The organism is Bacteroidia bacterium (genome assembly GCA_039924845.1).
Classification (GTDB): domain Bacteria; phylum Bacteroidota; class Bacteroidia; order DATLTG01; family DATLTG01; genus DATLTG01.
On the sequence record JBDTAC010000018.1, the window covers coordinates 1 to 49,633 of the forward strand.

The 49,633-nt window shown below is 35.6% G+C and carries 42 protein-coding genes; 31 read left to right on the top strand and 11 right to left on the bottom strand.

Translation table 11 applies throughout. The annotated features are described in order from the left end of the window. The 13 genes from ABIZ51_02135 to ABIZ51_02195 form a co-directional block, all read left to right on the top strand. Nucleotides 1–737: T9SS type A sorting domain-containing protein (locus ABIZ51_02135; GenBank protein ID MEO7087575.1), on the top strand; the 737-nt coding region annotated here is incomplete at its 5' end. Nucleotides 738–827: 90 nt separating this feature from the next. After that, complete coding sequence (locus ABIZ51_02140) at nt 828–1,490, top strand: heme exporter protein CcmB (GenBank protein ID MEO7087576.1); 663 nt, start codon at nt 828–830, stop codon at nt 1,488–1,490. Nucleotides 1,491–1,505: 15 nt separating this feature from the next. Next, the gene (gene ccsA, locus ABIZ51_02145; GenBank protein ID MEO7087577.1) at nt 1,506–2,222 is read left to right on the top strand and encodes a cytochrome c biogenesis protein CcsA; all 717 of its coding nucleotides are present in this window, start codon (nt 1,506–1,508) and stop codon (nt 2,220–2,222) included. Between the two features lie 46 nt (nt 2,223–2,268). Beyond that, on the top strand, nt 2,269–2,475 hold the full coding sequence (locus ABIZ51_02150) for a CcmD family protein (protein MEO7087578.1): 207 nt from the start codon (nt 2,269–2,271) through the stop codon (nt 2,473–2,475). Then, the gene (locus ABIZ51_02155; protein ID MEO7087579.1) at nt 2,472–2,864 is read left to right on the top strand and encodes a cytochrome c maturation protein CcmE; all 393 of its coding nucleotides are present in this window, start codon (nt 2,472–2,474) and stop codon (nt 2,862–2,864) included. The genes ABIZ51_02150 and ABIZ51_02155 overlap by 4 nt, the downstream gene beginning before the upstream one ends. A gap of 8 nt (nt 2,865–2,872) precedes the next feature. Beyond that, nucleotides 2,873–5,452 (top strand): cytochrome c biogenesis protein CcsA, encoded by a 2,580-nt coding sequence (gene ccsA, locus ABIZ51_02160; protein ID MEO7087580.1) that lies wholly within the window; start codon nt 2,873–2,875, stop codon nt 5,450–5,452. Between the two features lie 15 nt (nt 5,453–5,467). Beyond that, nucleotides 5,468–6,256: a DUF2520 domain-containing protein gene (locus tag ABIZ51_02165; GenBank protein MEO7087581.1), complete on the top strand. Its 789-nt coding sequence runs from the start codon at nt 5,468–5,470 to the stop codon at nt 6,254–6,256. Between the two features lie 39 nt (nt 6,257–6,295). Then, complete coding sequence (locus ABIZ51_02170) at nt 6,296–6,799, top strand: HAD hydrolase-like protein (protein MEO7087582.1); 504 nt, start codon at nt 6,296–6,298, stop codon at nt 6,797–6,799. A 24-nt stretch (nt 6,800–6,823) separates the two neighbouring features. Further along, nucleotides 6,824–7,786 carry a geranylgeranylglycerol-phosphate geranylgeranyltransferase gene (locus ABIZ51_02175; GenBank protein ID MEO7087583.1) on the top strand — a complete coding sequence of 321 codons (963 nt, stop codon included), beginning with the start codon at nt 6,824–6,826 and terminating at the stop codon, nt 7,784–7,786. Beyond that, complete coding sequence (locus ABIZ51_02180; GenBank protein MEO7087584.1) at nt 7,776–8,357, top strand: Maf-like protein; 582 nt, start codon at nt 7,776–7,778, stop codon at nt 8,355–8,357. The genes ABIZ51_02175 and ABIZ51_02180 overlap by 11 nt, the downstream gene beginning before the upstream one ends. Nucleotides 8,358–8,853: 496 nt before the next feature. Continuing rightward, the gene (locus ABIZ51_02185) at nt 8,854–10,059 is read left to right on the top strand and encodes a pyridoxal phosphate-dependent aminotransferase family protein (GenBank protein MEO7087585.1); all 1,206 of its coding nucleotides are present in this window, start codon (nt 8,854–8,856) and stop codon (nt 10,057–10,059) included. A gap of 1 nt (nt 10,060) precedes the next feature. Further along, complete coding sequence (locus tag ABIZ51_02190; protein MEO7087586.1) at nt 10,061–11,185, top strand: hypothetical protein; 1,125 nt, start codon at nt 10,061–10,063, stop codon at nt 11,183–11,185. After that, nucleotides 11,182–12,174: an NAD(P)-dependent oxidoreductase gene (locus tag ABIZ51_02195; GenBank protein MEO7087587.1), complete on the top strand. Its 993-nt coding sequence runs from the start codon at nt 11,182–11,184 to the stop codon at nt 12,172–12,174. Before ABIZ51_02190 ends, ABIZ51_02195 begins: the two co-directional genes overlap by 4 nt. Before the next feature lie 110 nt (nt 12,175–12,284). Here the strand turns inward: ABIZ51_02195 and ABIZ51_02200 are convergent, their stop codons facing one another. Genes ABIZ51_02200 through ABIZ51_02215 form a run of 4 tightly spaced genes read right to left on the bottom strand, consistent with a single transcriptional unit; the run spans nt 12,285 to nt 14,190 of the window. Then, nucleotides 12,285–12,845: a nitroreductase family protein gene (locus ABIZ51_02200; protein ID MEO7087588.1), complete on the bottom strand. Its 561-nt coding sequence runs from the start codon at nt 12,843–12,845 to the stop codon at nt 12,285–12,287. A gap of 15 nt (nt 12,846–12,860) precedes the next feature. Then, complete coding sequence (locus tag ABIZ51_02205) at nt 12,861–13,298, bottom strand: OsmC family protein (protein MEO7087589.1); 438 nt, start codon at nt 13,296–13,298, stop codon at nt 12,861–12,863. Nucleotides 13,299–13,329: 31 nt separating this feature from the next. Beyond that, entirely contained in the window at nt 13,330–13,701 is a 372-nt protein-coding gene (locus tag ABIZ51_02210; protein ID MEO7087590.1) for a DoxX family protein, read from the bottom strand. Between the two features lie 39 nt (nt 13,702–13,740). Next, nucleotides 13,741–14,190, bottom strand: coding sequence for a MarR family transcriptional regulator (locus ABIZ51_02215; protein ID MEO7087591.1), 450 nt, complete (start codon nt 14,188–14,190; stop codon nt 13,741–13,743). Nucleotides 14,191–14,436: 246 nt separating this feature from the next. Here ABIZ51_02215 and ABIZ51_02220 point away from each other — a divergent pair, with 246 nt between their 5' ends. The 7 genes from ABIZ51_02220 (at nt 14,437) to ABIZ51_02250 (ending at nt 22,809) form a co-directional block, all read left to right on the top strand. Next, nucleotides 14,437–16,650, top strand: coding sequence for a bifunctional (p)ppGpp synthetase/guanosine-3',5'-bis(diphosphate) 3'-pyrophosphohydrolase (locus ABIZ51_02220; protein MEO7087592.1), 2,214 nt, complete (start codon nt 14,437–14,439; stop codon nt 16,648–16,650). A gap of 102 nt (nt 16,651–16,752) precedes the next feature. Next, a complete protein-coding gene (locus ABIZ51_02225; GenBank protein ID MEO7087593.1) occupies nt 16,753–17,646 on the top strand; it encodes a J domain-containing protein in 894 nt (297 codons plus the stop codon). Nucleotides 17,647–17,702: 56 nt separating this feature from the next. Further along, nucleotides 17,703–18,191, top strand: coding sequence for a glutathione peroxidase (locus tag ABIZ51_02230; GenBank protein ID MEO7087594.1), 489 nt, complete (start codon nt 17,703–17,705; stop codon nt 18,189–18,191). Nucleotides 18,192–18,193: 2 nt separating this feature from the next. Continuing rightward, the gene (gene bshB1 / locus ABIZ51_02235) at nt 18,194–18,910 is read left to right on the top strand and encodes a bacillithiol biosynthesis deacetylase BshB1 (GenBank protein MEO7087595.1); all 717 of its coding nucleotides are present in this window, start codon (nt 18,194–18,196) and stop codon (nt 18,908–18,910) included. 52 nt (nt 18,911–18,962) lie between these two features. Continuing rightward, nucleotides 18,963–20,411: an LptF/LptG family permease gene (locus ABIZ51_02240; GenBank protein MEO7087596.1), complete on the top strand. Its 1,449-nt coding sequence runs from the start codon at nt 18,963–18,965 to the stop codon at nt 20,409–20,411. Between the two features lie 32 nt (nt 20,412–20,443). Further along, a complete protein-coding gene (locus ABIZ51_02245; protein ID MEO7087597.1) occupies nt 20,444–21,628 on the top strand; it encodes a glycosyltransferase family 4 protein in 1,185 nt (394 codons plus the stop codon). 23 nt (nt 21,629–21,651) lie between these two features. Further along, complete coding sequence (locus ABIZ51_02250) at nt 21,652–22,809, top strand: glycosyltransferase (GenBank protein MEO7087598.1); 1,158 nt, start codon at nt 21,652–21,654, stop codon at nt 22,807–22,809. Nucleotides 22,810–22,824: 15 nt separating this feature from the next. Here the strand turns inward: ABIZ51_02250 and ABIZ51_02255 are convergent, their stop codons facing one another. Further along, nucleotides 22,825–24,165: an HD domain-containing protein gene (locus ABIZ51_02255; GenBank protein ID MEO7087599.1), complete on the bottom strand. Its 1,341-nt coding sequence runs from the start codon at nt 24,163–24,165 to the stop codon at nt 22,825–22,827. A gap of 69 nt (nt 24,166–24,234) precedes the next feature. Next, complete coding sequence (locus ABIZ51_02260; protein ID MEO7087600.1) at nt 24,235–24,804, bottom strand: L-threonylcarbamoyladenylate synthase; 570 nt, start codon at nt 24,802–24,804, stop codon at nt 24,235–24,237. 203 nt (nt 24,805–25,007) lie between these two features. Here ABIZ51_02260 and ABIZ51_02265 point away from each other — a divergent pair, with 203 nt between their 5' ends. Beyond that, nucleotides 25,008–26,228, top strand: a complete 1,221-nt coding sequence (locus tag ABIZ51_02265) for a hypothetical protein (GenBank protein MEO7087601.1) — start codon at nt 25,008–25,010, stop codon at nt 26,226–26,228. 90 nt (nt 26,229–26,318) lie between these two features. On the opposite strand, the gene ABIZ51_02270 is transcribed toward ABIZ51_02265, so the two are convergent. Then, nucleotides 26,319–27,368 carry a PorP/SprF family type IX secretion system membrane protein gene (locus ABIZ51_02270; protein MEO7087602.1) on the bottom strand — a complete coding sequence of 350 codons (1,050 nt, stop codon included), beginning with the start codon at nt 27,366–27,368 and terminating at the stop codon, nt 26,319–26,321. Between the two features lie 271 nt (nt 27,369–27,639). On the opposite strand from ABIZ51_02270, the gene ABIZ51_02275 reads away from it, so the two are divergent. The 10 genes from ABIZ51_02275 to ABIZ51_02320 all read left to right on the top strand — a co-directional run bounded on the left by ABIZ51_02275 (nt 27,640) and on the right by ABIZ51_02320 (nt 42,572). Further along, a complete protein-coding gene (locus ABIZ51_02275) occupies nt 27,640–30,513 on the top strand; it encodes a S8/S53 family peptidase (protein ID MEO7087603.1) in 2,874 nt (957 codons plus the stop codon). 51 nt (nt 30,514–30,564) lie between these two features. Beyond that, a complete protein-coding gene (locus ABIZ51_02280) occupies nt 30,565–30,807 on the top strand; it encodes a hypothetical protein (protein MEO7087604.1) in 243 nt (80 codons plus the stop codon). Nucleotides 30,808–30,889: 82 nt separating this feature from the next. Continuing rightward, nucleotides 30,890–35,071: a gliding motility-associated C-terminal domain-containing protein gene (locus ABIZ51_02285; GenBank protein MEO7087605.1), complete on the top strand. Its 4,182-nt coding sequence runs from the start codon at nt 30,890–30,892 to the stop codon at nt 35,069–35,071. A 362-nt stretch (nt 35,072–35,433) separates the two neighbouring features. Then, nucleotides 35,434–36,165: an acyl-CoA desaturase gene (locus ABIZ51_02290; GenBank protein MEO7087606.1), complete on the top strand. Its 732-nt coding sequence runs from the start codon at nt 35,434–35,436 to the stop codon at nt 36,163–36,165. Nucleotides 36,166–36,246: 81 nt separating this feature from the next. Next, nucleotides 36,247–37,038 carry a DUF1295 domain-containing protein gene (locus ABIZ51_02295; protein MEO7087607.1) on the top strand — a complete coding sequence of 264 codons (792 nt, stop codon included), beginning with the start codon at nt 36,247–36,249 and terminating at the stop codon, nt 37,036–37,038. A 44-nt stretch (nt 37,039–37,082) separates the two neighbouring features. Beyond that, the gene (locus ABIZ51_02300; protein MEO7087608.1) at nt 37,083–38,114 is read left to right on the top strand and encodes a class I SAM-dependent methyltransferase; all 1,032 of its coding nucleotides are present in this window, start codon (nt 37,083–37,085) and stop codon (nt 38,112–38,114) included. 16 nt (nt 38,115–38,130) lie between these two features. Beyond that, a complete protein-coding gene (locus ABIZ51_02305) occupies nt 38,131–39,264 on the top strand; it encodes an alpha/beta hydrolase (protein MEO7087609.1) in 1,134 nt (377 codons plus the stop codon). Next, on the top strand, nt 39,261–40,514 hold the full coding sequence (locus tag ABIZ51_02310) for an FAD-dependent oxidoreductase (protein ID MEO7087610.1): 1,254 nt from the start codon (nt 39,261–39,263) through the stop codon (nt 40,512–40,514). Before ABIZ51_02305 ends, ABIZ51_02310 begins: the two co-directional genes overlap by 4 nt. An 18-nt stretch (nt 40,515–40,532) precedes the next feature. Then, a complete protein-coding gene (locus ABIZ51_02315) occupies nt 40,533–41,327 on the top strand; it encodes a DUF1365 domain-containing protein (GenBank protein ID MEO7087611.1) in 795 nt (264 codons plus the stop codon). A 6-nt stretch (nt 41,328–41,333) separates the two neighbouring features. Beyond that, nucleotides 41,334–42,572 carry a cyclopropane-fatty-acyl-phospholipid synthase family protein gene (locus ABIZ51_02320; GenBank protein ID MEO7087612.1) on the top strand — a complete coding sequence of 413 codons (1,239 nt, stop codon included), beginning with the start codon at nt 41,334–41,336 and terminating at the stop codon, nt 42,570–42,572. Nucleotides 42,573–42,650: 78 nt separating this feature from the next. Here ABIZ51_02320 and pyrF read toward each other — a convergent pair whose 3' ends face one another. The 4 genes from pyrF to sprA form a co-directional block, all read right to left on the bottom strand. Next, nucleotides 42,651–43,487, bottom strand: coding sequence for an orotidine-5'-phosphate decarboxylase (gene pyrF / locus ABIZ51_02325; protein ID MEO7087613.1), 837 nt, complete (start codon nt 43,485–43,487; stop codon nt 42,651–42,653). A 16-nt stretch (nt 43,488–43,503) separates the two neighbouring features. Next, nucleotides 43,504–44,583 (bottom strand): peptide chain release factor 1, encoded by a 1,080-nt coding sequence (prfA, locus tag ABIZ51_02330; protein MEO7087614.1) that lies wholly within the window; start codon nt 44,581–44,583, stop codon nt 43,504–43,506. Between the two features lie 116 nt (nt 44,584–44,699). Continuing rightward, complete coding sequence (locus tag ABIZ51_02335) at nt 44,700–44,873, bottom strand: hypothetical protein (GenBank protein MEO7087615.1); 174 nt, start codon at nt 44,871–44,873, stop codon at nt 44,700–44,702. Beyond that, on the bottom strand, nt 44,854–49,633 hold a 4,780-nt coding region (sprA, locus tag ABIZ51_02340), incomplete at its 5' end, for a cell surface protein SprA (GenBank protein MEO7087616.1). The genes ABIZ51_02335 and sprA, both read right to left, overlap by 20 nt.

Below are 49,633 nucleotides of genomic sequence, written 5' to 3' on the forward strand. Positions count from 1 at the left end.
ATTCCGGACAACAAACAGCCGACGGGAAATTTATCAGCGCTGGATACACAGAAACCCGCTCCAACGGAAAGGATTTTTACCTTATCCGATGTGATATAAACGGAGATACTTTATGGACGGCTAAAAATGGAGGAACTATTGATGATGGTGCTTATTCTGTTACACAAACACCCAACGGTAATTTTATTTGCTTGGGATATAGCGAAAGCTTTGGAGCAGGAATGAAGGATTATCACTTTTATGAATTTGATAACAGTGGCTTTTATGTCAATTCCAGAGGCTATGGAGGTACAAATGATGACATTGGTTATTGCATCAACAATACAAAAGATCATGGTTTTATTATAACCGGACAAACCGCCAGTTATGGAAACGGTCCCGAAAATATTTACACAATAAAAACCGACAGTAACGGCGATGCAACAGGAATTATTTTAGTAGGTATTGACGAAATAACTGGTATTCCTTCTGAAAAAAATATTTTTGCGTACCCAAATCCTTGCACTAATTTTTGTCGTATTACATTCATAAATAAGACACCTGAAAAAAATATTTTTTTAACCCTTTACAATGTATTGGGCGAAGAAATAGAAAAAACAAATCCAACTTTCTCGCTTGATTCAAAAGGGTTAGAAACAATTTCTATTGCTACCGATGCACTCCCTTCCGGAATTTATTTAGCGAAAATAAGCAACGGAAATTTTATTCAGACACAAAAAATAATTGTTCAGCATTAACTAAATAATTAATACTGAATCGACTCTTCAAAAAAATATTTTTTCAACGCACAATTGATAAAATGTATCTTTGAAAAAATATTTTTTCGGATGCCTCTTTTAAGCAGTGTAAAATACCTTATTGCAAAAGAAATAAAGCTGGAAATGCGCCAAAAATATGCCATTAACGGCATTATATTGTATTTGGTGGCAACGGTTTTTGTGGGTTATTTATGCTTTAAAACCATTGTAGATGCTGGAACCTGGGATGCGTTGTTTTGGATTATTATGCTGTTTACATCCATTAACGCAGTTTCAAAAAGTTTTATGATGGAGAAACAAGGTCGCTTACTTTATTATTATACCATTGCCAGTCCGCAAGCAATTATCCTCTCAAAAATTATTTATAATATTTTGATGATGATCGTGCTTTCCTTGATATGCTTTGCTTTTTACGCACTTTTTTTAGGAAGCATGGTTCAAAATATTGGTTTGTTTTTATTCGTTATTTTAATCGGAAACACAGGTTTTGCAGCTATTTTAAGCATGACCTCCGCCATTGCGTCCAAAACAAACAACAGTTTTACCTTGATGGCAATTTTAAGTTTCCCTTTATTAATGCCCTTGTTATTGGCTTTGATGAAGGTTTCGAAAAATGCGATTGATGGTTTGGCATTGTCGGTGAGTTACAATTATATACTCGTTTTGGTACTTATAAATCTGATTATTGTCATACTTTCTTATTTATTATTTCCATACCTTTGGCGCGATTAAAAAAATATTTTTTTGATGAGTAAAAATACGGCATCGACGCAAGAAAAAAATCCTTCTTTTCTCAAAAAAAATGGTTGGAAAATAATCACTGTTTTGCTTTTGTATTATGTGATTACGATGGGATTATTACACAAGGTTCCGCGTTTACCCATTCTTCACGAAACCATTCGAAACCTTTATTTTCACGTGTGTATGTGGTTCGGGATGATTTTTATTCTTTCTGTTTCGCTTGTGCAAAGCTTATTGTATCTTTCCAGTAATGATATTAAGAAAGACATTTTGGCTTCGCAAGCCGCTAATACGGGTATTTTATACGGTTTTTTAGGATTGGCAACCGGTTCTTTGTGGGCAAAATTTACGTGGGGCGCTTGGTGGATTAACGATCCGAAATTAGACGGAGCAGCTGTATCCATGCTTATTTACGTAGCGTATTTAATTTTAAGAAGTTCTATTGATGAAGAACAAAAAAGAGCCAGAATATCTGCCGTTTATAATATTTTCGCATACATTATGTTGATTGTTTTTTTACTGATTTATCCGCGTATGCACAACGTGGATTCTTTGCATCCCGGAAACGGTGGAAATCCAGGATTTAATAAATACGATTTAAACAGCGATATGCGCATCGTATTTTATCCTGCCGTTATCGGCTGGGTTATGCTGGCTTGGTGGATAACAACCATTCGCGTAAGAATAGAAAAAATAAAACGAAAATTGTATTACAATGATTGATAAAAAACTTCGCTCGAAAAAATATTTTTTCACAACACTTTTTTTGATGTTCGTTGCATTTGCTGCTTTCGCACAAGATAGTACAGCTACAGCGCCTGTCGAAATGGCTGATGGAATGCGGGCTTCAGGAAAAATTTACGTGGTGCTCGCCGTTATTTTAATTATTTTTACAGGCATTGTTATTTATTTAATCAGTTTAGATAAAAAAGTTTCGGAGATAGAAAAAGAATTAAAAAGTAAAGACAAAAAATGAAAAAAATTCACATCGCCGGCATTGCCATAATTGCCATTGCCATCGGAGTTATAATTACGTCACTTTCCAACAACAATACGTACGCCAATTTTACGGAAGCTTCTGCCAACGAAGGCTCTGTTTATCACGTAGTCGGGAAATTGGACAAAAGCAAAGACATGGTTTACAATCCGCAGGAAAATCCAAATCAATTTACGTTTTACATGAAGGATGATAAAGGCGTGGAACGAAAAGTGATTCTTCATAAAAGCAAACCGCAAGATTTTGAACGCTCCGAACAAATTGTATTGATTGGAGAAGCGCAAGGCGCAGACTTTGTGGCGTCGGACGTGTTGATGAAATGTCCATCGAAATACAACGATGGAAAACCCCAAGAAGCGAGCAGATAATTCATAAAATGCAAAACATTCAGTACGTCGGAGAACATCTTTTAATAGGTAGAATAGGAAATGTATTTGTGCTACTTTCCTTTGTAGGCGCTTTATTGGCGGCTATTTGTTATTTCTTAGCGGAGAAAAATCAACTCGAAAAAGATTCTTGGAAACAAACGGCACGTATTGCGTTTCGCTTACATTCCTTAGGTGTAATCGGCATTATAGTTACTTTGTTTACGATGATTTTCAATCATTATTATGAATATTATTATGTGTGGGAACATTCTAATAATATAATGCCGATGCGTTATGTGCTCTCCTGTTTTTGGGAAGGACAAGAAGGCAGTTTCTTGCTGTGGACTTTTTGGCAAGTGGTGTTGGGAAACATTTTAATTCGCACAGCTAAAGATTGGGAATCGTCTGTAATGGCAGTCATTGCGTTGGTTCAAACATTTTTGGCTTCCATGTTATTGGGTTTGTACATTCACGGAATTCACATCGGCAGTAATCCTTTTACTTCGCTGTTGCGCGAAAATTCGCAGTTTGCGAATATTCCTCTTTTTCAAAATCCCAATTATTTAAAACAATTGGACGGAAGAGGTTTAAATCCTTTACTCCAAAATTATTGGATGACGATTCATCCGCCTACATTATTTCTGGGATTTGCCAGCACTGTTGTTCCTTTTGCATTTGCGATTGCTGGTTTGTGGAGAAAAAAATTAGGCGAATGGCAAGCGAAAGCCTTGCCTTGGGTCTTTTTCGGCGTAATGGTACTCGGCACTGGAACTTTAATGGGTGGCGCTTGGGCTTATGAATCCTTAAGCTTTGGTGGTTTTTGGGCTTGGGATCCAGTGGAAAATGCAGCATTGGTACCTTGGATTGTCTTAGTAGCTGCCGGACATATTCTCCTCATTTATAAAAATAGAAAGCAATCCTTATTGAGTACATTTTTGTTGCCAATGATCGCTTTTATATTGACTGTTTATGCTACTTTTTTAACTCGAAGTGGTATTCTCGGAAAAACCTCTGTTCACTCGTTTCCTGATTTAGGTTTATCCGGACAATTGCTCATTTATTTATTATTTTTTGTTTGGCTTTCTGCCTTGATGTTGATGCAAAATAAAAATTTACGGTTTTATTACGGCGTTGCTTCTGCATTTTTATTGGCTGCAGGCGCTACGTTTAATTTTAGCATTTACTCTTTTAATGTAAAAATAATTTCCTTACTTCTGTTTGGGCTTATTACCATTGTGTTGGTACTTTTCGGATTGGCGAAAAATTTCCCAAAAGAAACTGAAGAAGAAGCAATATGGTCTCGTGAATTTTGGATGTTTATTGGTGCTTTGGTTTTGTTGGTTTCGTGTTTTCAAATTATGACAACCACTTCCATTCCGGTTACCAATAAATTGTTTCACATGAACAAAGCGGAACCTGTAAACCGCATCGAACATTACAATATGTGGCAAGTCCCATTTGCATTTTTAGTTACGTTATTGATAGGTGTCGGACAATTTTTTAAGTACAAAGAGACCGATCTAAAATCGTTTCTAAAAAAAATAAGTCCTTCGTTTTTCTTGTCTTTAGCAGTTTCGCTTTGCGCGATTTTATATTTACCCGTAACAAATGTTTTTTACGGCGCTTTACTTTTTTCTGCTACGTTTGCCGTACTTGCTAACTTCGATTATGTTATTCGAATCCTTGGTGGAAAAATTTCTAAAGCAGGATCTTCCATTGCTCACATCGGTTTTGCGCTTGTTATTTTAGGCGCTTTAATTTCTACTTCCAAACAAGAAGTTATTTCAGCCAATACTTCTGGAAAAAGTGTTGCGAGTTTAGGAAAAGATTTTTCCGACAACAGCAATATTTTAATGACCGTTGGAGATACGCTTAAAATGGGAAATTATTTTGTAACCTATACAGGTAAGGAAAAAAATGGCGTAAATATTAAATACCATGTACAATATTTTACGAAAGAAAATGGAAAGTACACATTGGCATTTTCGCTCGATCCTTTGATACAACTCAATCCGCAAATGGGAAATGTCGCGGAGCCTTCCACCAAACGTTTTTTGACGAGAGATATTTATACGCACATCACCTTTGCTGATTTGGACGACATTAACGCGCCCGTTAATACTGGTGAATTTAACGATCCTAAAAAAAATACGGTAGCCATTGGTGATACCATGTTTTCGTCCAACGCAATGATTGTTTTAGATAGCATTGATGCACACATTGATAAGAAAAAATATAATTTATCGGATTCGGATATTGTACTGGGCGTGAAATTAAAAATGTATGATTTTAATAAAAAGGTATATTATGCAGAACCGCTGTACATCATTAAAGGCGGCTATTTACAGGTTTCGGATACAACCGTAGAAAAACTTGGATTGAAATTTAGATTCCTGAATATAAATACCGAAAATGGGAAAATTGATATTTCCATCGCCGAAAAAAAATCAGTTGCCAAAGATTATATTGTGATGACGGCAATTATTTTTCCGTTCATCAATGTGTTGTGGATGGGCTGTATTATCATGGTTATCGGAACTATTATTGCCATTCGCGCTCGACTGAAAAGTAACAAGATCAAAAAATAATTTTATGTTCTTTCGATGAAAAACGATTCAAACAAACAAGCTTTAAAAATCGTGATGATTGGTTCCGGAAATGTGGCAACGCATTTGTCGGAAGCCTTTGTAGCGAAAGGTCATAAGATTGTTCAAGTATACAGTCGTACAAAAAAAAATGCGGAAGCGCTTTCGAAAAATATTTTTTCAAGACCTATTTCTGATCTGAAAAAAATTACACCCGATGCAGATATTTACATTTTTGCAGTAAACGATGATGCTGTAAAAGAGCTCAGCGAAAAAATAATTTTTCGAGACAAGATTTTTTTGCACACCAGCGGTAGCTTGCCTTTAAGCGTTTTGAAAAATAATTTTTCGGACTGTGGCGTTTTGTATCCGCTACAAACGTTTTCGAAAAATAGAAAAATAAACATGCAAAAAGTGCCTATTTGCGTGGAAGGTTCAAATAAAGCGACTGAAAAAATAATTTTTCAACTGGCAAAAAGCATTAGTAAAAAAGTTCAAAAAATAAATTCTGAGAAACGAAAAATACTCCATTTGGCGGCGATTTTCGTAAATAATTTTCCAAATCATTTATTTTCAATTGCTGAAAAATTAACGACTTCTGAAAAAATAAATTTTTCACTTTTAATTCCATTAATGGAAGAAACTGTTTCAAAAATTAAAACCGGACAGCCGGCTGAAATGCAGACAGGCCCTGCTATCCGTAAAGACAAAAAAATAATGGATTCGCATTTGAAATTGCTGAAAAACAATCAAACAGCTAAAGAAATTTACACGATTATCAGCAAAAGCATTGCACAAAAAGAATAACAAATTCAGTATCTTCGTCTCGAAAAAATAATTTTTTAAATGCAAAAAAACTTCAAACAATTATTACCGAAAATAACCACTATTATTTTAGATGTAGACGGCGTATTGACCAACGGAACCGTAACGCTGATGGCAGATGGAACACAAGTACGAACGATGAATATCAAAGACGGTTATGCCATTGAATTGGCGATTAAAAAAGGAATGAAATTGGCAATTATCAGTGGTGGAAAATCTGAAGAAGTAAAAATTCGTTTGCAAAAATTAGGTGTAGAAAATATTTTTATGCAAGCAAAAAATAAAATGGAAGTTTTTTCTGATTACATAGCAGAACATAAAATTAACCCAGAAACAATTTTATACATGGGCGATGATATGCCAGATTATGAAGTGATGCAAAAAGTCGGCGTACCTACTTGTCCTGTAGATGCGGCGTACGAAATTCAAGCTATTTCTATTTATGTTTCTACCAAAAAAGGAGGACACGGTTGCGTGCGAGATGTGATTGAACAAGTTTTGAAAGCACAAGATAAATGGCAATAATCCCTTATTTTTAATAATCCTAAAATGATTTCCTTCTTTAAACTCATTCGTTTTCCTAATTTATTAATCATCGCATTTACACAGTACATGGTGCGCTGGTGCTTGCTATTTCCATTTCTAAAAGCAAAGGGCGTGGAACTCCAAATGAGCGGCTTTGATTTTTTTCTACTTGTGCTATCAACGTTAATGATTGCAGCTGCCGGATATATTATCAATGATTATTTTGACGGAAAAATCGATCGAATAAATAAACCAGAAGAGGTGGTAGTAGGCACAAAAATTAAAAGACGTGTTGCCATGGCAGCCCATGCAATACTTAATGTTGGAGGCATCGCTATCGGACTTTTTATTTCCTATAAAGTAGGTATTTGGAAACTCGGTTTGATTTATTTTATGTGTGCTGGTGGGCTTTGGTATTATTCCACTTCGTTTAAATATCAATTGTTTATCGGCAATTTTATTATTGCTTTATTTACTGCTTGTGTTCCTTTAATGGTAGGTATTTACGAGTTATTGTTGGATTATAAAAAGTATCTTCCGCAGGGAGTTTCGGGAAAGGATTTTAACGATGTTTGGCATTGGATTTTCGGTTTTTCCGCTTTTGCTTTTATCACTACTTTATTGAGAGAAATTATAAAAGATATGGAAGATGTGGAAGGCGATAAAGAATATGGTTGCAATACCTTGCCTATTGCTTGGGGTATGAATGCTGCAAAATCAGTTGCCTTACTGATTATTTTCTTCTGTCTATTTTCAATTGCGTATTTACAAAAAATGCAATTTCAATCGAATGATTTATTTTCTTTTTATTATTTTTTAATTGCTTTACAATTACCATTTGTTTTTCTCGGATTTCAATTATTTTTCGCGAAAGAAAAAAAACAATTTCATTTTTCAGGCAATGCCTTAAAAGGAATTATGCTGCTTGGAATAAGCTATTTATTTGTGTTTAGTTACATTTTGTTAAGTGCCATAAATGCTTTTTGATCAGCTAAAAAAATATAAAATTGTACTTGCTTCTAAATCTCCCAGAAGACAATTTTTATTAAAAGATTTGGGTTTAGAATTTGAAGTTCAAACAAAAGACGTGGACGAATCTTTTTCTGAAACGCTTCAGCGCGAAGAGATTCCTCTTTATTTATGTCAAAAAAAAGCAATTGCTTTTAAAAACGAATTAAAAGACAATACGCTTCTAATTACTGCGGATACGATTGTTTGGGTCGATCAACAAGTATTGAATAAGCCCGAAAATTTTGAAGATGCGCAACGAATGTTACGATTACTCTCCGGAAAAATGCACGAAGTAATTACTGGAGTTTGCGTACGAACAAAAAATAAATCGATTGATTTTTTTGTGAAGACAAATGTTTTTATGAAAAAACTATCGGAGACAGAAATAAATTTTTACATCACGCATTATAAGCCTTACGACAAAGCTGGAGCTTACGGCGCACAGGAATGGATTGGCTATATCGGCATCGAAAAAATTGAAGGATCTTATTTTAATGTGATGGGATTGCCATTAAAAGAATTGTACGAAGAATTAGAGAAATTTTAATACCTCCATATAGGATCCTCAAATAAAAGCGTACCGCTTTAGCTTATAAATATATAAGTTATCTGAATAACTGCACCTCTTTCCATTTTTATCCACATTGTTTCTAAAATTTCGTTTTAACACTTCAAATGTTTTTTATATTGTTATTGCTACTTTTAAATTATTTTCATTTTACAAGTCTTTATATCCCTAATAAGTCCCTGCCTACAAATTTATAAAATCTCCAACTGTAGTTAAATAATAACCTATAGAAAAAGATATTTTACCAATTGTATTTCAACAAAAAGGTAGAAATTATGAATCTATTTTCTATATCGTTCTGGTAATAAAAACGAAAAATATGTTTTTAATCATATTTTATAATTTATTTATAAAATAGTTTTGCCGCAATAGTTGAGTATTAGTGAAAGAACCTTTGTAAGGTTTGATTTCCTTATGTTCAACCAAATTGCCAATTGTAGATATCCTTTTAAATAAAATCCAATAAAACAGAAAAATGAACGCATTGCTAAAAAGAATGAAAGGGTTTACTGCTCATAAGGAAGTAAAAGGAGAAGGGTATTATCCATACTTCAGACCAATAGAGTCTATGCAAGACACCGAGGTCATTATTGAGGGAAAAAAAGTTCTTATGTTTGGTTCCAATAGTTACCTTGGACTTACTAATCATCCTAAAATACAAGAGGCAGCTATTAATGCTGTTAGAAAATATGGAACTGGGTGTGCAGGATCACGCTTCTTAAACGGTACCTTAGATTTGCATCTTCAACTGGAAAGTGAATTGGCAAATTTCGTAGGCAAAGAATCGGCCATTGTTTTCAGTACAGGCTTCCAAGCCAATCTTGGTGCAGTTTCAGTATTAACTGGGAGACATGATAACATTATTATTGATGAATATGACCATGCTTCCATAATTGACGGGTGCCGACTTTCTTTTTCAAAAGTGTCCAAATTCAGTCACAATAATATGGATTCGTTAGAAGAACAACTGCAATCTTTAGATCCAAGCAAAATCAAGCTTATTATTTGTGACGGAGTTTTCAGTATGGAAGGAGATATTGTAGATTTACCTAGTATAGTAGCAATTGCAAAAAAATACTCTGCTAACATTATGATAGATGATGCACATGGCATTGGAGTTTTGGGCAAAAACGGATCTGGCACAGCCTCTCATTTCGGATTGACAGACAAAGTGGATGTGATCATGGGTACTTTTAGTAAATCAATGGCAACTGTTGGCGGCTTCGCAGCTGGGAATAATGATACAATAGAATACATGAAACACCACTCTCGTTCTCTCATTTTCAGTGCAAGTATTTCCCCTGCCAACGCTGCGTGTGCTTTAGCAGCAATTGAAATAATGAGAACAGAACCAGATAGAATTAGAAAACTTTGGGTTAATACTCAATACGCCATCAAATCATTTAAAGAACTTGGGTTTGATATCGGTAGAACGGAAACACCCATAATTCCGATTTACATACGAGATAATATTAAAACGTTTTTGCTAACGAAAATGTTATTTAACGAAGGAATTTTTGTTAATCCAATCGTTTCTCCGGCCGTAAAAAGTGATTCTTCTCTTATACGCTTTTCTCTGATGGCAACACATTCCATCGATCAAATTGACATCGCAATAGAAAAAATAAATAAAGTGGCTAAGCAACTTGGTGTATTAGCAAACACAAAAACTATTATTTGAAATGATAACTATAAAAAAAGTAATTAATCCAAAGGGATTAAAACAATTTATTGATTTTCCACATCACTTATATAAGGATGATCCAAACTATGTGCCCGAACTTTTCATGGCACAAAAAGAACTTTTAGACCCAAAAAAACATCCGTTTTTCAAACATTCTAAACTTGATTTGTTTCTTGCCTTTAAGGGAACTAAAATCGTTGGACGAATTGCTGCAATAAGAAATAATAATCATATTAAGTACACAGAGGAAAAAGAAGGATTTTTTGGTTTCTTTGATGTTGTGAACGATTTTGAAGTTGCTGAGAAATTACTGGATTCTGCTTCTGATTGGGTGAAAGAAGAAGGGCTTCTTTCAATAGTTGGTCCTGTCAATCACTCAACCAATGAAACCTGTGGAGTACTTATAGAAGGAACGGATTCTGCTCCATTTGTTATGATGACCTATAACAAAGCGTATTATCCAGCCTTTTTGGAAAAATATGGATTCAAAAAGAAAATGGATCTAATAGCCTATCATTTATTAACAAAGGATTTATCGGACAAAACAGTAAGGTTATTAACCACTTTGGAAAATAGGTTACAACTAAAGGATATCATGATACGTACCGTTAACATGAAAAAATTTGATGAGGAGATTGAAAAAATAAAACTTATTTATAATACAGCTTGGGATAAAAACTGGGGATTTGTACCAATGACAGATGACGAATTTCGATTTATGGCAAAAGACATGAAGATGATTATAGACCCTGACTTTTGTTATATTGCCGAGTACAAAGGAAAAGGAATTGGGTTCTCTCTTTGTATTCCAGATTTGAACCAGATATTAAAAACTATTAAAAACGGACGACTATTTCCCACAGGTATTTTTAAACTATTATTAAATAAAAGGAAGGTGAATGCTGTTCGTGTTCTTACTTTAGGGGTAATTGAAGGTTATCGAAAGCTCGGTATTGAAGCTTGTTTTTACGGTAGGAATATTATTACAGCGAAAAAGAAAAATATCATAGCAGCAGAAGCATCTTGGATTCTCGAAAATAATTTTCTTATGAACCAAGCCATGCTCAATATTAAGGGTACCCCTTATAAAAAGTATAGGATATATGAAGCAGAGCTGAAATGAAAAAAATACTAATAACTGGAGCTACGGGGTTTATCGGCGGATTTTTGGTTGAAGAAGCACTGAAAAAAAATTACGAGGTATATGCAAGCGTCAGAAAATCGAGTAATACGCAATATCTTCATGATAAGCGGATAAAACTAATTGAATTGGATTTTTCTAATCCCGTTTCGCTGAATCAAAAAATGTCAGAAGCTTCTCGGTTTGATATTGTTATTCATAATGCAGGACTCACCAAAGCAAAAACAAGAACAGATTACTCTCTTGTTAATTATCACTACTCAAAAAATTTAATTGATACGCTTATTCATCTGAATAAGATACCTGAAAAATTTATTTACATGAGTAGCCTATCTGCTTTTGGTCCAGGTAACCCCACTTCACTATCTGTTGTTAAAACAACAGATACTCCTTACCCTATTACTTCATACGGAAAAAGTAAATTAGAAACGGAGAAATATTTATCTGGCTTACAAGAGTTTCCTTTTATTATTATCAGGCCCACCGCGGTATATGGACCAAGAGACAAGGATATGCTAACTATTTTCAAATTAATTAATAAAAATATTGAGATGCTCATCGGCTTCAAAAAGCAATACTTTACTTTTATTTACGTAAAAGATCTTATCAACGTAGTATTTCAATTAATAGAATCAAATATTAAAAACAAAAGTTATTTTATTTCCGACGGAAGCTTTTACGATGGAAGTGTGCTTGGAAATATTATTAAAACGCAGCTCAAAAAAAAAACGATCAAAATGCGATTACCAGTAAGTATAGTCAAACCTCTTGCATTCCTTTCTGAGTCTACAAAATTTATTACAGGTTTTACTCCGATTTTTAATTTAGAAAAGGTGAATGAACTGGAAAGTATTAACTGGAAATGCGATATTCAACCATTGATAGACGATATTCATTTTAAAGCAGATTATAATTTAGAAAATGGTATCCGTGAAACCATTGAATGGTACAAAAAAGAAAAATGGTTGTAAAATATATTTCCATTTACTAAAAGCGAGTCGTCCTCTTTCTTTTAAAGACAGATATCCTCTACCTAAATCTCAATAGTTATCTATCCATTTTTGATTCGTTAGAGTAAAATTTATTCTACAGAAGCCTGATTGAAAAAAATTTCTTCCACATTTTTTCTGGCTCTCGGATTTTTTGCTCTATCCAACATGGCGCCAGATAATTGATTGATATCTCCTGGATAACCCATTGCAATCATGCTTGCCGGCTGAAAACTTTCGCCCAAACTAAAAACCTGTTTCGCTTTTTCCACATCGTAACCACCCATTTGATGAATGGCAAGCCCCATCGAAGAAGCTTGAATAGAAAGGCTGCTCACCGCTTGTCCTAAATCATACATAGCAAACGGATTTGGTTTTTCGTTATAAGTAAAGTTTTTTTTCGCAATGCTCAACATCAATACAGGAGCGCTCACAACCCATGCTTTATTAAAATCCGCTAAGCAATCAAATAGTTTTGAATACAATTCAGTTTGATGTTTATGCGCGTAAATAAATCGCCACGATTGTTCATTGTTGCAGGATGCAGCCCATCGAGCAGCCTCAAAAAGAAGTTCCATTTTTTCTTTTTCGATGTCTTTGTTTTCAAAAATAATCGGGCTGTAACGATTTTTTATTGGATCAATTAAATGCATTTCTTTCACGTTTTTTTAAATTATAGATGTGTTTATTTTTATTGGATTACTCAAGATTTTGTGCACAGGACAAGCATTTGAAATAGTTAAAAGCCTTTGTTTTTGCTCTTCTGTCAAATTTCCTTCGAAAGAAATTAAACGTGTTATCGTGGTTTCATTTCCTTTTAAACGCGTTATCGTAGTTTCTTTTCCTTCCGTTACTGTTTCTAAATTCAATGCTACATTTATTTTTTCAACGTCCCATTGTTTTCGGTCGGCGTACATACGTAGCGTGATGGCGGTGCAAGATCCCAATGCAGCTAATAAATATTCTATCGGACCTGCTGCTGTATCGCTTCCGCCATGCGATTCAGGTTCGTCAGCAGAAAATGTATGTTTTCCGCTCGTGATAACTGTTTTGTAATGTTCCTGTCCGATAGAAACAAGCAACTCTTTCTCTAAATATGTGCTCATAATTTTTGAATTTAATTGTTTGGTTTAAAAATTATTTTTCAGAAGCTGTTCCGGCTATCAATAAAGAAGCACCAAGTAAAGCCAAATCTTTTAGTGTTTCCATAACAGCCATTTGCGCCATTTGTGGATTCGGATTAGTCAACATTGGCAAGTGCATTGTCAAAATCATCACTAATAAATAGGCTGCGAGTAAAAGTCCGGTAAGTTTCACCTTTTTGTTGATGATAAGCGCGATACAAGCTGCCAACATAGCGATTCCAGTTAAATAAATCCAGAAAATTCCGCCTGGAATATACGACGGAATCATACCTTTCATGTTATTTGCCATCATCAAATGACTAATTCCAAAAATACCAAATGGCAACGCGAAAATAATTGTTCCAATTCTTTTTAAATTTTTCATGTGTTGATTTTTAAGGTTTATTTTGTTTTTATTTATTTCTTATTTTCTAAGTTTATCGAGAATCCTGTTGAGTTCCGAAGCTTCTTTTTCGCTGATGTGCGAGAATTTTTTTTTCATTTCTTTTTCTCCTTTTTCCAATTCGATTAATAAATCTAATCCTTTTTTTGTGATGAGAATATTTACCGAGCGCCTGTCTGCATCACAAATAACGCGTTCTAAATATTTTTTTTGACGTAATTTTTCTACCAATCTCGAAGCATTCGAATTTTTATCCAACATGCGTTCTATCAATAAATTTACCGATGCTGGCTTAGGATGTTGTCCGCGCAAAATTCGTAAAATATTGTATTGTTGTGGTGAAATTCCGTATGGTTTAAAGCGTTTAATACTGGAATTATTCAACCAACTTCCGGTGTAAATAATGTTTAAAAGCATTTTGTGATGTTCACTTTTAAATTTAGATTGTTTGATTTCCTTTTCCAATTCCATGACTGATAATTAAATCGAATACAAATGTACGTATAAACATTATATGTCCATACATATAATTTAAAATAAATGATAGGTAGTTGATTTTCAATAAAATAAAAACGCGTTTGAAAAATTATTTTTTTGGAAGTCGAATTCTAAACCATTTTTTTATGCTTCGAAAAATTATTTTTTCAAAGCCAATAAATTTCACCAAAAATAAAATGTTAATTTTACACATCTGAAAAATAATTTTTTACTGACCTTATGCCACAAACAGAGCCGATTATCGATATTGAACAAGAAAAAAAAGAAATTCTAAAACGTTACCGTGGCTTGTTGCGCGCATCCAAACGCCGACTCGAAAAAGGTGATAAATTACTCATTCGAAAAGCTTTTGATATAGCCTTAGAAGCGCACAAAGACATGCGCCGAAAGTCGGGCGAACCCTACATTTATCATCCAATTGCTGTTGCCGTAATTGCGGCAGAAGAAATTGGTTTGGGCACTACTTCCGTGGTCTGCGCGCTCTTGCACGATGTGGTGGAAGATACGGATATGAGTCTGGAAGACATCAGAGGTTTGTTTGGTGATCGTGTTACGAAAATTATTGACGGACTTACAAAAATTTCGGGCGTTTTTGATCAAACTTCTTCTTTACAAGCGGAAAATTTTAGAAAAATGTTACTCACGCTTTCGGACGATGTGCGTGTGATTTTGATAAAGCTTGCCGATCGTTTGCACAACATGCGCACGCTCGATTCCATGGCGCGACAAAAACAATTAAAAATTGCTTCTGAGACACTTTATTTATACGCCCCTTTGGCGCATCGCTTGGGTCTAAATGCCATCAAAACAGAAATGGAAGACCTCGGATTAAAATACACCGAGCCGGAAATATTTGATTCTATCTCCAAAAAATTAAAAGATACACAGCCCGAACGTACACGTTTTATCAACAAATTTATTGTTCCGATTAAACAAGAATTGGAAGCGCAAGGCTTGAAATTTAAAATTATCGGTCGCCCGAAATCCATTTATTCCATTTGGAATAAAATGAAAAATAAAAGTGTGCCTTTCGAGGAAGTGTATGATTTATTTGCGATTCGAATTATTTTACACGCTCTTCCAGAAGATGAAAAAACTGATTGTTGGCGGGCGTATTCCATTGTTACAGATTTTTATCATCCAAATCCAGATCGTCTCAGAGATTGGATTTCGACACCGAAAGCAAATGGTTATGAATCCTTGCACACCACGGTAATGGGACCTTTGGGACGTTGGGTGGAAGTTCAAATTCGTTCCGAGCGTATGGATGAATTGGCAGAAAAAGGATATGCTGCGCATTGGAAATACAAGGGTTCCGGAATCGAAACACAATTGGATGATTGGATTCGCAGAATTCGTGAGTTGTTGGAAAGTCCGGAAGAAAATGCGATGGATTTTATTGATGATTTTAAACTGAATTTATTTGCCGAAGAAATTTTTGTTTTTACACCGAAAGGAGAAATGAAAACCCTTCCAGCGAATGCCACTGCGCTCGATTTTGCTTTTGACATTCACACGAAAGTGGGAGAAAAGTGTATTGGTGCAAAAGTAAATCACAAACTCGTTCCGCTTAGTTACAAGCTAAAAAGCGGTGATCAAGTGGAAATAATAACTTCTAATAAACAAACAGCAAAAGAAGATTGGCTGCAATATGTAGTTACGGCGCGCGCCAAATCAAAAATTAAAAATGCACTCAAAGAAGTAAAGCGAAAAATTGCAGAAGATGGAAGAGAAATATTGGAACGAAAATTCAATCATGTGAAATTGGATTTTACCGTACAAAATATTAATGCTGTTGCGAATTATTATAAATTACAGAGTAGTCAGGAGCTTTTTTATCGTGTAGCCAAAGAAAGTATTGATTTAAAATTACTGAAAAATTTTACTAAAAATAAAGACAAACAAATTCCGCTTCCAAGCGCTAAAAAAACAGAAAATACCTTGGAGCAATTGGTTACCACTGCTCGAGGAAAATCAGATTTATTGGTGTTGGGCGAAAACATGGAGAAGATTGATTACAAGCTTTCTCCTTGCTGTACACCGATTCCGGGCGATGACGTGTTCGGATTTATTACGGTGGGTGAAGGCATAAAGATTCATCGCGTTAATTGTCCGAACGCCATTCAATTAATGTCGAATTATGCATACCGAATTGTAAAAGCGAAATGGACGAGCCAAGAATTAATTTCGTTCCTTGCCGGAATAAAAATTACGGGAATCGACGAAGTGGGAATTGTAAATAACATCACAAAAATTATATCTAACGAGCTAAACGTAAATATGCGCTCCATCAGTTTCGACTCTAACGACGGCACTTTCGAAGGAACGGTGATGGTTTTTGTACACGACACCAATCACCTTACGGCATTGATGAAAAAATTAACAAAAGTTAGTGGCGTGCATCACGTAACGCGTATGGATAGTAATCAATAAACGAAGTTTTAAGTTTATATGTTCTACGTTTTTTTGAATCATAAATAGTCATTCAAAAAAATAATTTTTCAAACCGTATTTTTGAAATCTTAAAAAAACACAATGCCAAAAGATTATCATAAAATATTAGGCATTTCTCCTCATGCTTCTCGCGAAGAAATCGTGAAAGCCTTTCGAAAAAAGGCTTTGGCGTACCATCCAGATAAAAATTCTTCGGCAGATGCTAAAGAGAAATTTCAGGAAATTTCTCTTGCATATCGGATATTATTGAAAAATACGCGTGTAAATTCAGGAATTTCAACCTCTTCGGATTTTGACCCTCCAAAAAATAATTTTTCGGAAGCTAAAAAACACCGAGGCTATCAAGCTCCTAAAACAAGCGAAGAACGTTCTGAGCGCATCAAAAAAGCGAAACAACTAGCAAAAGAAAAAGTTGAAAAAGAGCGCGTCGATGAACTAATTTACCATCAACAATTTAAGAAAAGTATTCGCTATAAAATTTCTGTTATTTGCGCTGTATTGTGCATTTTAACAGGTACTTTACTCACTATTGATTATGTGATGCCTTATGCAAAACAGAAAACAATTATTGAAGAACAATTGTTAAAAGTAGAAAAGTCAAAAACGCTAGAAGGCTTGCAATCAGAGTATCAAAATACGATTGTTATTAATAAACAAAAGCTGATTTTAAATGGTATGGATTTCTTTTTTGTACAAAAAGGAGATTCCGTTATCGTAGAAAAAACACATTTTTTTCATGATATTATGAATGTTTCTGTGCTCAATAATGGAAAAATAATTGCGGAAGAACGACCTTCCGAAAGTGTTTATTCCGTAGCAGCTTTATTGCTACTATTGCCTTTTTTCAATTTTATATTGGAAGGACCAACGATGCGCTATCATTTTGTTGTTATTTTTAATCTCATTGTTCCGAACATCGCATTAATATACGCTTTGCTCGAGAATAACAGGCTTTTCAGATTATTCGGAGGCTAAATACTGTTTCGTTAAAAAACCGTAATTTTAACTTCTCAAAAATAATTTTTCAAACGATGAAAACATTTCATGATTTTAAAGTCCTTGATAACAAAGGAAAAGAAATAAATTTAGCTATTTACAAAGGAAAAAAAGTATTGGTTGTCAATACAGCTTCTGAATGCGGATACACGCCACAATACGCTCCGATGCAGCAATTGCACGAAAAATACAAAGATAAAAACTTAGCAGTAATTGCTTTTCCATCGAACGATTTTGGCGCGCAAGAACCTGGAACTAACGATCAAATTGCAACGTTTTGTCAGAAGAATTACGGCGTTACTTTTCCGGTGATGTCGAAAATTATCGTAAAAGGGAAAGATGCTCATCCTTTGTACCATTGGCTTACAGAGAAATGTCAAAATGGATTAATGGACAGCGAAGTAAAATGGAATTTTCAAAAATACTTAATTGACGAGAACGGAAAATTGGTGGACATGGCTCCCCACAATGAAGATCCGCTTTCTGAAAGAATCGTAAACTGGGTTAAAAAAAATAATTTTTAAATATGAAATTAGATATTTTAGCATTTGGCGCGCATCCTGATGACGTGGATTTATCGTGCGCTGGCGTACTTTTAAAACACGCAGCAATAGGAAAAAAAACAGGTATTGTGGATTTAACGATGGGTCAATTGGGAACACGCGGAAGTGCCGAACTGCGCTTGATAGAAGCTGAAAATGCTCGAAAAATATTAAAGGCAAGCGTACGCGATAATTTAAAAATGGAAGATGGTTATTTTGTAAATGATAGCAAACATCAACTCGAAATCATTAAAAAAATAAGACAATACCAACCTGAAATTGTATTGGCGAATGCTATTTACGATCGTCATCCCGATCACGGAAAAGCTTCCACACTTGTTTCTGAAGCTTGTTTTTATTCCGGCTTACGAAAAATTGAAACTGAATTAAATGGTCAGCAACAACAAGCCTGGCGACCAAAAGCAGTGTATCATTACATTCAATATAAAAATATTGAGCCACATTTTGTAGTAGATATAAGTGATTTTATCGATCAGAAAATGGAAGCAATTAAAGCATTTTCTTCTCAGTTTTACGATCCAAAATCAAAGGAGCCAGAAACTGTTATTTCATCAAAAGATTATTTGGAACACATTTATCAACGCGCTGCAGATATGGGCAGAATTATCAATGTGAAATATGCAGAAGGCTTTACGGTAGAGCGTTATCCGGGTGTTGAAAATTTATTTCATCTTAGCTAAAGTTAGAAAAAACACTTCGCGAAAAAATATTTTTTCAAAGTCCCAATGATTCATGCGGATAAAAACACTTCATAAATTTATTTTAAAATCTTACTTAGGACCTTTTATCCTCACGTTTTTCATCACCAATTTTATTTTGTTGATGCAGTTTTTATGGCTCTATGTGGATGATTTAGTGGGAAAAGGCTTGGGCTGGATAGTAATTACAAAATTTATGGCTCTCGCTGCCATTACGCTTATTCCTTTGGGATTACCACTTGCCATCCTACTTTCCTCCATTATGACCTTCGGAACTATGGGCGAACATTACGAATTAGCAGCTATGAAATCGTCTGGACTTTCCTTGCAAAAAATAATGCAACCATTAATTATTACTTCTATTATCATTAGTGTTTCTGCTTTTTATTTTTCAAATAATGTACTGCCTTTCGTGAATTTAAAAATGGGATCTTTACTTTGGGATATTCGCCAATCCAAGCCTGCATTGAATATTCAAGAAGGCGTTTTTTACGATGGTATTAGTGGATACAGCATTCGCGTAGGAAAAAAAGATGCCGACGGACAAGGCATTCACGATGTAATGATTTACGACCATACCACCAACGAAGGCAATTACAAAGTCATTTTGGCAAAGTCTGGAAAAATGGCACTTTCCGCAGATAAAAATTTTTTGATTTTAACTTTACGAGATGGAAATAGTTACGAGGAAATTCGAAATTCTCAACAAGATAGAATCACGCATCCCATGCTAACACAGAAATTTGGCGAAGAAATTATTCGTTTCGATTTGTCTGGATTTAAATTAACACGTACCAACGAAGATTTATTTAAAAGTGATTATCAGATGTTAAACGTTCACCAATTGCAGGAATCCATTGATTCAATACAAAAAAAGCAAGTGAAACGCACGGATGAATTAGCAAAAGTATTGCGTACCGATTACCTCAGTAAAACCAATTTATTTATCAAATTAAATACGGATAAAAAAGATAGTTTGCCTATTTTAACTTGTGAAAATTATTTTTCAAAACTTCCAAAAGGAGAACGATTAAAAATTTTAGAAACTTCTGCAAACATTGTCAGAAGCGCCAAGGCAACGCTCGAAGCAACACAACAAGAATTGAGTAATAACAACGATGCCGTGGTGCGCGATAAAATTGAATGGCACAAAAAATACACTTTGTCGTTTGCCTGTTTGGTCTTGTTTTTTATTGGAGCACCTCTTGGCGCAATCATCCGCAAAGGCGGGTTAGGTATGCCTGCTGTCGTTTCCATTATCTTCTTCGTAATCTTTTGGGTGGTTTCTATTATTGGAGAAAAATTTGCAAAAGAACAAGTTTTACCAGTTTATCAAGGCATGTGGCTTGCATCTGCCGTTCTTTTACCAATTGGAGTTTTTCTTACTTACAAAGCTACAGCAGATTCTTCGCTCTTTGATATCGAAACATATATTGCTCCGATTAAGAGAATTTTTCAAAAGAAAATAAAAGTTTCGAAATAAAAATTATGCGAATACTTCAGCTCTCCAACAAAATGCCTTTTCCGCCGAGAGACGGAGGTTGTTTGGGTATTCACAATTTTTCGATGGGTTTGTTGGAAGCTGGTCACGAACTGAAAATAATGGCCATTAATACACCTAAACATTTTACAAAAATAAATTCGCTACCAACAGAATATCTTCAAAAGACCAATATTGAAGCTATATTCGTGGATACTGACGTAAAAACAATTCCTGCTTTTTTAAATTTGTTTAGCTCCAAATCTTACAACGTAACACGATTTTACTCTAAAGAATTAGAAGAGAAATTAAGCGAAGTACTTCAAAAAAACACATTTGATATTATTCAACTGGAAAGCATTTTTATGTGTCCGTATTTGGAAACAATACGAAAAAATTCAAAAGCAAAAATAATTTTGCGCGCACACAACGTGGAACATATTATTTGGGAACGATTGGCTGAAAACGAAAAAAACAGTTTCAAAAAAATATATTTACAATTGCTTTCAAAGCGATTAAAAAAATACGAGATGGAACAATTTAATCGTGTGGATGGAATTACGACTGTTACCTTGGATGATTTAGAAATTATTAAAAAATCAGGATGCAAAAAATCAATTCAACATATTCCATTTGCCATTGATATTGAGCATTTAAAACCGAAACCAGAAGTTGCAGAACCTTTTTCCTTATTCCATTTAGGCGCAATGGATTGGATGCCAAATCAAGAAGGAATTCGTTGGTTCATTGATCATGTTTGGGGAAAATTACATGAAAAAAATCCAACCTTAAAATTTTATATTGCCGGACGAAACATGCCTGATTGGCTTTTAAAATTAGCTAAAAAAAATATTTTTGTAGCAGGAGAAATTGAAGATTCAATTTCATTTATACAATCAAAATCCGTTATGATTGTTCCTTTGTTTTCAGGTGGCGGAATTCGTGTGAAGATTATAGAAGGTTTGGCACTCGGAAAAGCAATTATTGCTACAAGCATTGCTGCTGAAGGAATTTCATACGAGAATAAAAAAAATATTTTCATCGCTAATTTGCCAAAAGAATTTATTGAATGTATTGAAAAAATAATTTTTGACGCCGATCTTTTAAAAAACACAGGCGAAAATGCGCGAAAATTGGCGGAAGAAATGTATGACATCAAAAAAATAATTTTTCGACTGACGCAATTTTATTCAGAGATTCTTAATCCAACGACAACGTGAAATTACTGATTGTTTTGTCGAGAGTGCCCTACCCGCTTGAAAAAGGTGATAAATTGCGTGCATACAATCAGCTAAAAGAATTAGCTAAAAAAAATGAAATTATTCTATTTGCCATTAATGACGGTACTTTGCACAAAGATGCAATCCATGAATTAAAAAAATATTGCAGCAAAATAAAAATCGTTTCGCTCTCAAAGCCTCAAATAGTTTGGAATTTAGTGCGTGGATTTTTTACTGGATTACCTTTTCAAGTAGCATATTTTTATTTCAAAAAAGCGCAGATAGAATTCGATTCATTCATTCAAAAAGAAAAACCGGAACATATTTATTGTCAATTAATCCGCACCAGTGAATATGTAAAAAATTATTCAAACATTCCGAAAACATTGGATTATATGGATATTTTTTCAAAAGGAATGGAACGGCGAAAAGAAAAAGCATCTGTTTTTCTAAAACCTTTTTTTGGAATAGAATACAAACGATTAATGAAGTATGAAAAAAATATTTTTGATTCGTTCGATCAAAAAATTATTATTTCGGAGCAGGATAAAAACTTCATTCCTCATTTCGAAAAGCAAGCTATACAAGTAATTCCGAACGGAGTAGATTTTTCTTTTTTTAAGCCTTCTGAAGAGAAAAAGAAATTTGAAATTTTATTTAATGGCAATATGAATTATCCACCAAACGTAGAAAGCGTGGATTATTTAGTAAAAAAAATCCTCCCTTTAGTTCATCAAAAATTACCGAAAACAAAATTACTTATTTCGGGAGCTTCGCCTTCCTCTAAAGTACTTGCATTGCAATCTCCATTTGTTTTTGTAAGTGGCTGGACGAACGATATTCGCAAAAATTTCGCAAAATCAAAAATATTGGTCGCGCCGATGCAAATTAGTATTGGCTTGCAAAATAAATTATTGGAAGCGATGGCAATGCAAATTCCGTGTGTTACTTCTTCACTTGCTAATAATGCGCTGGGCGCAAAAAACGGGACTGAAATTTTAGTTGCCGATGAACCAGAAGAATACGCCAAACATATTTTATATTTACTCGAAAATCCTGAAAAAGCAGCAGAAATTGCGCTTAACGGATTTCAATTTGTTGTAAAAAAATACAATTGGGAAAATAGCGTTGCTCAATTACAATTTATTTTTGAACGCGAAAAAAGCACTTCGAAAAAATAATTTTTCAACGTGCTTTTATAAGCCCATTTCTTTTCCTTTTGAAAGCATAAATTGGAACGCTGCTTCACGTTCATTCGGAATCAAACCATCTAAAATAGCCTCTCGTATCAAGGTTTTTAAAACGCCTACTTCTCTTCCTGGTTTCAAATTAAACGTATTGATAATATCTTCTCCAGAAACGGGCGGCTGCCAATTTCTAATTTTATCTTTCTCTTCAATTTCTTTTATTTTCTCGCGAACAATTTCAAAATTTTTGAGATAACGTTTTACCTTATTTTCATTTTTTGAAGTGATGTCGGCTTCGCACAATGTCATCAAATCGTCCATTTCTTCACCTGCTTCAAAAAGCAATCTGCGTACAGCACTATCCGTTACAATTTCTTTGGAAAGCACAATTGGTCGAAGATGTAGCAAAACCATTTTCTGAACATATTTCATTTTTTCGTTCAAAGGAAGTTTCAAATCAGCGAAAATTTTTGGTACCATTCGCGCACCTTTGTCTTCGTGTCCGTGAAAAGTCCAGCCGTGTTCTTTTTCAAAACGTTTAGTTGCTGGTTTTGCAATATCGTGTAAAATGGCAGCCCAACGTAGCCAAAGGTTATCCGTGTTTTTAGAAATATTATCCAACACTTCCAAAGTATGATAAAAATTATCTTTGTGTGATTTTCCGTCAATGGTTTCAACGCCGTACAACAAAGTCATTTGTGAAAAAATAATTTTCAAGAGACCCGAATCAAACAATAATTTGAAGCCTACCGAGGGTTTCGGAGAAAGAATAATTTTATTCAGTTCATCCGCAATCCGCTCTTTCGAAACAATTTTAATCCGAAAGGCATTTTTCGCAATCGAGTCCAACGATTTTTTTTCTATTTCAAAATTTAATTGCGAAGAAAAACGAATGGCGCGCATCATCCGCAAAGGATCGTCAGAATAAGTAATATCTGGGTCAAGCGGCGTACGAATAATTTTATTTTCGATGTCGTTTACACCGCCAAATGAATCCAATAAATTCCCAAATGTTTTTTTATTCAAACTAATTGCCAAGGCATTAATCGTAAAATCTCTGCGGTTTTGATCGTCCTCCAAAGTGCCTTGTTCCACCAGAGGATTTCGTGATTCTGCTCGATAGGATTCCTTGCGAGCACCCACAAATTCTACTTCAAAATCTGGCGTTTTTAATTGAGCTGTTCCAAAATTTTTAAAAAAATGCACTTCTGGTTTGGGCGAAAATTTCTCGGACACTTTATGCGCTAAATCAATGCCATTGCCAATTACTACCACATCAATATCTCTACAGGGTCGTTGCATAATGGCATCCCGCACGTATCCGCCCACCACGTAAACCTCTGCGTGCATTTCGTCGGCAGCTTCTGAAATGGCTTTAAAAACAGGTTGTTGGAGATATTCTGTGAATGCTTTCAATTTTTATTTTCTCAAAATTTTTATTTCACCGTGAAGCCCTAACTGAATGATAGCAGAGGCTTGCGTATTTCTTTTTTCGGAATGCGAATGTACCACATAATCTACGCCGTTCAAAATAGCCGAAGAAATTTCCGAAAAAGATGCGGGCGAAGGTTCTCCGCTAATGTTGGCAGATGTTGATACTATTGGCTTTCCGAGCCGTTGAATTAATTTTCGGCAAAAATCATCTTTCGTAATTCGAATCCCGATGCTACCATCTTCGGCAAGCACATTGGGTGCAAAACCGCGCGCTTTCGGATAAATAATCGTAAGCGGTTTTTCTGTGAATTCGATTAAATCCCACGCGAGTGCTGGCACATCCAAAATATATTTATTCAAATTTTCGGGGCGATCAAGTAACACGATTAAACTTTTAGATTCATTTCTTTTTTTTACAAAAAAAATTTTTTCGACTGCTTTCTTGTTGGTTGCATCACAGCCAATTCCCCAAATTGTATCCGTCGGATATAAAATAGTTCCGCCTGATTTCAACGTTTTTACGGCTTCCTGTAAAGCAATTTCATCTACGCTCATTTTACAAAAGTAGTTTTAATCTTCGAAAAGAAATTTCAAAAGCATTCTTTTTTTTTAAAAAAAATTCACTTGAAATTGATTAAAAAAAACCTATTATCTTTGACTCTGGCTCGAAATCAAAATATTTTTTTGCACAAATACTCTCAATGAAATCATTCTTCGGAAAAGTTTTTATTTTTTTGCTCCTTCCTATTACAATTTTCTTGACTTTTAATATCCAAAATCGGCATAAATACAACGATTATCACAGTGTGATTTTTGCAGATGCTGCTGGTTATTATGTTTATTTACCGATGTGGTACATTTACGGAAACAACGCGAAAGCCTTTCCAAATGGCGAAGATACAATTACCGGAAATGGTTTTCATTTTGATAAAGTGAGTAATAAAATAGATACAAAATATTTGTGTGGCGTAGCTTTAATGCAAACTCCTTTTTTTTTGACAGCCAATTATTTGGCTCCAAGTTTCGGATTTAAAGCAGACGGTTTTTCAAAAATATATTATTGGGCAATTATGATGGCTGGTGTTTTTTACGCTTGTTTCGGACTGCTTTTACTATATCATTTTCTTAGCAGATTCTATCGCCCAATCGAATCGTTTATTACAACACTTGCCTTTTTTTTAGGTACTAATTTATATTTCTATTCTATCTCGCGGCAAGGAATGTCACACGTTTATACGTTTTTTTTATTTTCTCTTTTTCTGTATTTAATTCCATTTTTTTACGAAAAACAAACAGTAAAAAATTGTATCGGAATTGCCTTTACGTTTGCACTGATCGTTTTTATTCGTCCAACTAATTTTATTCTTTTATTTTTCTTTTTATTGTACGATGTAAACTCTCTAAAAAAGCTGCGCGAAAAAATATTTTTTTGGAGCACTCATTTTCAGATTTTTTTCTGGATGCTTTTAGCAGCAATTCTTGTAGCGATCCCACAGTTTATTTATTGGAAAGAAACGTTTCATCGTTTCATTACGTATTCGTACTCCAACGAATCTTTTATTTATTGGAAAAATCCGCAAATTTTAAAACTTTGGTTTAGTACCAACAACGGGCTATTTTTGTTCGCTCCACTCCTACTCATCAGTATCTTCGGTATTTTTTGGATGATCAAAAAATCAGCACTAAACGGCTGGCTCATCGGAATTTTATTTCTTTTCGCAACTTATATTTTTGCCAGTTGGTGGTGTTGGTGGTTCGGTTGCTCTTTGGGTTCACGCAGTTTCATTGACTTTTATCCGATTTTAGCGATTCCATTTGGATATTGCTTGCATCATTCCGAAAAAAAAATTTCCAAAGCCTTAATTTTCATCTTGATTATTTTATGCATTATCCTCAATATGAAAATGACGTATTACTACGATGGCTGCTTCAACGGAGGAATCTGGGATTTTAATGCATACTTAAAACTGATTCATTAAAATTATTTTTTCATTAAAAAAGGGCTTTGAAAAATTAATTTTTCAAAGCCCTTTTTTAGAATAAAATTTTGTCAGAAAATAAAAAACAATTTACAATTTAGCTTTAGAACCTCTGTGGGTGTAATGTGTTAAGGTTGGAACAATGTATTTTAATGATATTTCCAAACCGCCCATTCCAAAAGGAGATGGCATTTCATAATCAGAAAAATTAAAATCATAGCTTACACCGAAACCAATATTTTTAAGTTCTAACTGAGTAAGAAAAATGAAGGAATCACCTATTCGATAATAACCGGCAAACATCAAAGAGGATTCTCGCACGTAACCCGTGTAAAGGGATTTCATTTTTAATTGTGTTTTAATTCCTGTACCAATGGTTAATTCCGTTGATGGACCTTGACTGGCATAATAAAATGCAGGAACAAGAGAACCGTTGGAATTTTTGAAGTCGAACGTAGCTGTACCGTGTACCACTAATTTTGGATAAAGTGTTTCGTTGGGAGAAGAATAAAAACTGATGTTGGGCTTATTAAAATGCGAATACGAAATTCCTAAATTAGCACTCAAAGCGTCGTGAGAAGTAGAGTTATAAGCCGGTTTGTAAAAACGCCAATCTAAGCCAGTTCCAAAATCTAAATAATTAAGTGCAGCAGCAGTCAAATGCTCACCAGAAGGAAGCAGGGAATTGTATTTCACGCCATCAAATTGATTATCCCAAGTAAGGCTGCCCAAGGAAAGACTTCTTTGTGCAAATCCACCCTCAAAACCAAGTGCTAAATCATTGTGTAAATCCAAATGAATACCGCTTGCTAAACTTAAATTAGCTTGCATTAAACCCAATTGTGCATCGCCGGCTTTATCATCATAAATAGATAAACCTGGTGCTAAAAAAACACGCGGAGAATTTTGTAATAAGTTTTTAAAATCGAAAGAAGCAGCATACGTGGTATAAGGTAACCATTGCTGTTTGTAATTGATGATGGCTCGAAATTGTCCGTCAAAATCGCCCGTAAGCGCAGGATTCATAGACAATGGCGCATTGTTGAATTGCGAAAAGTGGATATCCTGAGCAACAACATTTGTTACCATTAAGAACACTCCAGAAGTAAGCAACAACTTTATTTTTCTAAGTATCACCATACATTTATGGTAGTTATTTGCATGCAAATATAAAAATAGCGTTTGTACAATTGAAACATTTGAGGCGAAATATCTGAAAAATTTTCTAATAAACCCATTTTTTTGTTTATTTTTTTTGAAGTCCTAAAAAATAAGATGTTTAATAGTGTTCAAAAAAATATTTTTTCAGCAGGTAGTTTCTTCGTCCCTTATGAAAAAAAATTTACTTTATATATTTGCTTTTCAAGATAAAAGAGCTTACTTTTAAACGCTCGAAAAAATAATTTTTCACATGACAAAAAATACCTTTAGCAAAATTGTAGGCGCTTTTATCATCTTGTCTACCACAGTTACAGCACAAAACAAATCGTTGCTGATGAAACCTGCCAAAAAATATTTTTCGATGCCTGCTGGCGTTTACCAAAGCGATTATACCGCCAATACCTTGATGGCTGCCGTAAAACCGCAATATCGTTCCTTGTGTACAAGCAACGCTATCAACAATCATTATTTGAATCAAATGCTTTCGCAGATAGGCGTAAGCGCAGTTGTGAAACAGTTTCCAAATGAGCTTCCGCCTGAAAGAGCGGTGAATAAATTAGGGCAAAAATATGCGGATTTATCACTTACCTATCGCATCACATACACATCCAATTTGCCAATTGAAGACATTATAAATCATTTATATGCTGTCGGAATTTTTGAATACGTACAGCCACATTATATCCCGAAGTTATGCGACATTATTCCAAACGACCCCGATTACAGTTCGCAATATGCCTTACCTCAAATCAAAGCGCCACAAGGTTGGGGAATTGAAGAAGGTGATACTAATGTAGTCATTGGTATTGTGGATACTGGCGTAGAACTGACACATTCGGATTTAAAAAGTAATATTAAAATAAATTATGCTGATCCTATTGATGGTATCGACAATGATGGTGATGGTTATATTGATAATCATTACGGTTGGGATGTAGCAGAAAACAATAACAATCCTACTTGGCAATCCAATCCTCACGGAGTACACGTTTCTGGGATAGCGGATGCTGCTACTGATAACTCAAATGGTATTGCAGGAGTTGGTTTTAAATGTAAATTTTTGCCTGTTAAAATTTCGGATGCCAGCGGAACTTTAATTGCTGCTTACGAAGGAATACAATATGCAGCAGCTCACGGTTGTGCCATTATTAATTGTTCTTGGGGTGGAGTCGCAGGTGGCCCATACGGACAAAGTATTGTAGATTATGCAACCATCAACAAAAATGCTTTAGTAGTAGCAGCTGCTGGCAACGATGGCTTAAACGAAGAATTTTATCCTGCTTCCTATCAATATGTAATGGATGTAGCTTCGGTAGGAAATACAGATGCAAAATCCAGTTTTTCCAATTATGGATATCAAATTAATGTATGCGCTCCTGGTGAAAATATTTATTCCACTTGGCCTGGAAATTCTTATTCGTATGATTCGGGAACATCTATGGCTTCGCCTTGTGCCGCAGGAGTAGCAGCCATTATAAAATCCTATTTCCCCAGCTATTCTGGTTTGCAAGTGGGTGAGCAATTAAAGGTTACCTGTGATACTATTTCGGCTGACAATCCCTCCTATCCTAATGAATTGGGATATGGCAGAGTAAATATGTATAAAGCGCTCACACAAACAAGTTCTCCTTCGGTAGAATTTAGCAACCAAGCGATAACCGATAATAATGACAATGTATTTACTGCCAACGATACGTTGCGCATTACCGGAAACTTTACTAATTACTTAGCGCCTGCTACTAATTTAATTGCAACCCTTACGGATGGATCATCTCCTTACGTAACGATTCTTTCCAACACAGCTACGCTTGGCGCGATACCTACACTGGGCGTAAAAAATAATTTTTCAAACCCTTTTGAAGTGCTTATTAAACCGAGTGCCCCACTCAATCAAGTTATTAATTTTATCATTAATATGAAGGATGGAATGTATAGCAGCAATTATTATTTTTCCGTTATTGTGAATGTAGATTACATCAATGTTACCATCAATGATATTGCTACAACTATTACCAGCAAAGGACTTATTGGTTATGATGGAAACAATCAAACACAAGGACTTGGTTTTACTTATAACGGCAGTCGCCCTTTATTATACGAGGCAGGTTTGATGATTGGCGATTCTGCTACTACGCCAAATGTGTCAGATATGGACAGAGGCACAGGAAGCTCGATTGACAATGATTTTCAATCCATGGTAGCGGTACACAACATTATTCCTACTCAAGTGTCTGATTTTGATTTAGACGGAACATTTAATGACAATGGAAATTCTACTCCATTACCAGTGTTAGTACATCACAATGCTTACGCATGGAGTACTCCTGGAAATCTGAAATATGTGATTGTTCAATATAAAATTAAAAATACGGGAACGGCTCCTTTACAAAATATGTTTGCAGGTATTTTTGCCGATTGGGATATTACAGATAGTACTTATAATCAAGACAGAGCGCAATTTGATTCCATCGAAAAAATGGGTTATGCGTATTATGTAGGAGCGCATCCTATTTACACAGGAATAAAATTACTCAGCCATTCAGCACCTGTGATGCATTACGCAATTGATAATGATAGTAGTGGATCAGGCGGCGTAAATATCTACAATGGTTTTACCATTTCTGAGAAATACAAAGTATTGTCGAGCAATCGTGCTAAAGCTGGCATGCAGCCTACTGGAGACGACATTGCAGATGTTGTTAGTTCTGGACCTTTTAATTTAAATCCGGGAGATACTGCCGTTGTGGCATTTGCCTTAATCGCTGGAGATAGCTTAGCTGATTTAGAAGCAAGCGCTGACAGCGCACAAGTAAAATACATGACGTCTGTGCCATTGAGTGTAACCGAATATCAATCCAGCAAAAGTGTCGTATTAGAACAGAATTTTCCGAATCCAGCAACACAGACGACTAGCATTATTTTCAATTTACCACAAAAATCCTTGGTTGATTTAAGTGTATATGATTTGTACGGCAGAATAATTGCTATTATTGCGCATGGAGAAGAGCTATCGGGAAGTCATCAATATAATTTCAATATTGGCGGCTTGAGTAGTGGTATTTATTATTATCGCCTTTCTACAGAAACGGTATCTTTGACAAAAAAAATGATGGTGATAAAATAATTTTTCAAGAGCAAAAAAATTTATCTTTACGAAAAAATAAATTCTACAATTATGAAAAAAATATTGTTAATTCTCGCGCTTTCAGCAATGATTGGAAGCATTTCAGGACATACTATTACTCCTGTTTATACGCTGCATGCAGTTACCCAAACAGTAGGCGACAAAACAACTACAAAAGACACTAAAACAAAAGCTTGTTGCTCCGACAAAAAAGGAAAGTGTTGCAGCAAAGGGAAATGCTGCTCGAAAGAAAGTAAAAAAACAAATGTTGCGAAGACGAATAATACTAAGTGAAGCACTGACAAAAAATAATTTTTTAGCTTATTTTAAAAACCTCTTTGATATCTCTCAAAGAGGTTTTATTTATCTTTGAACCATGAAAAAAGCAACTGTACTCCTTTCTATCCTTCTATCTGTAATATACACTACTTTGCTGGCACAGCCTGGTAAAAGCGGGGCTTTCACTGTTTCGACAGCCAATACCATTGTGAATGAATATACCACACTTACTGCAAATGCTACTGCCGGAAATACTTCTATAACCGTTGCAAATAGTGCTTTAAATAGTAATGGACGATTTTCTTCTTCGCTTTCTCAAGGCGATTTAATTATGATTATTCAAATGCAAGGCGCGAGTATTGAAGGCACATTGCAAGCTCCTCCCGGCAATCCTATTGGACTACCTATTGATAGCACATGGGGATCAATAACAGCTTATAACAATGCTGGAAACAATGAGTTTTTACAAGTAACAAGTGTACCAAATGGCACTACCATCAACGTAAGTTGTGGATTAAAAAATAATTATACTGTTACTGGAAAAGTACAAATTGTACGCATGCCAAGGTATTCTACGTTAACAATAAACAACGCCTCCGTGCTCTCCTGCGATCCATGGAACAGCAAAACAGGAGGTATTGTTGCGGTAGAGGTTTCAGGCAATACAACGATTAATACAGGTGGAGAAATTAACACAACTGCTTTAGGTTTTAGAGGTGGTTTGATTCCGAGCGATTCATCCGTTTATGGAATTGTTTTATACGCTTGTCAGAGTACGAATGTAGGAGGTGCGAGAGGAGAAGGCATTGCTGGTTACGCCAGTGATTACGACCCCAATGGTGGCAGATATTGCAGAGGTGCCGCAGCGAATGCAGGTGGTGGTGGTAATTCTTGGAATTGTGGCGGTGGTGGCGGTTCTAACTCTGGTAATATTGCACAGTGGTCTGGAAAAGGAAATCCAGATATATCAACAGCTAATTATATTGCAGCTTGGAATTTGGAATATTTCAATTTTTCTTCACTTACTTCTTCTGGAGGTGGTCGCGGAGGTTATTCATGGTCAGGATCGAACCAAAATCCGATTACGATGGGTCCGAGTAATTCAAACTGGGGAGGAGATCAGAGAAGGCCTAATGGAGGATTAGGTGGAAGACCACTTGATTATTCCACAGGAAGATTGTTTTTAGGCGGTGGCGGTGGCGCAGGACACCAAGACAATAATTTTGGAGGTGTTGGAGGATATGGCGGTGGAATGATTTATGTACTTAGTTACGGGCAAGTATTAGGTGGCGGACAAATTATTTCGGATGGAGCCAATGGACAAAATGCACAAGGAAATCCAGCATTTGGTTCTTACGCAGGTCAAGATGGAGCAGGTGGTGCAGGTGGTGGTGGAACAATTATAATCCAGTCAACTGGTACAATTGCTGGAGGAATTAGCGTTCATGCGGATGGAGGAACGGGAGGAAATCAAGTTATCTCAAAAAGTGGGACTTTTTTCGGATCGGTAAAAGAAGCAGAAGGTCCTGGCGGCGGTGGTGGTGGTGGCTATATTGCCACAACAAATGCAGTTACGGAAACAGTAGCGGGTGGTGCAAACGGTACAACCAATTCTCCTCCTTTGGCACAATTTCCGCCAAATGGTGCTACGAAAGGCGGAGCAGGTATTATCAGTGTTATTAGTACCTATGCCATTACAGCGGATGATACTACAATATGCTCTGGAAATACAGTAACACTTACCGCGAAAGTAACAGGAACTTTACCTGTCGGAACTTCTGTAGCTTGGTTTACTACTACGGGAACAGAAATTACAACAGGCTTAAACTATACTCCTTCTCCTGCCTTGACAGTTACTACTACATTTTACGTAGGTTCTTGTCCAGGAACAAATATGATTCCTGTAACAATAACGGTCGGACCAACTGCAAATACTACTATTACACCTGTTGGTCCATTCTGTCTTAGCTCGCCTGTTATTAATTTAACAGCTGCAACAAACGGTGGAACATGGTCTGGGACCGGAATCACCAATACCTCAAATGGTACTTTTAATCCTGCTACAGCAGGCGTTGGTTCTCATATTATTAAATATAAAATATCAGGAGCTTGTGCAGATTCAAGTACTACAACGATTGTAGTCAATTCATCTGCCAATACAACAATTACACCTGCTGGACCGTTTTGTACCAATTCTCCAATTCTCAATTTAACCGCAGCTACAAGCGGTGGAATATGGTCTGGAACTGGAATTACAAGTTCGACCAATGGCACATTTAATCCTGCCACAGCAGGAGTTGGATCATTTGTTATTAAATATAAAATAGGAGGAGCTTGTGCAGATTCAAGTACCACAACTATTATAGTAAATGCTGTTCCAAATACAACTATTACACCTGTTGGTCCATTCTGTCTTAGCTCGCCTGTTATTAATTTAACAGCTGCTACAAACGGTGGAATATGGTCTGGTACTGGAATTACCAATACCTCAAATGGCACTTTTAATCCTGCTACAGCAGGCGTTGGTTCTCATATTATTAAATATAAAATATCAGGTGCTTGTGCAGATTCAAGTACCACAACGATTGTAGTCAATTCATCTGCGAATACAACCATTACACCTGCAGGTCCATTTTGTACCAATTCTCCAGTTCTCAATTTAACCGCTGCTACAAGTGGTGGAATATGGTCTGGGACTGGAATTACAAATACCGCGAACGGCACCTTTAATCCTGCCACAGCGGGAGTTGGATCATTCGTTATTAAATATAAAATAGGTGGAACTTGTGCAGATTCGAGTACTACAACAATTGTAGTAAATGCTGTTCCAAATACGAGCATTACACCTGCTGGACCATTTTGCCTTAGCTCGCCTGCCATTAATTTAACTGCTGCTACAAGCGGTGGAACATGGTCTGGTACTGGAATCACCAATTCAACGAATGGAACCTTTAATCCTGCTACAGCAGGCGTTGGTTCTTATACCATTAAATATATAATTTCAGGAGCGTGTCCAGATTCAAGTACTACAACGATTGTAGTCAATTCATCTGCGAATACAACCATTACACCTGCCGGACCGTTTTGTTCAGATGCTTCTGCTATTAATTTAACTGCCGCTACAAGCGGTGGAATATGGTCTGGGACTGGAATCACCAATACAGCGAATGGCACCTTTAATCCTGCTACAGCAGGCGCTGGCTCATTTGTTATTAAATATAAAATTTCAGGAGCGTGTGCAGATTCGAGCACTACAACAATTGTGGTAAATGCCGTTCCTAATACAACTATTAATGCAGTAGGAAATTTATGTACAAACGGTTCTTCAGTTAATTTAACTGCTGTAACACCCGGTGGAACATGGTCTGGAACAGGAATTACAAACACGTCTACAGGAGTATTTAACCCTTCTGTATCTGGAGCAGGAACCTTTACGATTACGTATAAAATAGGTGGCGCTTGCCCCGATTCGAGTATCACAACCATCACAGTTAGTCAAACACCTGTGGTTACTTTTAGCGTTTCTCCAACTTCTGGTTGTGCGCCGCTTTGTGTCAATTTTACAGATAATTCTGTTGGAAGTTGTACCTCAATTAATTGGACTTTTGGAGATGGCAATTCCTCTTCCAGTACCAATCCTTCGCATTGTTATTCTTCCGCTGGAGCGTATGATGTAACAATGACTTGTAACAATAACGGTTGCATCGGAACTAAAACAATTGATTCTATGGTTACCGTTAGTCCTTCACCGATAGCCAGCTTTACAATGAATCCTACTGGCGATGTATTGCCAAATACAACGGTCAACTTCACAAATACTTCAACGGCAGGAAGTACCATTACTTGGAATTTTGGCGATCCTCTTTCTGGAGCACAAAATAATTCTATCCTTTCTTCTCCAATGCACACGTATGCAGATACTGGAAGTTATTGCGTTACTCTTATCGCGCAAGCGGGCGGATGCACCGACAGCGTTAAACAATGTTTTGAAGTTATTGGACAAATTTCGCTAAACATTCCCAATGCTTTTACGCCTAATGGCGATGGTAAAAATGATTTGTTCTTTATAAGGACAACAGGAATCGTGAGTATGACCTGTGATATTTTCGATCGCTGGGGCATAAAAATTTACACCTTAAATGGCATTGGCGCAACTTGGAACGGACTTACCACAAGTGGAAACAAAGCCAATGCAGGAACCTATTATTACATGCTGAAAGCCACTGGTGTCAATGGTACTGTTAAACAGGAAAAAGGATTTGTGGAATTAATTCGATAGAATGGACTGCATTTGTAAATTCGATTAGACGAAAATAAATGCTGAAACTATTTCTCTATCAAGACCTATTTTTAGATAAATTATGTTATCCGTACCCAATAACGGAAGCTCAAAAATAAGCCTATCAAATTTGGAGCGGGAAAAAGTTTTGAGCGAGAAACTATTTTCCGTTTCAAAAAAATAATTTTTCAAATGTGTTTTTCAAACATAAAATAATCTCTTCCAAAAAATAATTTTTCAAGCTCGGATAAAAAAGATTCAGCGAACTTATTTCTACATCTGCCTAAATTATTGAGCAAAATCAAAGAAATATTGTATTTTTGTAGCCTCAGATAGATTTCAAAAAAAGGAGAAACGCTCTTATGATTATATTAATATTTTTTCTGTCGCATTGGTTTTTATCATTGTTTTTTCAAACATTTTTTTTGCACCGATATGCGTCGCATAAAATGTTTACAATGAGCAAAGGTTGGGAACGTTTTTTCTATTTTATGACGTTCATCACGCAAGGTTCTTCCTTCCTAAATCCTCGTGCTTACGCGATTATGCACCGCATGCATCACGCTTACAGCGACACAAAAAAAGATCCGCATTCACCCCATTTCTTTAAAGATGTTTTCGGAATGATGTGGGAAACAAAGAAAATTTATTTTGATTACGTCATGCACAAAATTGAGCCAGACAAAGCTTTTCAGGGTAATTATCCGGAATGGCCGCTTATTGATAAAATTTCGGATATGTGGGTAACACGCATCGCTTTTGGAACTTTTTACACCTTGTTTTACATTCATTTCGCCACACATTGGTGGATGTTTTTGTTATTGCCGATTCATTATTTAATGGGACCAATTCACGGAGCTATTGTAAATTGGTGCGGACACAAATACGGTTACAGCAATTTCGATAACGATGATCGTTCTAAAAATTCTTTGCCTTGGGATTTTTTAATGTTAGGTGAACTTTTCCAAAATAATCATCACAAAAGCCCGAACAGCTTGAATTTCGCTAAGAAATGGTTTGAATTCGATCCTTCGTACCCAGTTATAAGATTGCTCGGATTTTTGAAAATCATCAAAATTAGAAAAATAGAATAATGATTCGTGCCGTCGTGCCGTTTTAACACTTAACTTTTGTGTTCAAAAAAACCTATTTTTACCTGATATAATTTTAGGTAAATGACTCATCTTGTTTTCAAAATGCTTGGCTGCTCATTATTGGCAGCCTGTTTCGTGCTTTTTTTGGTTTGGTTGCTCCAAAAAAAACTCAAAAATGCTGGAATTGTAGATATTTTTTGGTCCTACAATTTTCCGATTATCGCACTCATTTATTTTTTTCTCGGAAACGGTTTTCAGCAACGAAAAATACTGATAATAATAATGGTTATTATATGGGGAGCACGACTCGGGACGTATTTACTAGTGCGTATTTTCAGTCATTTACATACGGAAGACGGACGTTACAAACAACTGCGCGAAGAATGGTCGCCAAATATAAATTTTCGCTTTTTTCTTTTCTTTCAGATACAAGCCATTTCCAATGTCTTTTTGTCCATTCCTTTTTTAATTATTTGTATCAATCCCAATCCGAAAATTAATTTTTTAGAATATTTCGGAGCTTTACTTTGGATTATTGCCATTATTGGCGAAAGTGTTGCAGACAGGCAACTGCAAGTCTTTAAAAACAATTTAGAAAACAAAGGAAAAGTGTGCGATAAAGGTTTGTGGAATTATTCTCGTCATCCAAATTATTTTTTTGAATGGCTAATTTGGGTCAGTTATTTTGTGTTTGCATTAGGTTCGCCTTTCGGCTGGATTAGCATTATTTGTCCACTTTCGATGCTATTTTTATTATTCAAAGTTACCGGAATTCCAATGACGGAAGAACAAAGTATTCGCTCGAAAGGCGATGCGTATCGAGCTTATCAGCAAACAACAAGTTCATTTTTTCCACTTCCAAAAAGAAAATAAAATCCACTTCGTCCTAATATTCGTATCTAAGAAAAACTTTTTATATGTGGTATAATTCTTTGCTCGAAAAAAATTTAATTCCTGATTTTCTTATCCGAAAAGGCATTCGCGATTTGCTGAAACAACGTTTGCAAGAGGAAAACAAAGGCGATACCGAGCTTCAACAAGAACATTTTAAGCAATTAATTGAAGAATTAAAAAACAGCCCAATCGCCATAAATACAATCGATGCAAACGAACAACATTACGAAGTTCCAACGCGGTTTTACGAATTGTGTTTGGGCAAAAATTTAAAATACAGCAGCGGTTATTGGAAAAATAATGTGCGTGACATTGATCAATCGGAAGACGATATGTTGCAACTAACTTGCGAAAGAGCTGATTTAAAAAATGGACAACATGTGTTGGAGTTAGGTTGTGGTTGGGGTTCTCTTTCTTTGTTTATGGCGCATAAATTTCCAGAAAGTAATTTTACGGTTGTCTCCAATTCCAATACGCAAAAACTACATATTGACGGAGAAGCAAAAAAGCGAAATATCCTTAATTTACAAGTGATAACAGCCGATATGAATGTGTTTGAAATTGATAAAACATTCCATCGAATTATATCTGTTGAAATGTTTGAGCACATGCGAAATTATGAAAAATTGCTCGAAAAAATTAATCGCTTTTTAAAAGCTGACGGAAAACTTTTCGTGCATATTTTCACACACAAAGAATATGCTTATAAATTTGAAGTGAAAGATGAAAGTGATTGGATGTCAAAATATTTTTTCACAGGCGGAATTATGCCGAGCGATCATCTTTTATTTTATTTCAATTCACATTTAAAGGTTTGTAAACATTGGCACGTAAACGGAAAGCATTATCAAAAAACGTCAGAGGCTTGGTTGCAAAATATGGATAAAAACCAAACCGAAATTTTAGCACTTTTTTCTAACACTTATGGAAAAGAAAATGCTTTGAAATGGATTGTTTATTGGCGCATTTTTTTCATGTCTTGTGCCGAATTATGGGGATTTAATAATGGCAACGAATGGTTGGTGAGCCATTATTTGTTGGAGAAAAATAGTTAATTCAGAAAAATAAATTTTGGGAACAACATTACTAATTATTTATGTAAGCATTTTATTTCTCGCGTCATTGCTTGTTATTTTTAACGCACCCACTTATTTTTTATGGAAAGTTTCCATCGCGGTAACGGAGTTTGGAAACCTTATTTTTATTATACTGATATTTCCTGTTTGTATTCTCTTTTGTTTTCAAAAACATATTTCTGTTGAAGCTATTTACTTATTAATAGCAAGTGTTTTTTTACTTTCTTATCCTATTTTCAGTGCTTTTAAGATAAAAAAAACTATTTCGAAAAAATTAAAATTAGCCTTCGAAAAAGAAATCGCTTTATCATCAAAAATAATTTCTTTGAAAAAATATTTTTTCGGAACGCCTGTAAATGAAGTGTCTATAAAAACAATTACGTACAGCACAAAAGACGAAAAAAATTTACAACTCGATTTTTACGATTGCTCCTCTCTCACTCCATCGCCTTGCGTTGTAGTGATTCATGGTGGTTCATGGAATAGCGGAGATAATAAACAAATTTCAGGATTAAATCATCGCTTGGCAAAAAAAGGATTTCAGGTAGCTGCTATTAATTATCGTTTAGCACCTGAAAATAAATTTCCGGCAGCCATTGAAGATACTAAAGAAGCGATTGATTTTCTGAAAAGAAATGCACAAGAATTAAATATGAATTCGTCTAATCTTTTTTTACTCGGGCGTTCTTCGGGCGGTGAAATTGCGCTTTTAACCGCTTACACGAAAAAGGACGAAAATATAAAAGGAGTGATTTCCTTTTACGCTCCCGCAGATATGGTTTGGGGTTATTCGCTACCTGGAAATCCGTTGGTTATGGATTCCAGAAAAGTGTTGGAAGATTATATTGGCGGTACATTTGCAGCACGCGAAAAAGATTTTTTTACTTCTTCGCCTATTGAATTTCTGGATGCAAAAACTCCACCGACTTTACTCATTCACGGAAAAAAAGATGTGTTGGTAGCTTATCAACACAGCACACGACTTTCAAAAAAATTAACTGAAAATAACATTCCTCATTTTTTATTAAGCTTGCCTTGGGCAACACATGGCGCGGATTTTAACCCAAACGGATTGAGTGCGCAACTGAGCGATTACGCCATCGAACATTTCTTAAAATCATTTGCATGAAAAAAATTGCCATTATAGGAACGGGAATTGCCGGAATGGGTTGCGGACATTTATTGAAAGGAATTTTCGATATTACTTTCTTTGAACAGAACGATTACGTGGGCGGACACACGAACACTATAACAATAACTGAAGACGGAAAAGACATTTTTATTGACACAGGATTTATGGTTTTCAATCACGTTACGTATCCGAATTTAACAGCTCTTTTTGCGGAATTAAATGTGCCAACAAAAAAAACAACAATGTCCTTTAGCGTTCAACACAAACCGACAAACTTAGAATATTGTGGTTCGAGTTTAAACGGTTTGTTTGCACAACGAAAAAATATTTTTTCTCCGCGCTTTATTAAAATGCTGTTGCAAATAAATCGCTTTAACGAAGAAAGTCTTAAACTACTTGATAGCAAAGATTCGGAACATATTACCTTGAAAGAATATGCCGAAAGAAATGGCTATAAAAAAGATTTGTTGTACAAGTATTTAATTCCGATGAGTGCCGCAGTTTGGTCAACGCCTATTGATTCAATGCTTGATTTTCCGGCTGCAACGCTTATTCGCTTTTTTAAAAACCATGGATTTCTGGGATTGAAAACGCAACATCAATGGTACACCGTTTGCAATGGCAGCAAATCTTACAGAGATATTATAATGGCATCTTTCAAAAATAAAGTTTTCGTAAATAATGCGGTTGTAAAAGTAAAACGAGAAAACGATCAAGTTAAATTGACATTCAAAAATGGTGAAAATAAATTTTTTGATAAAGTTATTATTGCAGCTCACGCTAATCAGGCATTGAAAATACTGGAAAATCCAAGCGAAAATGAATTTCGTATATTGAGTAATTTCAAGTACCAAAAAAATAAAGCTATTTTGCACACAGACGAATCGGTGATGCCAAAAAATAAAAAAATCTGGTCAGCTTGGAATTATCTAATGGACGAAAAAAACAATCAAATTATGCCTTCAACCATTTATTACATGAACGCTTTGCAGCAAGTTTCGGACAAAAAAAATTATTTTGTTTCTATTAATGATTCAGGAAATATCGCTGAAAATAAAATTCTGAAAACCATTGATTACGAACATCCTTTGTTTGATGTAGCTGCCATAAAGGCGCAAAAAGAGTTGTCGATTTTGAATCAAAGTGAACAAATTTATTTTTGTGGAAGTTATTTTAATTATGGTTTTCACGAAGATGCTTTTGCTTCAGCCATTCAAGTTGCAGACATTATTAAAAAAGAAAAATAAAAGATTTATTTTAGCCAAATGAACTCGTGTTTATATAAATGCAATGTAATGCACAACCGCATGGAACCTAAGCCAAATAGGTTTCATTACAATGTGTTTATGTTTTATTTGGATTTAGATGAGATTGATTTTCTCAGCAAAAAATTGTTTTTTATAAGTCGAAATCGCTTTAACATTTTTAATTTTCGAGATAAAGATCATTTGCAATTACCAAAAGAAAATCCTGATAAAACAAAAAATACCAAACAACACATTTTAGCTTATTTAAAAGAAAATGGAATTGAAAATGAGAACCTAAAAATAATGTTGCTCACTAATTTGTGCACCTTCGGATATCAATTTAATCCAGTTTCATTTTACTTCTGTTTCGATGCCGAAAACCAACCTATTTGTGCCGTTTCGGAAGTTGGAAATACATTTTTGGAAATGAAACCTTATTTTATCGGAACAGATAATTTAGAGAAAAATAAATTTCATTTGAATACAAAAAAGAACTTTTACGTTTCTCCTTTCATTGATTTAGACACTATTTTTGATTTTAATTTACAGATTCCGGATGAAAAATTAAACATCCGAATTGATGATTTTAAAAACGAAAAACGTATTTTTATCAGCACGCTTACTGGAAAAAAGAAAGTATTAAACAATCGAAATTTAATTTGGTATTCCATTCGATTTCCATTGATAACAGTACAAATAATTGTATTAATACATTTTCATGCATTGGTTTTGTGGTTCAAAAAAATTAATTTTCATCGCAAAAAAGATTTTACGGAATTGCAACAAGGAGTTTATAAAACGCATAAAAAATAAATCGCTATGATAACAACTATCGCACTAAAAAAGGAACGTAGTTTTTACCGAACAATGATTTTAGAAGTACTCGGAAAAATGCCATACGGAAGACTCGAATTGTCGCTGCCGGATGGAGAAACCATCTACATTGGAAACGGAGAAAAAAACATACATGCGCAAGTAAATATTCGCGACAACCGATTTTTTAAACAATGTTTTTTGTTTGGCGACATTGGTTTTGGCGAATCTTATGTGAATGGTTATTGGGAAACTGACAACATTACCAATGTAATTCGTTGGTTTTTGGTGAATGTAGAACACGCACCTTCAATGTCGGGTAGTAATTATAAATCTATTTTATTGAATCTTTTTAAGTTCGCGAACAAATTCAGTCATTTTTCGAAAGCCAATACAATCAATGGTTCTAAAGAGAACATACACGAACATTATGATTTGAGCAATGATTTTTTTAAATTATTTTTAGATAAAACGATGACGTATTCGAGTGCTTATTTTACTTCTAAAAATCAATCTTTGGAAGAAGCTCAATTTGAAAAATACGACCGTTTGTGCCAACAATTAAAAATTACAGAAAACGATCACGTGCTTGAAATTGGTTCTGGCTGGGGCGGAAACGCCATTCACATTGCCAAAAATTATAATTGCAAAGTTACCACAGCCACTATTTCGGAAGAGCAATTTCAGTATACAACTGAAGCAATAAAACGTGAAAACTTAAGTGATAAAGTTACTGTTCTTTTAAAAGATTATCGTTTGATAGAAGGCAAATTCGATAAAATTGTCTCGATAGAAATGTTGGAAGCTGTTGGTCATAAATTTCTCGATGTGTATTTTAAAAAGTGTAATGATTTACTTAAAAAGGACGGTATTCTTGCTTTGCAAGTAATTACGTGTCCGGATGCGCGTTACGAACAATTGAAAAAAGGAATTGATTGGATTCAAAAATATATTTTTCCTGGTTCTTTATTGCCTTCGGTAGCTGTCATTAACAATGCCGTAAACGCCAGCAGTGATATGAGTTTGATTGATTTAAAAGACATCGGTTTGCATTATGCCGAAACGCTAAATCAATGGAGCGAACGTTTTCATCACCAATTGGAAGAAGTGAAAAAATTAGGTTTCAACGATGCCTTTATCCGCAAATGGAATTATTATTTATCGTATTGCGAAGCGGCTTTCGAGATGCGTAACATTAGTGTGATGCAATTGGTTTACGCTCGCCCAAACAATCGGATTTATTAAAAGATTCTATAAATATTTGTGCTAAAAATAAAGGCATTCGTATTTCGTGTTGAAAAAAGGTATTAAAAAAATAATTTTTCAAACGCTTATTTCCTCCAACAAAATTTGCATTTCTTGCTGAATTTTTTCGGCTTCTATTTTTGCTTTTTCAGCGAAGGATTCATCGTTGGAGGCATAAATAATTCCGCGAGAAGAATTGACCAACAAACCGCAATATTTGTTCATTCCGTATTTCGCTACGTCAGCTAAACTTCCGCCTTGCGCGCCCACACCTGGAATTAATAAAAAATGTTCTGGAATGATTTCGCGTACTTTTTGCAACATTGTTGCTTGCGTAGCGCCCACTACATACATCATATTGTCGGAAGTTCCCCATTTTACAGAGGTTTTCAATACTTCTTCAAAAAAATAATTTTCATTTTTTGTTTTCAAATTTTCATTCAATTGAAAATCTTCCGCGCCCTTGTTGGATGTTAAAGCCAATAAAATAACCCATTTCGACGGATATTCTAAAAACGGTTTCACGGAATCGCTTCCCATATAAGGCGCAACGGTGAGCGAATCAAAATTTAGTTGCGAAAAAAAAGTTTTCGCGTACATGCCGGAAGTATTACCAATATCGCCTCTCTTGGCATCAGCAATCGTAAAAATATTTTTATAATTGGCGTTGATATAGTCGATCGTTTTTTGCAAACTCTCCCACCCTTTTACTCCATAAGCCTCGTAAAACGCCATATTCGGCTTAAAAGCGACAGCCACATGTTGCGTTGCATCAATAATGGCTTTGTTAAATTCAAAAATCGGATCGCTTGTTTTTAAAAGATGTTTCGGGATTTTAGTAAGGTCGGGGTCCAAACCAACGCAGAGAAAGGATTTTTTCTTGCGAATATTTTCAAACAATTCTTGTTTTGTCATCTCGAAAAATTATTTTTTAAGACACCATAATTCCGCCTTCTTTCAGTCGTTCCGCGTTTTCCGCTAACTGAAGCGCATCCATTACATCTTGAATATCTCCATTCATAAAAGTGGGCAAATTGTGCATAGAATAACCGATTCGGTGATCCGTAACACGACTTTGCGGATAATTATACGTCCGTATCTTTTCGGAACGATCGCCCGTAGCCACCATTGTTTTCCGCTTCTTCGAACTTTCTTCCTGACGTTTATTAAATTCGATTTCATACAAACGCGAACGCAAAACCGACAAGGCTTTATCGAAATTTTTTAGTTGCGATTTTTGATCTTGACATTGCACCACAATTCCGGTAGAAATATGCGTCAATCGAATCGCTGATTTGGTTGTATTTACCGATTGTCCACCTGGTCCTGAAGAACAAAAAATATCTTTTCTATAATCGGCTTCTTTCAATTCAATATCCCACTCATCTGCTTCCGGCATCACAATTACCGTCGCTGCAGAAGTATGTACTCTGCCCATCGTTTCCGTCTGCGGGACGCGCTGTACGCGATGTACGCCCGATTCAAATTTTAATTTTCCGTACGCATTAATGCCGGAAACATTGAAAACAACTTCTTTAAAACCGCCCGCTGTTCCTTCCGAAACATCCACCAATTCTGTTTTCAAACCTACTGCATCGCAATAGCGACTGTACATTCGGTATAAATCACCTGCAAAAATACTTGCCTCATCGCCACCCGTTCCAGCACGAATTTCCATTACCGCATTTTTCGCATCTTCCGGATCTTTCGGAATCAACATATTGCGGATTTGTTCTTCCATTTTTTCTTTCTTCGGAAGTAATTCATCCAAATCCATTTTTGCCATTTCTTTCATTTCTTCGTCTTTTTCTTTGGCAAGAATTTCTTTGTTGAATTCAATATTTTGAACTGTATTTTTATACAAATGATACGCGTCCACAATTTCCGACAACTCCTTGTATTCCTTGTTGAGTTTGGTAAATAGCTTCATATCCGACATCGATTTCGGATCCGAAAGTTTTAGCTCCACTTCCTCCCAACGCTTTTTTATGGCTTCTAATTTATCTAACAATTTTTTAGGATTTTATTTTTTTGATGTGCAAAGGTAATGAAATCAAGGAATAAATTGTTTCGCAAAAAACAGCTTTGAAAAATTATTTTTTGGAAAGACTTTTTTTCGAATGATTTTTATTCAATCATTTTCAAAAAATCATCTTCCGAAATAATATTTATTCCGAGTTTAACGGCTTTTTCCAATTTCGCCGGATCGATATTTTCTTCTGCCAATAAATAAGTTGTTTTCGCAAAAGCACTTTGAAAAATTATTTTTTCAAACCTGTCTTTACAAAGTAAATCGCACACTGATTCCAGAGTTGGCGTTGGAGGTAGGATATGTGGACGAAATAAGTGGGTTGTTAATTATCTTGTCGAAAAAAGCACGCAAGGTGAGTCGTGTGCTCACCATATAATCTGCTGAAAATTTAATGGAAATAATATCTTGTCCAGACGTTACTTGGCTGACATTTTCAACAATATTGCGCATCACCGTTTCATTGTTTTGGAAAGCTAAATCTACTTTCAAATTCAAATCACTTTTTACTGGTTTCCCAAAAATTTTAAAAGGTAATAGTACATTTTTTAGACGATAGCCACTGCCGATATCGTATTCGCTACCATCCACTTCAGTTAATTGCTGACTGGAAATAGAAAGGGCAATATCTCGTGATTTTTTTATTTCGACATTGGCTAAAATACTATTTTTGAGAGTCATTTCTATTTTGATGAGCGGACTAAATTGTTCGGAAATATCCACTAAGCTAATGAGATTTACGGGTTGAAAATTTTTGCTCGTGGAATCTATCGCAGATGAATATTGTCCACCTTGGTTTGTTGGAAATAAAAGGTTGGTGGTATAGGAGGCAACGCTGTATGTAGAACGGTAAGCACTGGACAAACTAAAAACATCAAAATATTTCTTAAAAATAGGATAGCGCATTAAACCGGTATAGGTAATTCTCCAATTTGGCAAAGGGATACCAGGAAACGCACTCAATCCGACCTTATTAGCCGATTTTCCAGAATAAGCCGCCAAAAAGGAAGGAATTAACACATCTTGCGAATAAGCTCCATAACCTTTTCGGAAAACACCTGTGGTATCAAATCCAGTTCCACGAGCATTCGGATTTAGGGCTGCCTGCCGTTGAGAAATGGTGGCGCGATTATCCAAGAAATTTTGGAATACTTGCGAAAAGTTACTGGCGTTTGTTTTACTGAAAGCCGTTCGCCAAGAGAGGTAGGAAATGGTATAATTTCCTGTAATAAGAGGAGATTGCGCATCAAATGTATTTGACAAGGTATCCCACTTATAAAACTCGCTCAAACTCAGTGATTGACTTTGGTTGGCAACCAATTCTATTTTTAAATCGCGTGCTGGTTCTAAATTTGCACGAAGATTCAGATTTTTTGACGTAGAGAGTGTAAACGGAATATTTAATAATGGATTTTTGACGATCCAATCCTTACTTCCAGCGTATTCCGCAAAATTATGATTTTTCGGTCCGAAATTTTGTTGTCCAAACAAAAAGCCAAATCCGGGCGACATCGTTTTCGGATCCATTCCCAGAACTTGAGTAGAATCATTATATCCCGGCAAAAGTGTTCCATGACTTTCGGAATAGGTAATTGCCACCGTTTTTACGGTCATTAAAGCGCGTGCTATATATTCTACAATTTGAACCGGATTTTCGTCTTTTTTGGTTGTATCTGTTTTTGATTTACTGTTATTATTTTTTGTATTCAAAGAATTGCCTAACTTATTGTTAAGGGTATTTTTTTTCGGATTATTTTTCTTGTCACCTTCGTTTAGTTTTTTGAAATACGGAATTTTATTGTAAAAAGTGAGCATATTCAATTGTCCGTTTACTTGTAACGTATTTGCATTTTGAATCGTATTTCCTAAACTATCCGCCGAGAAAGGTGCTCGCATCCAATCGTAATTAGTGGAATAGCGGGCATTAGCAGTAATAAAATTAAACAAAGGAATTTTGTTAATCGGAATATCGTAATTCACATTCGTGCCGTGCCGGTAATGAACATTCGTTCCGCCATCAAAAAAACTTTTTTCTACGCTGTCTCGTTTTTCCTGTGTGTTAATCATACCTTGAGGTTCCATCACACGCGATTCATTATCTGCATTAAAATCGATAGAAAGCGATTTCGTTAAATCATATTTGAAATTATACAAACGCGACATGGTAAAGTTTTTCTGATAAGTAGGCTGAATATATATATCCGATGCGATAATATCTCTATTTAAAATTTCGGAATACTGCCGATTAATATCTGTAGTAAAACTTAATTGACTGGGAGCGGTATTGAAATTAAAATCTCGAATCAACATCAAAGATTTGTATTTCGACAGCCATTTATTTTTTTGGAGTGGACGAAGATTTTTCGGCTTAGGTGAAAATGCGTAAGTAAGCCCTCCTCTATATGATTTGGCTAAACTGTGATCTATATTTACATCTCGATGATAACTTTCTGTGTAAGCATAATTTAAGGAAAGGTTTTCGACGTCGTAGAAATGCGCCTTTTTGGCCGTTTTTGATCGCTCTTTTCTAACATTGGTAAAATTAAGACTTCGCTGTTTTGTGTAACTCAGCACGACTCGCTTGAGCGAATCTTTAGTGGCTAAAGAAACAGTTGGATCATTCGTAATACTACTCATTAAAATATCCGGATCAAGCGGATTGTATTCGGGTGTAATAAATGTTTCCGAAAGCCCGACATACATAGGAATTTGAATGCCCGATTTTTGTGGGAAAAATTTCCCAAGTTGCAAAGAAGAAGAAAGATTATAGCCTTCTGTATTTTGCATACTGCGTTCGCTTACCTTTTGTTCAATACTTCCAAAACCAGGAGTGCTAATATTACCCGAAAGTGTAACTGATCCTAAATCAGCCAATTGTGCGGTAACACGTGCATTAGACGCCCAGCCTCCACTTTCATTAAAACCCGTTAAACGAAGTTCGTCTACCCATACTTGTGCACATTTCGGAAGTCCATCGTCTGGCTCATTTTCAGAGCCCTTTTTCGGATTGCGAACACCAATCATAATTGCTTTTACAGTACTTAAATTGGGCGATCCAACAATGGTTATCATAGCTCCGCTTGATACCATCACGGTATAAGGCGTGAGCAGTGTAATATTTTTATTATGAAGCATGGCAATATTCCGTTGCTCTTTAGCGGATTCTAAATCGGCGAAAGCAATATTTATTTGATTGGCAAGCGGCCATACTTTGTATTGATCACTTTGATTCGAAGTATTATAAAGCCCAGGAGCTGTTACTTGCAGCGGGAGATCGTATTCGTAATAGTTTTGATTGTAATCGCTTCCTAACCTGATAAATGTATGCACATCTCCATTGTTCAATGCTTGAGCAGGATTGCCAGCTTCGCAATGCACATACATTTGTAAATTTTTATAACTTCGCACATCATAGCTGGTGTTACGATAAGCAGCGCGCGCATCTCCATCTTGTAAATTACATACACTTAATGACATAGATTGCTCGTTCATTTGAACCAAATTAGCCGATTGTACATTTACATCGCGAATAATACCTGGAGGCAATACGTAGTTAATGGGTACACGATTACCATTATTCTCAATACTTACAGCAGAAATATCGAAGGAAGTTTGGTTGCCATCTCCAGCAATAATTTCACCCGGTGATTGCAAGGAAAAATTGTAGCCGCGCCATTCATCACGTATCAGTGATAAGTCGGCCAAACGGCAAACAATAGGTTTGTCAAATCCTTTAAAATACATGCGAATAAAGCGGATGGATTTAAAATCACTGATCCCTCCTACTACACTGTTATAATTCTGGATAGGTATTTTTATTTGATACCATTTTACGTTCGCTGGTGTCCCATCAGCTTTTGTTCCTTGTCCCGGTTCAATATCTGTAATAAAGTTTTGTCCAACACCCATTGATGAAGGTGTTAAATTTACCTTGTATTCATAATATCCTTCATCTTGATTCATCGTATTGTCTCCATTTACATCCTCGTTGTTCGGTAAGGTGGTTCCAGTGGTGGGATAACCTCCACTATTGAGATTTTGGTACTGTGTTTGCGTTGGCGAATTGCCGTCCATCCCATTGTAATTGGCATAACGCGCCAAAACACTGGAATCTCCACTGTCATAATCGTCGCCTCGGTAATAATGATAGTCATCCGACGAAGGATCTTTATGAGCTTTTGTGTACGCAGCAGATCCTGTACCTCCAGTTAGTTTTCCTGCCAATGCAGAAAGAAAAGAGGCGAACTGCGTATCCTCATCCGCATCGGAAAGTCCGTCTAAACCAACATCTTGGAAAGGGCGTGCATTGGGATCACTTGAAAATGCATTAACCAAAGGCATATTATTCGGAACGCGCCCCCATACGGTAGTAGAATAAGGATTGTTCGGATTCGTTGGATTTGCTGCATCTGCAGCATTGGTAGGCAATCCATTTTCATAACTCATCCGCGAATCTTTCAGAATATCTTCGGAAACATTTCCTAAATCTACATACAAAGCACCTGTTGTGTTCGGTTGTTTATTGTCACTATTAAAAGGGTCCATCACCCAAAATTGTATAAAATCGATATTGGCTGCTTCAAAATCATTTGTTTGAATCGAGCGCATAATACCACCCCAACGCGACTCCGGATTGAGCAAATTTCCATTTACATCTACACCACTTGAAATGCCAGCAACTCCATTTACATCGTAATTATAAGGACCTCTTTGGGAAGGATAATACGCCAAATCTAACGTAGGCAATGGCATGGGCTGCCCCGTAGCAGATTGAATATTGGGAAAAATCTCAGTTTGCAAAATCTGTCGTGTAAAATTATTGCTCATGGAAGCATTATTATTAAGACCACTTGGAGTAAGTCCGCTGGTGGATACTTGGAACAATGGATCAATGATGTACCAAGCTAATTTGGCACGGTTATAACCATATTCTAAATTATTCGAAAGATTCCCCTCTGGAAAGGTACTGGGAGTACTCGCTAATGTCCATGCGTAGGAAGATTTTAAATCTATTTCTGTTTCAGCACCTTCA

Coding starts and splice junctions, on each gene's coding strand:
- ABIZ51_02220 (MEO7087592.1), top strand. CDS start 14,437: ATGCCACAAACAGAGCCGATTATCGATATTGAACAAGAAAAAAAAGAA.
- ABIZ51_02285 (MEO7087605.1), top strand. CDS start 30,890: ATGAAAAAAGCAACTGTACTCCTTTCTATCCTTCTATCTGTAATATAC.
- ccsA (MEO7087577.1), top strand. CDS start 1,506: ATGAGTAAAAATACGGCATCGACGCAAGAAAAAAATCCTTCTTTTCTC.
- bshB1 (MEO7087595.1), top strand. CDS start 18,194: ATGAAATTAGATATTTTAGCATTTGGCGCGCATCCTGATGACGTGGAT.
- ABIZ51_02185 (MEO7087585.1), top strand. CDS start 8,854: ATGAACGCATTGCTAAAAAGAATGAAAGGGTTTACTGCTCATAAGGAA.
- ABIZ51_02215 (MEO7087591.1), bottom strand. CDS start 14,190: ATGGAATTGGAAAAGGAAATCAAACAATCTAAATTTAAAAGTGAACAT.
- ABIZ51_02300 (MEO7087608.1), top strand. CDS start 37,083: ATGTGGTATAATTCTTTGCTCGAAAAAAATTTAATTCCTGATTTTCTT.
- ABIZ51_02260 (MEO7087600.1), bottom strand. CDS start 24,804: ATGAGCGTAGATGAAATTGCTTTACAGGAAGCCGTAAAAACGTTGAAA.
- ABIZ51_02275 (MEO7087603.1), top strand. CDS start 27,640: ATGACAAAAAATACCTTTAGCAAAATTGTAGGCGCTTTTATCATCTTG.
- ABIZ51_02240 (MEO7087596.1), top strand. CDS start 18,963: ATGCGGATAAAAACACTTCATAAATTTATTTTAAAATCTTACTTAGGA.
- ccsA (MEO7087580.1), top strand. CDS start 2,873: ATGCAAAACATTCAGTACGTCGGAGAACATCTTTTAATAGGTAGAATA.
- ABIZ51_02245 (MEO7087597.1), top strand. CDS start 20,444: ATGCCTTTTCCGCCGAGAGACGGAGGTTGTTTGGGTATTCACAATTTT.
- ABIZ51_02190 (MEO7087586.1), top strand. CDS start 10,061: ATGATAACTATAAAAAAAGTAATTAATCCAAAGGGATTAAAACAATTT.
- ABIZ51_02295 (MEO7087607.1), top strand. CDS start 36,247: ATGACTCATCTTGTTTTCAAAATGCTTGGCTGCTCATTATTGGCAGCC.
- ABIZ51_02280 (MEO7087604.1), top strand. CDS start 30,565: ATGAAAAAAATATTGTTAATTCTCGCGCTTTCAGCAATGATTGGAAGC.
- ABIZ51_02170 (MEO7087582.1), top strand. CDS start 6,296: ATGCAAAAAAACTTCAAACAATTATTACCGAAAATAACCACTATTATT.
- ABIZ51_02175 (MEO7087583.1), top strand. CDS start 6,824: ATGATTTCCTTCTTTAAACTCATTCGTTTTCCTAATTTATTAATCATC.
- ABIZ51_02290 (MEO7087606.1), top strand. CDS start 35,434: ATGATTATATTAATATTTTTTCTGTCGCATTGGTTTTTATCATTGTTT.
- ABIZ51_02210 (MEO7087590.1), bottom strand. CDS start 13,701: ATGAAAAATTTAAAAAGAATTGGAACAATTATTTTCGCGTTGCCATTT.
- ABIZ51_02320 (MEO7087612.1), top strand. CDS start 41,334: ATGATAACAACTATCGCACTAAAAAAGGAACGTAGTTTTTACCGAACA.
- ABIZ51_02310 (MEO7087610.1), top strand. CDS start 39,261: ATGAAAAAAATTGCCATTATAGGAACGGGAATTGCCGGAATGGGTTGC.
- pyrF (MEO7087613.1), bottom strand. CDS start 43,487: ATGACAAAACAAGAATTGTTTGAAAATATTCGCAAGAAAAAATCCTTT.
- ABIZ51_02165 (MEO7087581.1), top strand. CDS start 5,468: ATGAAAAACGATTCAAACAAACAAGCTTTAAAAATCGTGATGATTGGT.
- ABIZ51_02200 (MEO7087588.1), bottom strand. CDS start 12,845: ATGCATTTAATTGATCCAATAAAAAATCGTTACAGCCCGATTATTTTT.
- ABIZ51_02255 (MEO7087599.1), bottom strand. CDS start 24,165: ATGCACGCAGAGGTTTACGTGGTGGGCGGATACGTGCGGGATGCCATT.
- ABIZ51_02140 (MEO7087576.1), top strand. CDS start 828: ATGCCTCTTTTAAGCAGTGTAAAATACCTTATTGCAAAAGAAATAAAG.
- ABIZ51_02230 (MEO7087594.1), top strand. CDS start 17,703: ATGAAAACATTTCATGATTTTAAAGTCCTTGATAACAAAGGAAAAGAA.
- ABIZ51_02150 (MEO7087578.1), top strand. CDS start 2,269: ATGTTCGTTGCATTTGCTGCTTTCGCACAAGATAGTACAGCTACAGCG.
- ABIZ51_02155 (MEO7087579.1), top strand. CDS start 2,472: ATGAAAAAAATTCACATCGCCGGCATTGCCATAATTGCCATTGCCATC.
- ABIZ51_02225 (MEO7087593.1), top strand. CDS start 16,753: ATGCCAAAAGATTATCATAAAATATTAGGCATTTCTCCTCATGCTTCT.
- ABIZ51_02315 (MEO7087611.1), top strand. CDS start 40,533: ATGAACTCGTGTTTATATAAATGCAATGTAATGCACAACCGCATGGAA.
- ABIZ51_02195 (MEO7087587.1), top strand. CDS start 11,182: ATGAAAAAAATACTAATAACTGGAGCTACGGGGTTTATCGGCGGATTT.
- ABIZ51_02270 (MEO7087602.1), bottom strand. CDS start 27,368: ATGGTGATACTTAGAAAAATAAAGTTGTTGCTTACTTCTGGAGTGTTC.
- ABIZ51_02205 (MEO7087589.1), bottom strand. CDS start 13,298: ATGAGCACATATTTAGAGAAAGAGTTGCTTGTTTCTATCGGACAGGAA.
- ABIZ51_02180 (MEO7087584.1), top strand. CDS start 7,776: ATGCTTTTTGATCAGCTAAAAAAATATAAAATTGTACTTGCTTCTAAA.